The sequence below is a fragment of the Streptomyces sp. NPDC054770 genome (assembly GCF_053611985.1).
Genome location: NZ_JBSHBL010000009.1, coordinates 135792 through 192894, shown reverse-complemented (window position 1 = coordinate 192894; position 57103 = coordinate 135792). Strand labels below are relative to the sequence as shown.

The following is a 57103-nucleotide window of genomic DNA, read 5'->3' as shown; positions in this document are numbered from 1 at the left end:
GTTGTGCACGGTATGGGTGGTGTTGCCTGCCATGTCTGTGAACCTACCCGGGGCGGCGGCGTTGGTCTCCAGCCTGACACAACGGCCCCGCTCATCGCGTCCGCCCCGGCCAGGGCCCCGTGAGGTGAGGACGGCCCCGGACGGCGGATACCGTTAGGGCGTGCAGCCAGCAAGCGATACCCCCGAGCGGCCCTCCGGCCGGCTCCACCGGGCCAGAGCCCTCTACCGGAACGTCTCCAAGCGCAGGACCGCCTGGCTGCTGCTCAAGGACACCGTCAATTCCTGCATGGAGTACCGCATCCTCGGCCTCGCCGCCGAGGCCGCCTTCTTCACCCTGCTGTCCGTCCCGCCGCTGCTGCTCAGCCTCATCGGACTGCTCGGCTACGTAGACGACTGGACCGGCGCCCACACCATCGCCAGCCTGGAGACCAACCTCCTGGCCGCCTCCCGCACGGTCCTGTCCGACAAGGGCGTGAAGGAGATCGCGGAGCCGATCCTGCACGACGTGGTGCGGGGCGGCCGCCCCGACGTGATCTCCATCGGCTTCCTGTTCGCCCTGTGGTCGGGCTCCCGCGCGGTGAACGTCTTCATCGACACGATCACCGTGATGTACGGCCTCGACGGCGTCCGGGGCATCGTGAAGACCCGGATCGTCTCCTTCCTGCTCTTCATCGCCGGGCTGCTGATCGGCTCGGTCGCGCTGCCGCTGATGGTGGCCGGGCCGGACGCGGTGGTCGGGATCGTGCCCTGGTCGGAGACGCTCGTACAGGTCCTGTACTGGCCGGTCGTGATCGTCCTGTCCATCGTCTTCCTGACCACGCTCTACCACGTCTCCGTGCCGGTGCGCTCCCCGTGGATCGAGGACGTGCCCGGCGCCCTGGTCGCCCTGGCCATGTGGGTCCTCGGCAGCTTCCTGCTGCGCATCTACCTGACCAACACCATCGAGGGCGCGACGATCTACGGCTCGCTGGCCGCGTCCGTCGCCGTGCTCCTGTGGATCGGCGTGGCCGCCTTCGCCGTGCTGGTCGGCGCCGCCGTGAACGCGGCGATCGACCGGGTCTGGCCGGCCGCCGCGACGGCCGCGGCGCGCGCCGCCAACGAGCGGCTGCGGGAGGCCCAGGTCGCCGAGTACGTGGCCCGTGCGGCCGCGGCCCGGGAGGCCGATCCCGGGGACCCCGACGACCCAGACATGCCGTCGGAGTTCCCGGAGCGCTGGTCCCGGTTCCTGCCGCCGGAGGACGTCACGGCGCGGCTGCGGGCGCATGTGAAGAGCAGCCATCCGCCCCACAAGCCGGAGAGCCGCTGAGGGAGGGTTCCGCCGACGGGGTGCGGTCGTGGCCGGGCGCGGGCTCGTCGTGGTTGCTCGTGCAGTTCCCCGTGTCCCTTCGGGGGCGCGTCTACGCTGGCGTATGTGTACGAGGAGCGGGCGTCGCGGCTGGCCGGGGCGGTCGTCTGGGTGAACACCCCGGGCGGCGCCGGGCGGGTGCTGCCCGACGGGTGTATGGATCTGCTCTGGCACGACGGGCGGCTGCTGGTCGCCGGGCCCGATACGCGTGCCTACGTCACCGAGGGCGGCGAAGGCGTGTGGGTGGGGCTGCGTTTCTACCCCGGTACCGCGCCTGCCCTCCTCGGCGTGCCGGCGTACGCACTGCTCGATGAGCGGGTCGAGCTCAGTGACCTGTGGCCGGCCGCCGACGTGCGGCGGCTGCGGGACCGGGTCGGAGCGGCGGCCGATCCCGCCGCCGCGCTGGAGGAGATCGCGCTGGATCGGGCCCTGCCGTCCGACCCCTCGCTGCGGCTGCTCGTCGAAGCCCTGGACGCAGGGCGTCCGGTGGCGGCCGTGGCCGACGAACTCGGTCTAGGCGCCCGCCGGTTGCATCGGCGCAGTCGTGCCGCCTTCGGCTACGGGCCCAAGACGCTGGCCCGGGTGCTCCGGATGCAGCGGGCGCTCGCGCTCGCCCGGGCCGGGGTTCCGCTCGTCGAGACCGCGGTCCGCGCCGGGTACGCGGATCAGCCTCATCTCGCCCGGGACGTACGGGAGTTGGCGGGCCTGCCGCTGACCGGGCTACTCGGCGGGTAGCGGGGCGAACAGGTCGACGCCGTTGCCGTCGGGGTCGTGCACCGTGGCGTAGCGCTGGCCCCAGAACGCGTCCCACGGCTTGAGTTCGCCGTGGTACCCGGCGCCCACCAGCTCGTCGTAGAGCGCGTCGACCTCGGCGGGTGACCCGCAGCGGAAGGCGAGCGCCGCCCGGCCGCCCTCGGCCGGTGGTTTCCAGGCCGGGTGGAAGGAGCGGATCGTCTCCTCCGTGTCCAGGGCGAGAGTGAGCCCGCCCGGCAACTCGGCCTCGACGTGCGGCTGTTCCCCGGCGTCGGGCGGAAAGGCCAGGCCGAGGCGGCGGTAGAAGGCCAGGGACGCGGCCAGGTCGGAGGTGACGAGACCTAGAACGGCGAATCGTGGAGTCATGCCGTCACCGTAGGCGGGGTCCGGCGGAGGAGTCTTGAAGGAATCGGACACCTCCGGCAGTGGGGGAGAGGGGGAGGGGGAGGGGGAGAGAAAAATCGGTGCCCTGTGGAACAGCTGTGCGGCACGATGGGTGCATGATCCGTGCCGTGCGCGCCCTGCCGCCCCTGCTCCTCGCCGCCGCCCTGCTCACCGGCTGCGGAACCGAGAAGGCGGGCTCCGGAGCCTCCGGCACCCCCGCCGACTCCACCGCCCCCGCCGACCAGGCCGAACTGGCCGCCAAGGCAAAGGCGTTGGGAATCGCCCCGGAACTGGTCTACGTCACCGACGCGGCGGGCTTCACCCTCGCCCAGCAGTCCGTCGGCGTGCAGGGCGACGACGGCTTCTCCGCCGCGTACACGGACCGGACCGGTGCCGTCATCCACCTCTACACCGACCGGCCGCGCAATGCCGGACAGCACAAGTACGAGGTGGCGAAGAAGGACTGCGTGGTGTGGCTGGAGGGCGAGGGCGGGACCTCCGACGCGATGCTGGGCAAGGCGCTGCGCGCCGTCCACCGCCCCACCGCCGGCGAACTCGCCACCCTGCTGCCCACGCCCGACCCGGCGTTCACCGACGACCAGCCCGTGCAGCGCGGCGACCTGCCGACCAACGGGGACGGCGGCCCGCCCGACAACAGCGTGCCGACGCCCGGCCTCTGAGCCGGCCACCGAGGACCCGGCGCCGGCCCGGTGCCGGGAGCAGGGGGCCGGACGGGTGTTTTGCGCAGCCCTCGGTCACGCCCGTCAGCGGCACCGGGATTCCGGCTTCCCGGCCCACCTGTACGGGGGTTCGCCTGGGCCGCACGGCTGGTCCAGTGACGTTTCTCCGGTGAACCGGATCCGCCATTGGGGTGAGTAAAGGTCGCGCACGGAGATAGTCACGTGCGTATCTAGAGATGCTCTTGTCTTGGCAAAGGGCTAAAGGGCTGTCGAGACGCGGAGGCCGATCGTGCCGCCGCGCCACCCACCCACAGGAGGAGCCGGACCTTGACTTACGGGAAGAAGCTGCGCAAGCAGATCGCCGGGCCGGGGACCACCCCGCTGATCGGCGTCTACGACATGTATTCGGCGTCGATCGCGGCCAAACACTACGACGGGATGTTCGTGTCGGGGTTCGGCTTCGCCGCCTCGTACTACGGCCTGCCGGACATCGGGTTCATCGCCTGGCCCGACATGGTGGCCTTCGTCCAGCGGTTGCGGGGCGCGTTCCCGCACCACCATCTCCTCGTCGACATCGACGACGGGTACGTCGACCCCGAGGTCGCCTGCCACGTCGTGGAGGGACTGGAGCGGATCGGTGCCTCCGGGGTGATCCTGGAGGACCAGAAGCGGCCGCGCCGCTGCGGGCACGCCGACGGCAAGCAGGTGCTGCCCCTGGAGGAGTACCTGGACAAGCTGGAGAAGGTCCTGGAGACCCGTCAGGACCTGGTCGTGGTGGCCCGTACGGACGCCACCGACGAGCACGACATCCTGCACCGCGCGGAGCGGCTCGCCGCCACCGACGCCGACGTGATCCTCGTCGACGGGGTGCGCAGCGAGGAGTGGATCCGCCGGATCCGCAAGGTCGTCGGCGACAAGCCGCTGCTCTTCAACCAGATCGCCGGCGGCAAGTCGCCCCGTCTCTCGCTCACCGAGCTGGACGACCTCGGCGTCGATGTCGCGATCTACTCCACGCCCTGTCTGTTCGCCGCGCACGAGGCGATGGACTCGGCGCTGAGCGAGCTGAAGTCCGCCGACGGCCGGCTGCCGTCGGTCGACGCGGCCAGTGGCATCGGCGTCAAGGCCTCCACCACCCTGCTGGAGCGCAACATCGCCCGGGAGCGGCTCGACGAGCCCGAGGGCGTGGGCGTGTGACGAACACGGGGGTGCGGCTGCGGGCGGCCGTGGTGGTCGCCGCAGCCCTGCTGGGCGGGGCCGCGGCACCGGCCTGTGCGGGCGGGAGCCTGATCACCGTGCTCGACAACTCCAACGCGGACTCCATCCTGGAGGTGGATCGCACGGCCAACATCCAGGCCGGGAGAGGGACGGCCGGCAGCGACCACGACGGCAGCGCCGTGGACGCGATCCAGGCAATGCTCGGCGAGCCGCGTCAGAACGACGACGACTGAGTGGCCGGCCGGACCGGCCGCACGAGCCGGACGGGCCGGATCGGCCGGTGGGGAGCTGCGGGACCGTTGTGGCTGGTCGCGCAGTTCCCCACCGCCCCTCTGGGGCGCCTCAGTCCTCGGTCAGGTCCGGCTGGCCGTTCTCGTCCAGTTCCACGTCCTCCTTCGGGTCGTGCTCGTCGGTCGGGGCGGCGGCCACCACGGCGTGGTGCCGGGCCGGGGCGACCGTCAGGGTCGTGGCCCGGGCGGTGCCCAGGGCCGTGGTCACGGCGGCTGCGGTCAGAGCGCAGGCCGCAGCGGTGCGCAGGGTGAGTTTCATGCCCGGGAAACGATCTTGAAAGAGGTGCGGTCACCCTCGTAGGGCCGAACGGGCCGCCGGGGCCGCCGTACTCGCCCGCACCACCAGCCTGGTCGACAGCTCCGTCCGGGTGCCCTCCGGGCGGTCCCCGTGCATCAGTCGTACCAGCAGCCGCAGCGCCGTCGCCGCCATCTCCGACAGGGGCTGGCGGACCGTGGTCAGCGCCGGGGTCCCCCAGCGCGCCTCGGGCAGATCGTCGAAGCCGACCACGCTGATGTCCGCCGGCACCCGCAGCCCGCGCTCGGCCAGCGCCGCGTACACCCCGAGCGCCATCCGGTCCGAGCAGACGAACACGGCGGTCGGCGGCTCCGGCAGGTCGAGCAGCTCGTGCATGCGCTGCCGGGCCGCGTCCTCGTCGAAACCCGCGTGCCGGACGTACTCGCCCCGATGGCGCAGCCCCGCCGAGGCGAGCGCCGAGCGGTAGCCGGCCACCCGGGCGCCGCTGCACAGCCGGCGCCGGTTGCCCGCGATCACCGCGATCCTCTCGTGGCCGAGGGCCACCAGGTGCTCGGTCGCGGTGACCCCGCCCTGCCAGTTCGCCGCCCCGACGGAGACCGCGCCCGCCGGGGGCTCGTGGACCGGGTCGATCAGTACGTACGGGATCCGGTGGTGGTCCAGCCAGGCGTACTGCGCCTGGGTCAGCTCGGCCAGATTGAACAGCACGCCGGAGGAACCGCGTGCGGTGAGCCTGTCCAGCCAGCCGCGCTCCGGCCGGCCGGCCCGCGTCCTGGCCAGCCCCGTCGACACGACGACCTCCAGACCCGCCTCGTACGCCGCCTCCTCCACCCCGTGCAGCACCGCGCCCGACCACGAGCTGTCCAGCGACTGCACGACCAGGTCGATCAGCGCGGGGGCCTTGGTCGCGTCGAACCGCGGTCTGCGGACGTAGCCGAGGCGTTCGAGTGCCTCGGTGACCCGGCGGCGGGTCTCGGGGGCCACGTCGTCACGGCCGTTCACCACCTTCGACGCGGTCGGTACGGAGACGCCCGCCTCGCGGGCCACCACCGCCAGTGTCGGACCGGCCGCCGCGATGCTCGTGCCCCCGGCACGGACCATGGGGAACCCGCCTCTCCGGCCCGCCTTTGGGCCAACGAAAGTAACGAAAGTTGCGACCAACGCTGCTTCCGCGGTCTGCGTGCAAGCCGTGCAGTAAGCGCTTCCTACGATAGGTGCGCGTCAACACGGCGTGAAGACCTGGGAAATCGCCAGATCATCGGCGGCGCGGCTTTCGAAACTTCGAACAGGGAGGCGGGGCTAAACGGGGGTGCAGATGACCCGGAAATCGGTGAAGTCGGCGGTGAAGGAGGCGTCGACGAGGTCCACGGCGTGGATCGCGGCCATTGCTCCGGTGAAGCGGAGGCGGCTGCCGTGGTCGTCGGAGAGGCGGGTGAAGTCGAGGGGCGGGCCGATGGGGGAGCGGGTGTCTTCGAGGAGGTGCCAGAACTGGGCCTCGGTGCGGTCGACTGTGACGCCGAGGGTGAGGGGGGTGCCCGCGTCGACTTCCTGTACGGCTGCGCGGCGGGTCTCGTTCTCGTCGCGGGTGGTCAGGGCGAGGACGGTTCGGCCGGTGTGCTGCCACTGCTGGCCGTGTTGGGATTCGCCTTCCGGCTCCGCCCAGGTGAGGTCAAGGGCGTAGTAGGCCGAGGTGTTGTACCAGAGGAGCAGGCCGGCGGACTGGGTGAAGGTGGAGGGGGTTGCCTGGAGGGTCACCTGGGCCTCGGTGTGGTGTTCGGTGATGCGGTGGGCCAGGAGGTGGTGGGACCAGAGGGAGTCGGGGCCGTGGTGGCCGCGGAGGCGTAGCCAGCCGGGGCGGGTGGTGGGGTCGATCCAGGAGGGGAGGGCTGGGGAGCGGAGGGTGTAGTAAGGGGGTGCGTTGTCGGGTGCGTTGTCGTCTACGGGCGGGTGGGGGCTTCTCGCGCAGTTCCCCGCGCCCCTGAAAGCAGGGGGTTCCGCGTCTGGCACCTCGACTGTGACCGTCGGACGGGCGTCTCCGTGCCGGAGTCTCGGCCAGCCCGCCTCGTCCCACGTCACCGCCTGGATCGCCGTCTCCCGGCCGAGCGGGCAGCGTGGGCCTTCCGGCGTCTTCAGGGGGCGCGCTGTCAGGTGGCTCAGGAACCACTTGCCGTCCGGTGTCTCCACCAACTCCGCGTGTCCCGCCTTCTGCAACGGCCACTCGGGGTCGTCCCGCGTCGTCAGCAGGGGGCGTTCGTCGAGTTCGTAGGGGCCGGTGAGGTCGCGGCTGCGGGCCACCCGTACGCCGTGCTCGAAGCCCGTGCCGCCCTCCGCCAGGACCAGGACGTACCAGCCGTCGCGCTTCAGCAGCTTCGGTCCCTCGATCAACCGGTCGTGCTGGAGCAGGAGTTGAGTGGTGCCGACGGGGGTGAGCGTCTCCCGGTCGAGTTCCGTGACGACGATGCCCGCGAAGCGCCGGCCGCCCGGGCGGTGGTCGTTCTGGAGGTTGAGGAGCCAGAGCCGGCCGTCCTCGTGGTGGAGGGCGGGGTCGAAGCCGTGGCTCGGGACGCGGCGCGGGGGACTCCAGGGGCCGGACACCTCCGTGGCCGTACTGACGTAGGTGTCCGCGTCGAAGTACGGGGTGCCGACCGAGCGGACGATCGAGTAGACCACCCAGAAGTGCTCGCCGTCCCAGCTCAGGGACGGGGCCCAGATGCCGCCCGAGTCGGGGACGCCGGCCAGGGAGCCGCCGGGGGCCGCGCCCTCGACGTGGCCCGCGTACTCCCAGTGGGCCAGGTCGCGGGAGCGGTGGATCGGGATCGTCGGGAACCACTCGAAGGAGCTGTTGGCGAGGTAGTACCAGTCGCCGGCGCGGACCAGGGAGGGGTCGGGGGCGAAGCCGCGGATCACCGGGTTGTGGAGCTCGGTCACTTGAGTGCTCCCAGGGTGACTCCGGAGCGCCAGTAGCGGCGCATCGCGATCATCATGACGGCCATCGGGACGATGGAGAGCAGGGCGCCGGTGAGCACCAGACCGGTCAGGTCGACGCCGGATTCGAGGCGTTTGCCGGACCAGTTGTACAGGCCCAGGTTGAGGGTCCAGTTCTGCTCGCCGCGGAGCACGGTGAGGGGGAGGAAGAAGGCGTTCCAGGTGTTGACGAAGGCCAGCAGGAAGACCGTCGCACCGCCGGTGGTCATCATGCGCAGGACGATGGAGAAGAAGATGCGCAGTTCGCCCGCGCCGTCGATGCGGGCGGCTTCGAGGAGTTCGTAGGGGATGGTGGCCTCGGTGTAGACCTTCGCCAGGTAGACGCTGAACGGGTTGATCAGGCAGGGGATCAGCATCGCCCAGGGGGTGTCCACCAGGCCGATCTTCGAGAAGAGGAGATAGAGCGGGAGGGTGAGCAGGGCGATCGGGACCAGGAAGGAGCCGACGACGCAGGCGAACACCAGGTTGCGGCCGGGGAATTGGAAGCGTGCGAGGCCGTAGCCGGTGGCGAGGGCGATCAGGGTGCCGCCCAGGGAGCCGACTCCTGCGTAGAGGAAGGAGTTGGCGGTCCAGCGCAGGAAGATGCCGTTCTCGTAGGTGAACAGCTGGTGCAGGTTGGTCCAGAGGTGCCAGCCGGAGAACCAGAGGCCGTTGCTCTGGTAGAGGGCGGTGCGGTCCTTCGTCGCGGCGACGATCAGCCACCAGACCGGGAAGAGGCTGTAGGCGCTGGCCAGGGCCAGTCCGACGAGGAGGAACCGCTGGCCACCTCGTGAACGGGCCGCCGGATCGGGCTTGTTGATGCGGCGGACGGGGTGGGTCCTCGTGCGCTCCTCGGTGAGTGCCATCAGTCCGCCTCCTTCGCGGTAAGCCGGTAGAAGAGGAACGAGGCGACGCCGAGGATCAGGGCCAGCAGCACGGAAAGGGCCGCCGCGTAGTGGTAGTTGCCCGCGTTGAACGCCTGGTTGTAGATCACCATGATCGGGGTGAAACTGTCGCTCACGGTCTGGGGCGTGACGTTCCGGAACAGCGCCGGCTCGTTGAAGATCTGGAGCATCTGGATGATCGACAGCATGCCGGTGAGGACCAACGCCCCCCGGACGTAGGGGACTTTGATGCTCAGGGCGATGCGGCGCTCGGAGGCGCCGTCCAGCCGTGCCGCCTCGAAGAGTTCGCGCGGAACGCCTTGCAGCGCCGAGTAGATGATCACCATGTTGTAGCCGATGCCGTGCCAGGTGAGCAGGTTGCCGATGGACGGCCACACCATCGACGGCGCGAAGAAGTTCCAGTCCAGGCCGAACACCTTGCCCAGCGGGGTGAGCGGGCCGACGTCGGGGCTGTAGAGGTTGATCCAGACGATCGCCGCGACCACGCCCGGGATCATGTACGGCACCAGGAGCAGGATGCGGAAGCGGCCCGCAGCCCGGGACGTCAGCGTGTCCAGGAAGAGCGCGAGGAGCAGGCTGATCAGCAGCATCACGGGAATCTGGACGCAGGCGAACAGGAGTACCCGGAAAACCGAGTCGAGGAACGCCGGGTCCGACAGGCCCTGGCGGTAGTTGGCCAGGCCCGAGAACTCGTCGGTGGTGCCGCCGAGGCCGAGGCCGGAGGACTGCGAGCGGTACAGCGACTCGTAGACGGCGTACCCGATCGGGATCAGGTAGAGGAAGACGAAGCCGAGCTGGAAGGGCACCGTGAAGGCGGCGCCCTTCCAGCGCTGGGAGCGGACCATCCGGGTGCCCGCCTCAGCCCTCTACGCTGATGCCGCGGGACTTCAGGTCGCCGACCGTCCACTGCTGCATGTGCGCCAGGAGATCGGTGACCTTCTGCTGCTTGCTGACCACCTTCGCCCAGCCGCTCTGCAACTCGGTGAACATGGCGGTCCAGTCGGGGCCGAAGGTCCAGTCGGTGGTGACGGTGCTGAGGCTGTCGGTGACGACCTTCTTCGCCGGGTCGTAGTTCGAGCCGAGCAGCTTCTGGGAGATCGCCTCGTCGACGTAGGCGTTGCTGTCGGAGAGGGCGGGCATCACGCCGTTGCCGGTGGTCGGGCTGGCCATCGTCTTCACCGCGCCGGTGTTCGTGGACATCCACAACGCGGCCTCGGCGGCCTGCTGTTGGTGGGCGCACTGCTTGGTGACGAGGGTGACGCTGCCGGTGAGGTTGGTACCGGCCGGGGTCTTGGCGGCCTCGCCGGTGAAGGTGGGCCAGGGGGCGAGGGCCCACTTGCCGAAGGACTTGGTGAAGTTCTGCACCATGCCGGCCATCTGCCAGGTGGAGATCTGCCGGGTCGCGGTGCCGCCGTTGTCGTAGTTGCGCTGTACGGCCGCGTAGTCGGCGAACGACAGCTTGGAGTCGAGGTCGTTGTCGATGATCTGCTGGATCACGCCGGCGGCCTTCAGGGTGCCCGGGTCCTGGAAGTCCACCTTCCAGGAGTTGCCGTCGATGGCGTACCAGTGGGCGCCGGCCTGCATGGCGAGCACTTCGAGGGTGCTGGGGTCCTCGCCGGCGAAGTTGGTGATCTTGACGCCGTGCTTCTTGAGCGTCCTGCCCGCCGCGATGAACTCGTCCCAGGTGGTGGGGGCCTTGAGGCCGTACTTCTGGAAGATGTCCGTGCGGTAGATGGTGAAGTTCGGCGCGGAGCTGGTGGGGACGCCGTACAGCTTGCCCTGCACCTGCGCGGCCGACCAGGAGCCGGAGTTGAACTTGTCCTTGGCCGACCCGACGTACTTGGTGATGTCGGCGAGGGCACCCTGGGCGACCCAACTGGTCACGTACTCGGCGGTGTTCTGCACCAGACAGGGTGCGTTGCCCGCCTTCACCGCGTTGGTGAGCTGCTTCTGCATGGTCAGCTGGTCGGTGACCTTCGTGTACTTCAGCTGGACGTCCTTGTGAGCGGCGTTGAACGCCTTCACCACGGCGTCCTGGCCGTTCGCCCAGCCCCAGAAGGGCAGGGTGACCGGGCCGGAGGCCGCGTCGGAGCCGCCGGAGCCGGAGTCCGATCCGCCGCAGGCGGTGAGCAGACCTGTCAGCGCGAGGCCCGCGATCGCGGCGCGGACCAACCTGGTGGAGTTCATCTGACCGTGTTCCTTCGGAGGTTGGCGCTCTCGGGGAGGAGGGCGGCGGCTCGGCAGTGCCTTAGAAACCGGTTTCCACGGGACAGTAGGACGGTGCGGCCGCTCCCAGCAAGGGGTATGAGTCGGAATCTTTCGATGTGCGGTCGGTCGAACGGTCCGTGAGCAGCAACCGGTAGGCATGAACAACCGGTTGCCGCCGAACGGTTTTCGAAAGTTCGCCGCGCCTCTTGACGACGCTCCCGTACGGGTTGAATCTCTCCTCACCGCTCATAGCAACCGGTTGCCAACCGAGCCGACATCCGGTCACCTCCTTCCAGAGAGTGGGTAGTTCATGCAGACGCACGCCCGTGCCCCGGTCAGCCGGCGCCGTTTCCTCGCCCTGTCGGCGGCGGGTGCCGCGGCCGGTGCCGCGTCGCTCGGCGGCTGTGCGCTCCAGGTGTCCACCGGGGTCAGCAGCTCGGGCGAGACCGTCACCATGATGGTCAAGGCCGACGACCTCACCCCTGACCTGGTCAAGCAGGCCAAGCAGGACACCGGCGTCACGATCAAGCGGGTGGACTACGACATCACCAAGCTGATCGCGATGCTCACCAGCGGCAACCCGCCGGACCTGGTGCGCGGGGTCGGCGCGGTGGACGCGGCGTACTTCGCGGCCCGGGACGTGATGCAGGAGCTGGACGACTACTTCGCCGGGAGCAGCGTCCTCCGGCCCGACGACCTGGACCCCGTCAACGACCTGTGGCGTTACGACGGCAGGTCCCAGGGCAAGGGCCCCCGTTACGGCATGGCGAAGGACTTCTCCCAGGACTCCATGTTCTGGTTCAACACCGCCGCCTTCGACAAGAAGGGCGTCACCTACCCGTCGGAGACCGAGCCCGTCACCTTCGACGAGTGGCTGGAGGACGCCCAGCGGCTCGCCCAGCGGTCCAAGGGGCAGACGACCGTCTTCGGCGGCAGCTACAACGGCCTGGTCAAGCTCACCCTCATGGCGACCATGACCGCCTCCGCCGGGGGCAGCCTCTTCAGCGACGACTTCTCCGAGGTCGACTTCACCACCCCCGAGGCCCGCAAGGCGCTCGGCTGGTACATCGACTACTGCAGGCTCAAGGTCGGACCCAGCCCGGTCCTGCCCGACCCCAACGGCTGGGACGGCCCGACCTACCAGGCCGGACGGCTGGCCATGTCGAACTCCGGCTACTGGATGGGCGGCATGATCGGCACCGACCAGAAGCTGGCCGAGGTCTCCCGGCTCGCCCCCGCCCCCGTCTTCGCGGGCGGTCCGCGCATCAGCGCCTGCCAGGGCGGCACCGGCCTGTGGATGCCGAGAAAGGCGAAGCACAAGGACGCCGCGTGGCGGGTCTTCGAGTGGTTCTTCGGCGAGGCACCGGCCAAGGCGCGCGCCGCCGGCGGCTGGGGCATCCCCACCCTGAAGTCCCTGCGGCCGCTGATGCCGGCCAAGGAGGAGTACCAGAAACGGACCTTGAAAGCCCAGGAGAACGAGCTCAGGCACTTCTCGGTGGTCTCCCTGTCGCCCTACATCTCGGGGGACGCCTTCGAAGCGCTCTTCAACCAGGTCGCCACGCCCGCGATGAAGGGCGAGATGTCCGTCGACAGCCTCGCCGGACACCTGAACTCGACCATCAACCAGCAGCTCAAGCGCGGTAAGGAGCAAGTGGGATGACGGTCGATCAGGTCTCCTCCGTCGCCGGCCGGCCGAGTGCGACCGCCGGTACCGGCCGGGCCCGGCCGGCCGCGCGCACCGGCCCCTCGATGACGGCCCGCAGGCACCGCGCCTTCTACATGTTCACCTCCCCGTGGATCATCGGGTTCGCGCTGCTGACCATCACGCCGATGGCCTACGCGCTGTGGCTGAGCTTCACCACGTACGACGGCATCTCCCCGAACTGGCACTACGTCGGCCTCGGCAACTACCGCGAGCTGATGGGCGATTCGACCACCTGGGACGCCCTGGGGCGGGCGGGCCTGTTCGCGCTGCTCTCGGTGCCGCTGTCGATCGTCGCCGGACTCGCGCTCGCCGTCCTGGTCAACCGGCCCCTCAAGGGACGCGGCCTCTTCCGCACCCTGCTCTACCTGCCCGCCGTGGTACCGCCGGTGGGCGCGGGCATCGCCTTCAAGAACCTCTTCGACCAGAACTCCGGTGCCGCCAACGGCGTCCTGACCTTCTTCGGCTTCGACGCGATCGGCTGGCTGGCCGACCCCTACGCCCGCTACGTCCTCGTCATGACGGTCCTCTGGGCGGCCGGCAACATCATGATCATCTCGTTGGCGGGGCTCCAGGACGTGCCCCGCGAACTCCACGAGGCGGCCCGCATCGACGGGGCGAGCGCCTGGCGGACCTTCCGCAGCATCACCGTGCCGCTGCTGTCGCCGGTGCTGCTCTTCCAGACCGTGACCGGGGTGATCGCCTCGGTGCAGACCATCATGCCGATGCTGCTGGCCCCCATCGCCACCACGGGCGGCCTGACCACCATCCCGCAGTCCAACTACACCTACATGATCCACGTGTTCTCGGAGTACTTCGCGCTCGGCCGCTACGGATACGCCTCCGCACTGCTGTGGGTGCTCTTCGTCCTGATCCTCATCGCGACCGGACTCATCTTCAGGTTCACCTCCGGCGTGGTGTTCTACAACGTCGACCCGGAGGCGAAGAAGTGACCGCCACCAGCGTGAACCCCAAGTCCGCGGCCCGGCTGCGGATACGCGTCAACCGGCTCGTCCTCTACACGGTCCTGGTCGTCGTCACCGGCCTGTTCCTCGGCCCGTTCGGCTGGCTGGTCCTCACCGGCCTCAAGGCCCCCGCCGAACTGGCCGCCGCCCCCGTGCACTGGCTTCCCACCCACTTCCAGTGGCACAACTTCGCCGACGCCTACCGGCTCATCGACTTCCTCGGCTACGCCCGCAACTCCCTGATCATCGCCACCGTCTACGCGACCCTCGTCACCCTCAGCTCCGCCTGGGTCGGCTTCGGCTTCGCCCGGCTGACCGCACCCGGGAAGAAGACCCTGTTCGGCATCCTCATCGGCTCGATGATGCTGCCCCAGATGATCACCCTGCTGCCGACCTACCTGATCTTCGCCAAGCTCGGCATGGTCGACACCTACTGGCCCTGGGTGCTGTGGGGCCTGTCCTCCGCCCCCTACCTGGTCTTCCTCTTCCGGCAGTTCTTCGCAGGGCTGCCCCGGGAACTGGAGGAGGCGGCCATCGTCGACGGCTGCGGATACGCCGGGATGTTCTGGCGGATCTTCCTGCCGCAGTCCTGGCCGGTGCTCTCCGCGAGCTTCGTCATCGCCTTCACCTGGACCTGGGGCGACTACATCGCACCCCAGCTCCTGCTGTCCACCGACAGATCCACCCTCGCCGTCGCCGTGATGACCACCTACGTCTCCTCGGCCGGCACCCCCATCACCAACCTCCAGGCCGCCGCCTCCGTGATGTACGTCGTCCCCATCCTGCTGGTCTTCCTCGTCGCCCAGCGCGGCTTCGTCGCCGGCCTGTCGACGTCCGGCCTCAAGTAGCCCGCCCCGCCGTACCGTTGCCCTGTTCCAAGGAGTAAGAGATGACCGCGCCCTTCTCCCGCCGCACCGCCCTGCAAGCCGCGGGAGCCACCGCGCTCGCCGCCGGGCTCTCGGGCGGACTGACCGCCACCGCGGCCCACGCCGCCGACGACGCCAGGTCCCACCCGAAGCTGGTCACCTACCCCCGCCCGGCCGCCGTACCGACCAACACCAGCTTCCAGGTCCGGGTGCGCAGCGCCCCCGACGGCGACTGGCAGACCCTCGACATCTACCGGCCGCAGCTGGAGGAGATCAACGCCACCACCGGCTCCGGCAAGGTCTACAACTCCTCCCTGGTGTACTTCGACTTCCGGGGCTCCGTCGAAGTCGAGGTGACCTACCTCAAGGGCGGCACCACCAAGGCCCGGGTGAGACCCGACTCGTACGGCATCACACCCGAACTCCTCGGCGACACGCTGCGGTTCACGCTCGACGAGCCGAAGGACCTGGTCGTCCAGATCAACGACGAGATCTTCGACTGCCTGCACATCGTCACCAACCGCGTCGAACACCGCCCGCCGGCCGCCGACGACCCGGACGTCATCTACTTCGGCCCCGGCGTCCAGACCGTCACCGGCGGAGTCCTCACCGTCCCCAGCGGCAAGACCGTCTACCTCGCCGGCGGCGCCGTCCTCAAGGCGACCGTCTACTTCAAGGACGTCGAGAAGGCCGCCCTCAAGGGCCACGGCATGATCTGGGCGAGCTCCGGCCAGGGCGTGCTCTGCGAGGGCAGCAAGCACATCCGGGTCGAGGACGTCATCATCATGAACCCGGGCAACTACATCGCCACCCTCGGCGAGGCGAAGAACGTCCACATCAAGAAGGTCCGCGGCTTCAGCTCCAAGGGCAACGGGGACGGCATCGACATCTTCTCCTCCAGCGACGTCGTGATCGACGGCTGCTTCCTGCGCAACTCCGACGACTGCATCGCCATCTACGCCCACCGCTGGGACTACTACGGCGACACCCGCAACATCACCGTGCAGAACTGCTCCCTGTGGGCCGACGTCGCCCACCCGGTCAACATCGGCACGCACGGCAACACGGACGCCCCGGAGACGATCGAGAACCTGGTCATCCGCAACATCGACGTCCTCGACCACCGCGAACCCCAGATGAACTACCAGGGCTGCATCGCCCTCAACCCCGGCGACTCCAACCTCATCAAGAACGTCCGCATCGAGGACGTACGGATCGAGGACTTCCGCTGGGGCCAGGTCATCTACATGAAGGTCATGTACAACACGAAGTACAACACGTCGGTCGGGCGCGGCATCCAGGACGTCTACGTAAAGAACCTCACCTACACCGGCACCCACGCCAACCCGTCGCTCTTCCTCGGCTACGACGCCGACCACGCCATCGACAACGTCACCTTCGAGAACCTCGTCATCAACGGCGTCGTCGTCGCCGACTCGATGAAGAAGCCCAGCTGGTACTACACCACCGACACCGTCCAGTGGTTCACCAACGAGCACGTGACGAACCTGAGGTTCCTCACCACCGCCGAGGCGGAGGCGGCCGCCGCGTCATGACGATCCCCGCAGCGAGCCGCCGGGGTTTCCTCGGCGGCGCCGCGGCCCTCCTGCTGGCGACGGGTGCGAGCGGACTGCTCGTGCCCGGCGCCGCCCGGGCCGCCGAGAACGACACCGGCACGGACACCGGCACCGGCGCCTTCGCCCACCCCGGCCTGCTGCACTCCGCCGACGACCTCGCCCGTATGAAGGCCGCGGTCGCCGCCAAGCAGTCACCGGTCTACGACGGCTACCTGGCGCTCGCGGCCCACGCCCGCTCCTCCGCCTCGTACGCCGTGCAGAACACGGGCCAGATCGCCACCTGGGGCCGCGGCCCCGCCAACTACCAGAACCAGGCCGTCGCCGACTCGGCCGCCGCCTACCAGAACGCCCTCCTGTGGGCCGTCACCGGCGACCGCGCCCACGCCGACAAGGCCCGCGACATCCTCGACGCCTGGTCCGCCTCGCTCACCGCCATCACCGGCGCCGACGGCCCGCTCGGCGCCGGGCTCCAGGCCTTCAAGTTCGCCAACGCGGCCGAACTCCTGCGCCACACCGGCTACGACGGCTGGAGCGACGCCGGCATCGCGCGCTGCGAGGAATCCTTCCTGCACGTCTGGTACCCGGCCCTCTCCTGCTACACGCTCTACGCCAACGGCAACTGGGACCTGACGTCCCTGCAATCCCTGCTGGCCATCGGCGTGTTCTGCGAGGAACCCGCCCTCTTCCACGACGCGCTGCGCTTCGCCGCGGCCGGCGCGGGCAACGGCAGCGTCCTGCACCGCATCGTCACCGACGCGGGCCAGGGCCAGGAGAGCGGCCGGGACCAGGGCCACGAACAGCTCGCGGTCGGCCTGCTCGCGGACGCCGCGCAGGTCGCCTGGAACCAGGGCGTCGACCTCTGGGGCTTCGACGGCAACCGCATCCTCGCCAACGTCGAGTACGCCGCCCGCTACAACCTCGGCGGCGACGTCCCCTTCGTCCCGGACCTCGACCGCACCGGCAAGTACATCAAGCCGGCCGTCTCGGCCACCTCGCGCGGCACCCTGCCGCCGATCTACGAGATGGCGTACGCCCACTACGCGGGCGTGCGCGGGCTCGACACCCCGTACACGAAGAACGCCGTCTTCCGCGGCACCGGCGGTGCCCGGGTGATCGAGGGCAGCAACGACGACCTGCCGAGCTGGGGCACCTTCGCCTACGCCGGCGCGACGGCGACCGCGCCGAGCGTGCCCACGCCGCCGGCCGGCGTCACGGCGGTGGGGGAGAACCGGTCCGTCACCGTGACCTGGCTGCCGTCGACCTGGGCCGACTCCTACACGGTGCTGCGGGCGAACGCCGCGGACGGCCGGTACGAGGAGATCGCGTCCGGGATCGCGGAGCCGGTGTACACCGACCGGGGCGTGCATGCCGGGCGGACGTACTACTACACAGTCGCCGCCGCCAACTCACTCGGCGAGAGCGGGAGTTCGGCATGGGCGGCGGCCTCCGCCGGACTCCCCGGGCCCTGGGCGACCCAGGACGTCGGGGAGGTGAGGATCCCCGGCTCCGCGGCCTTCGACGGCGAGCGCTTCGTCCTGGAGGCGAGCGGCACCGACGACACCTACCGCCTCGTCCACCTGCCACTGCGCGGCGACGGCACGGTCACCGCGCGGATCGTGTGGCCGCTCAGCTCGCAGTACTCCAAGATCGGCGTCACCGTCCGCGCCTCGCTCGACGCGGCCGCGGCGCACGCCTCGATGCTGGTCCAGGGGCTGCCGCTGCACACCTGGAGCGGGGTGTGGACGGTACGGCCGGCGGCCGGTGCGGAGGTCTCCGCGACCGGCAGCACTCCGGTGCCGCCCTCCCAGCAGCAGGCGATCACGGTCAACGCGGCCTTCCCGCTCTCCGACTTGGGTGCGCTGCCCGAATCGGCGACCCCCCTGGAGGCGCCCTACGTCGAGGGTGCGGGCGACGGCTACCGGCTGCGGGCGCCCTACTGGGTGCGGGTGAGCCGGAAGGGCCGGCGCTGCACGGGCGCCATCTCTCCGGACGGCGTCCGCTGGACCGAAGTCGGCACCACCGAAGTCGAGTTGGGACGCATCGCCTACGCGGGACTCGTCCTCACCTCCTGCCTGGGCGTCGACGAGGACTACGCCGGGACGGGCACCGGCGTCTTCGACAACGTCGACGTGACCTCCCCGTCCGGCGCGGTGTGGCGCGTGCCGCGCCCCGCCCGCACGGTGACCGACCTGCGGGCCGTCACCGGCGCCGACGCCGTGGAGCTGGCCTGGAGCGACCCGGACCTGTCCGCCCGCTACACGGTGCTGCGCGCGACCCGCGCCGACGGACCGTACCGGACCCTCGCCACCGGCGTCGGCCCGGTCGGCTTCGGCACCCGCGTCCGGTACGCCGACGCGACCGGTACGCCGGGAACCACGTACCACTACACGGTCGCGAAGACCAACGCGGGCGGCCGCGGCCCGCGTTCGGGGCCGGCCCGGGCCCCGATGCCCATCCCGTCGGTGCCCCGGCTCACCTCCGCCACCGCCGCGTTCGCCAACCAGGGCGACGGCTTCCGGCACCTGCTGCGGGCCGCGCACGAGCCCGTGCTGTTCACGGCGGACGGACTGCCCGACGGGCTCCGGATCGACCGGCGCTCCGGTCTGCTCTCCGGAACCCCCACCGGGACCGGCGAGTTCACGGTCACCACCACCGCGGCCAACGCCTCCGGAACCACGACCGGCACCCTCGCGCTCACGGTCGGCACCGCGCCGCCCGATCCGTGGACGTACGGGGACCTCGGCGACACCGTGCTCGACGACCGCGCCTTCGGGACACTGGGCGTGGTCGCGATCACCACGCCGGGCAGCACGTCGTACGCCGACGGCACCTTCACCGTGCGCGGGGCGGGCGTCGACCTGAACGCCAACGGCCAGGGAATGACCGGCCAGTTCGTACGACGGCCGGTCACCGGAGACTGCGAGCTCACCGCCCGCCTCGTCGCCCGCTCCGGGGCCACCGCGGACCGGGTCGGGCTGCTGATGGCCAAGTCGCCGTCGCCGTTCGACCAGGCGGCCGGCGTGATCGTCACCGGCGGCGGCACCGCCCAGCTCATGCTGCGCCCCACCGTCGCCGGCGGCTCCGCCTTCACCGGCACCGCCGCCGTCCAACTGCCCCTGCTGCTGCGGCTGAAGCGCGCCGGGACCGCCTTCGCCGCCGCCGTGTCCGCCGATGACGGCGTCACCTGGACCGCGCTCGCCACGGGCACGGTCCCCGCCTTCGGTGACGCCCCCTATTACGTGGGCCTGGTGGTGTGCTCCCGCGCACCACTGGCCCTCGGCACCGCGCAATTCGAAGAGGTGAGTGTCTCACTCACCTGAACTCCCCCCACCAAAGGAGTACTTACGCGATGAGCCGCCGCGTAACACCCACATCGGACACCAGCGGGCTGAGCCGCCGCAGTGTCCTGAAGTCCGCCGCCGCGCTCGCCGTCGCCGCCTCGGTCACCGCCCCCCGGGTGGCCGACGCGGCGCCGGCCGCCTTCACCCACCCCGGCATGCTGCACAACGCCGGTGACATCAACCGTGCCAAGGTGCGGGTCGCCGCCGGCACCGACCCCTGGCTGTCCGGCTGGAACAAGCTGACCGCCAACTCCCACTCCCAGTCGACCTGGACCAACCGGGCGACCGCCACCATCATCCGCGGCGGCACCGGGCAGAACTACAGCCTGCTCTACAGCGACATCGCCGCCGCCTACCAGAACGCCCTGCGCTGGAAGGTCGGCGGCACCGAGGCCAACGCCGTGTGCGCCGCGAACATCCTCAACGCCTGGTCGAGGACGCTGACCACGGTCACCGGGGACGCCGACCGGTTCCTCGCGGCCGGCCTCTACGGCTGGCAGTTCGCCAACGCCTGCGAGCTGATGCGCGACTACAGCGGCTTCGACCTCGCCGCCGCCCAGTCGATGCTGGCCAACGTCTTCTACCCGCTCAACAACAGCTTCCTGACCAACCACAACGACGCCTGCATCACCAACTACTGGGCCAACTGGGACCTGTGCAACATGGCCTCGATCCTGGCCATCGGGATCCTCAACGAGGACAAGGCCAAGTACGACCAGGCCGTCACCTACTTCAAGTCGGGTGCAGGCAACGGCTCGATCGCGCACGCGGTGCCCTACCTGTACACCGACTCCGACGGCTACGCGCTGGGCCAGTGGCAGGAGTCCGGCCGCGACCAGGGCCACACCGTCATGGGCATGGGCCAGATGGGCGCGATCTGCGAGATGGCCTGGAACCAGGGCGACGACCTGTACTCGTACGACAGCCGTCGCTTCATGAAGGCCGCCCAGTACGTCGCGAAGTACAACTCGGGCAGCGACGTGCCCTTCACCACCTACACCTGGGGCACCGGGCAGAGCTGCGCCCAGTCGTCCCAGACGGCGATCTCCGCCTCCTCCCGCGGCCAGATCCGCCCCGTCTGGGCGATGCTCCACTTCCACTACAACCGCCGCATCAACCTCGACGACAAGTACATCTCCGCCATGTACTACAACCTGGTCGCCCCCGAGGGCGGCGGCGGGGACTACGGCTCCGACAGCGGCGGCTTCGACCAGCTCGGCTTCGGCACCCTGATGTACGCCAAGTAGCCGCGCGCGTCCGTCCGACCGCCGTGTGTGCCGGAATACCGGGAGCGCATGTGGTGCTCTTGTCATACCGGCGTACTGGCACACGCGGCGGGAGGAGCTGGTGGGCGGATGACGGCAGACCGGAGGGACCCGCAGGACCCCAAGGACCTCATGGACATCGAGGGCCCGAGGGGTTCGGCGGGCCCCGTGGCCGACACCCCGTACGGGGCGGTGCGCGGCAGATGGGAGCACGGGGTCGCCGTGTTCCGCGGTATCCCCTACGCCGCTCCGCCCTTCGGGGAACACCGGTTCCGTCCGCCCGTGCCGCCCGAGCCCTGGGACGGCGTCCGGGACGCGGGCGCCTTCGGGCCGACGGCGCCCAAACCGCCGTACTCGGAGGCGTTCGCGCAGTACCTGTCCGACCCGGTGGTCCCCGGCGACGACTGCCTCAACCTCAACGTGTGGACCCCGGAGCCGGGCCCGGGTGCCCGGCTCCCGGTCCTCGTCTGGCTGCACGGCGGCGCCCTGACCAGGGGATCCTCGGCCGTACCGGTGTACGACGGTCATGCGTTCGCTCGTGACGGGGTCGTCTTCGTCTCGGTGAACTACCGGCTGGGCGTGGAGGGCTACGGGCTGTTCCCCGACACCCCGCCCAACCCCGGCCTGCGCGACCAGCTCGCCGCCCTGCGCTGGGTCCACGACACCGTCGTGGCCTTCGGCGGCGACCCGGCCCGCATCACCCTGTGCGGCCAGTCCGCCGGCGCCATCAGCGCCGGCGCCCTGCTCGCCGCACCCCAGGCCCAGGGCCTGATCCGGCGGGCCGTCCTGCAGAGCGGCCCGCCCGAGGCCGCGGACCGGGACAAGGTACGGCGCATGGTCCGCCGGATGGCCAGCCGCCTCCGGATCCCCGCGACCGCCCAGGCCTTCGCCGAGGTCGACCGCGAACTGCTGCTGCGCACCCAGGCCGAGGTCGGCAGACTCAGCAGCCCGGTCCTCGGCGGCCCCGCGTTCGGCATCGTCCTCGACGGCGACCTCGTCCCCCGCGACCCGCTGCAGGCCCTTCTCGACGGCGAGGCGGCGCAGGGCGTCGACCTCCTGATGGGCTGGACCCGCGACGAGTACCGGCTCTGGCTGGTCCCCGGCGGCCTCGTCGACCACGTCGACCGGCTCGGCCCGGTCGCCCTCGCCGGTGCCATGGCCCGCTGCCGTGTCGGCCACGAGGTGCCGCGCGGCTACCGCACCCTGAATCCCGAGGCCGGGCCCGCCGAGATCGTCGGCCAGATGGTCACCGACCGCCTGCTCCGCCGCCCGCTGCACCGGCTGGCCGAGGCCCGCCCCGGCTCCTCCTACCTCTACGAGTTCGCCTGGCCCTCCAACCGCCCCGGCCTCGGCGCCTGCCACGCCCTGGAACTGGGCTTCGTCTTCGACACCGGGGAGCTGCCCGACGCGGCCCGGCTGGCCGGCGCGGGCGCCCCGCAGGACCTCGCCGACGCCATGCACGGCGCCTGGGTCCGCTTCGCCACCACCGGCGACCCCGGCTGGCAGCCCTGGGACGACACCCACCCGGTCCGCGTCCTCGGCGACGGCGAGCCCCGCACCGTGTCCGGCCCCCGGGACGCGGAGTTCGCCCTCTGGACCCCCGGCACGCCGCCGACGCACCCCGAACGAACGGCCGAACTGGCCCTGGCGGTACGCAGGCTGCGCCGCTCAGTGGCCGCCGTACGCCGCCACTGAGTCCCGTACGACCACATGCGTGCCGAGCAGCAGGTGCTCGTCGGCCGCCTCCCCGCCGTGCCCGAGCGCGGTCCGTACCGCGAGCCGCCCCAGCTCCTCGTAGGGCACGTGCACGGTGGTCAGCGCCGGGTGCAGATCACGGGCGAACGGTATGTCGTCGTACCCGGCCAGCGACACGTCACCCGGCACCGTGAGCCCCGCCTCGTGCAGCGCGGTCAGCGCGCCCGCCGCCACCATGTCGGTGGCGGCGACCACCGCGCTGAACTCCAGCTCCCGGGCGAGGGCCTGCCGCATCAGCCGGTGCCCGGAGTCCCGGGTGAAGTCGCCGTGCAGGAGAAGAGCGGGGTCGGGGTGGAGCCCCCGGGCCCGATGCGCGGCCAGATATCCCCGCTCCCGCCCCATGGCCGTCGTGTGGTCCGGCTTCCCGCCGAGGAACAGCACCCGCCGGTGCCCCTGTGCGAGGACGTGCGCGACGAGGGCGTAGGCACCGCCCTCGTTGTCGTACTCGATGACCGTCACCGGCGCGCCGGGCCCGAGCGGCGGCCGCCCGCACAGCACGAGCCGGGAACCGGCCGAGGCGAGCGAGTCGGCGACCCGACGGGTCCGCTCCCGGTACTCGGGGGTGTCCGCCGCCCCGCCCACCAGGATCACGGCGGCGGCGCGCTGGGCCCGCATCATCCCGATGAACTCCAGCTCCCGCCGCACGTCACCGTCGGTGCTGCACACGAGACTCAGATGCCCGAGCCGCGCCGCCTCCCGCTCGACGCCGTACGCCATGTGCGCGAACGACGGCCCGGTGATGTCCTCCAGCACGAAGGCGAGCGTGGGCGTCCCGACCCCGGCCACCGCCTTGGCCCGGGCATCGGCGACATAGTCCATCTCCCGGACGGCCCGCAGGACACGGTTCCGGGTGGCGGCACTGACGGGATACTCCCCACCCAGCACCCGCGACACGGTGGACGCGGACACCCCCGCACGGGCAGCGACATCACGAATGGTGCTCCGCCCCGCGTCCCCACTCTTCCTGGTCAACCCCACCCCCGCCAACCGGTTCCCACGGCGACCTTAGCGCCAACGGAACCACAGCGCCCCGAAAGGGGCGCGGGGAACTGCGCGACCAGCCCCCACCGGGCCCGCGCCCGCCCACTGCCCGAACGCCAACGGCGAACCGGCGCCCCTCACACCACCCGAGCAATCCCGGCAATCGCCTCCGGTCCTACCCGGCAGCACCCCCCGATCAACCGAGCCCCCGCATCCCGCCACCCCTCCACCTGCCCGGTGTCGAACAACGACCGCCCGGTCCACGCCCGCGCCTCCGCGTCCCACACCTCCCCGCTGTTGGGATAGACCACCACCGGCTTCCCGGTGACCCGCGCCGCCACCTCCACCGCCCGGTCCACATCCTCCGGCGCACAGCAGTTCACCCCCACCGCGATCACCTCGTCCACCTCCGCCGCCAGGGCGAACGCCTCCTCCAGCGGCTGCCCCGCCCGCGTCCGCCCACCCGCCACGCTGTACGACAGCCAGGCCGGCACCCCCAGCCCCCGCACCGCCCGCAGCAGCGCCGCCGCCTCGTCCGCGTCCGGCACGGTCTCCAGCGCCAGCACATCCGGCCCCGCCCCGGCCAGCACCTCCAGCCGAGGCCGGTGGAACCGCTCCAGCTCGTCGACGCTCAGCCCGTACCGCCCCCGGTACTCGGAGCCGTCCGCGAGCATCGCCCCGTACGGCCCGACCGAGGCGGCCACCCACAACGGCCGTACGATCCCCTCGGCCCGCGCCCGCCGCACCGCGTCCCGCCCCAGCGCCACGCTCAGCGCGAGCAGCCGGGCGGCCTCCTCGTGGGAGATCCCGCGCTTGCCGAAGCCCTCGAACGTGGCCTGGTAGCTGGCGGTGATCGCGACATCGGCGCCCGCCCTGAAGTACGCGAGGTGCGCGTCACTGACCGCGTCGGGCCGGTCGGCCAGCAGCCGCGCCGACCACAGCTCGTCGCTCAGGTCGTGCCCGGCGGACGCCAGCTGGTTGGACATGCCGCCGTCGAGCACGACCGTCCCGGCGGCGAGGGCGTCGGCGAGGCTGGGGGAGTTGTCGCTGGTCATACCTTCGACGCTAGTCGACCCGGCACCGAACGGCCGACCGCGTCCACTGGCTGAACGTGACCGCGGCAGCCGCCCGACGCCGCCACGGCGTCCTCCTCTACGCTCGCTCCCGTGAACGTCACCATCGTCCGTGCCTGTCTGCGCGACGGCCGCGGGGGCAGCCCCACCGCGGTCCTGGACGACATACCGCTCACCGACGACGAGCGCCGCGAGGTGCCCGTCCGGGCCGGTACGTCCCATGCCGTGTTCCTCTCGCCCGGCCGGGACGGCGGCGAGGTCGCGCTGCGCTTCTTCACCGCCGAGGGCGAACTCCCCGGCTGCGGCCACGGCACGATCGCGGCGCTCGCCGTCCTCGCCGCCCGCGCCGGCACCCACGGGGTCACCCTGCGGACGCGGGGAGGAACCCTCGAAGGCCGGGCGATCCGGCACGACGGGAACGGCGGCCTGGCCGCCTGGTTCGCACCCGGACCGGTCACCCTGCGCGCACCCGAGGCCGGCGAACACGCGGACGTGCTCACCGCCCTGGGCGTCGCCGGGGACCTGCCCGGCTGCGTCGTCGCCACCCTGGGCCGCCCGCGGCTCCTCGTCCCGCTGCCCACCGGGTCCGCCGTCTCCGCGGTGGCCCCGGACCCCGACCGCCTCCGCGCCGCCTGCGACCGGCTGGCCTTGCTGGGCTGCTACCTCTACTCGGCCCCGACCCCCGAAGGCCGGGTGACGGCCCGCATGTTCGCCCCGTCGATCGGCGTCCCCGAGGACATCGCCAACGCCAACAGCACAGCCTGTCTGGGCGCGCACCTGGCACGCGAGGGACTCCCCGGAGCCACCGCCGACATGGGCGACTCACTGGGCACCCCGGCGACGATCACGGCCGTCGTACATCCCGGCACGGACGGCCAGAGGATTCTCGTGGGCGGTGCCGCGCAGATCGATCTAGCCTTGGGCGATGCCTGAGACGACACTCCCGGACACCGAGGCCCGTGAGGTGCTCGGTGCGCACGGAGCCGTGTTCGAACCCCTCGTCCACAACCCGAGGAACGGCGTCACCGGCGGCGTGTGGCGAGTGCGGGCCGGCCACCGCTCGGCCGTTCTGAAGGTGCTGACCCAGGGCAAGGCGGCCACCGGAGGCTGGGCCGCCTCCAACGAGCCGCGGCACTGGAACCACTGGCGGCGCGAGGCGTACGTCTACGAGTCCGGTCTCGCCCGGGCATGGCAGCCGTACGGCATCCGCGCGCCCCGGCTGCTCGCCCGCGTCGAGCGGCTCGACGGGGACATCGCGCTGTGGCTGGAGGACGTCCCGGGGGAGCCGGGCACCGCATGGCCGCTCGCCCGGCACGTCGAGCACGCCCGCCGCCTCGGCGCCGCCCAGGGAGCTGCGCGGATCGGCGACCGCCCGTGGCTGACCCGCCGTTTCCTGCGCCAGTACATCGGCAGCAAGACCGTCGGCCAGGAGCTCCTGGACGACGACGAGGCCTGGCGACAGCCCCTGGTCCGGGACCACTTCCCGCCCGGCCTGCGCCGCGAGGCGGTCCGGTTGCACCACGACCGCGAGTGGTTCCTCCAGGTGCTGGAGGCCCTGCCGCGGGCCTTCTGCCACCTCGACATGTGGCCCGCGAACCTCCGCTCCGACGGCCCCACCGCGGTCGCCCTCGACTGGTCGTTCGCCGGGGACGGCGCCCTGGGCGAGGACCTCGGCAACTACCTGCCCGACTCCGTCTTCGACCTCTTCGTCCCGGCCGCCCGGCTGCCCGAGTACGCGGCGGCGGCCTACGACGCCTACGTCGAGGGCGTGCGCGAGTCCGGCCGGGACGTCGACGAGCGGCTGGTACGGCTCGCGGTGTGCGCCTCGGCGGTCAAGTACGACTGGCTCACCGCCGCGATGCTGGCCCGGGCCGGCGAGGTACAGCTGGACTACGGCGGCGGCCGCCCGGTCTCCGCCGAACTCCGTTACCGGGAACGGGGTCTGGCCCTCGCCTTCCTCGCGGACTGGGCGGCCGAGGCACGCACCCTGGCACCGGAGCTCGGCTTTCCGGAGCCGCCCAGCGGACGGCGCCCGTAGCCGGTCAGGCCGCGTGCCGCCCGCCCCTGCGGCGCCCCTTCTTCTGGGTGCGCAGGCCCGCCGGGACCATCAGGCCGCCGAGGAGGCCCAGGGCGAGGGCGTAGGGCCACCAGCCGAAGGCCTGCGTCGAGTCGGCGGCGGTGCGGGTGGTCACCGTCGGGGGAGCGGAGGGCGTGGTGTCGGTGGTGTCGGCCTTGGTCGAGGGCTTCGCCGTCTCGGCGGCGAGGACCACGTCGTTGCCGTCGCCGCCCCGGTAGGTGATCCGGTAGACGGTGTCGGCCAGTTTGACCGCGGTGCCTTCGGCGAGGCCGTCGAAGGTGCCGGTGGTCGGGGCCTTGCCGGTGTGGTCGATCACCGTGATGCGCGGGGCCGGGGCGGTGCCCGCGGCGGACATGTCGAAGGCGCCGGCGAGGGAGACGCGGCCCGTCACCTTCAACGGCGCCTTCCGAAGGACCAGTTCGCCCCGCTTGTGCTGGGTGTAGTCCCCCTTCACCGTCAGCCCGCTCGTCACCAGGCTGTCGTTGGTGACCGAGCCCAGCACGGTGCCGGTACCGGAGAGCGCGGTCAGCACCCGCAGGCCCGACGGGCCCGGGTCCAGCCGGGCCCCGGCCGAGGTGAGCCGGACGGCCGCGCTGTGCGCGAGGGTCGCCCCGGAGCGCAGGGCGAGTGTGCCCCGGCTGACGGTGGTCGTCCCCGTGTACGTCACCGCGCCGCCGGTGAGCGTGGTGGTGGCCGCCCCCGACTGCACCAGGGATCCGGAGCCGCCGAGGTACGCGAGCCGGATCGGGGTCGAGGTGTTGCGGACGACCAGGGTGCCGTCGTTGTCGACGCGCCGGCCTTCGGTGCCGGTGAGGAGCGAGCCGTCGCCGCCCTTCGATCCCGAACCGAGCCGCAGCACCGCGCCGTTCCCGATCGTGGTCGAGCCGTCGTAGTCCTGGGCGGCGGCGAAGGTCACGTCGTTGCCGCGGGTGCCCGCGATCACGACGTCCCCGGCGCCGGGCGCGGCCAGCGTGTCGTGGTAGCGGCCGCCGCCGATCGGGGCGCCCAGGGTCACGGGGCCGTCGTAGTCGAAGGTGAGCTTCGAACGCCGGCCGCTCGCCTCGTGCAGGTTGATGTAGACGGTGTCCTTCGTCCCCGGCATGAAGATGCGGTGGGTCGTCCCGTCGCCCCAGTGCACGTCGGCGCCCTCGATGTTGGTGCCGCGCTTGTTCAACTGGTGCGCAACCGCCTTCCAGTTGAGGGACGGATCGCTCAGCGACGGGTTCGTGTCGCCGCCCCGGTCGCTGTAGCTGTACTGGCCGGTGAGGACCACCTTGCTGCCCGGCCGCGAGTGCACGTTGACGTCACTGCCGTACTCGCGCTGGTAGAAGTCCTGGCGCAGGGTGATCGTCTGGCCCAGCGGGGTGTCGATGATCCAGGAGCCCTGGTTGACGATCGCGCGGGCGGCGGGGAGGGCCACGGGGTACTCGGGGCGGCCGACGGCCATGCCGGTGCCGTTGTCGATGACGCCGGAGAAGGGGTGGGTGCCCGCCAGGTCCAGCGTGCCCCACATGTTGCGGGGCTGGGTCACCAGGCCCGAGCCGCTGATCGTGCCGATGTTGAAGGTGCGGGTCAGGGACAGCCGCAGGGTGCCGTCGACCCGGATGTTGAGCTCGTTGAGCTGGTAGCCGGGGGTGTTGTAGGGGAAGTGGCCGATCAGGCCGGTGCCGCCGCCCGTGCCGTACTGGAGGGTCGTACCGCGCTCGACCGTGATCGCGGGCGGGTCGGGGTTGGTGACCGTCGTGTACGGGTGGTTGCCGCCCTGGGTGCGCACGACCTGCCGCTGGCGTGCCTTCGGCAGGGTGAAGTCGCTGTCCCTGGTGAGGATCAGCGTGCCGCCGCCGCGCACGGTGAGGGTGCCCTCGCCGTGCAGGACGCCGTCGTACGTCGTCGTCCCGGCCGGCACGGTGACGACCGTGTCGCCGGTGAGGGTCACGTCCCGGTCGGCCAGTACGTCGGCGGTGACGTCCCGGGCGCCGGCGGCGAGGACGGGAGGGGCGGAGGCCAGCAGGGCGGCCAGGGCGCCGGCGGCCGCTGCGGTGGTGTGGAGAAGGGTGCGCACGTCATCGGAGACGGCGCGCACGGCCGCGGATAACAGAAAACCGGGCCCCGGATCCCAGACAGTCAGAAATCGCTTTCCCCCATGTCTCGTCAGACCCGTTGACCTCCTCGTAACACGCCCTTACCTTTTCGGCGATCACAACGTTCGTGATGACAAATGCAGTTCGGAATCACGAACGATCGGATCGGTCCTTCCCCCCCTCGAGGAGCGTGTGTGAGATGAGACGTGCGTACGCGATCCTGCTGTCCCTCTGCCTGGCGGTGATCGGCGCGCTGGCCACCGCGGGTCCGGCCGCGGCCGCCGCGCAGACCGTCACCAACGGCACGCAGTTCACCGACACTTCGGGGAACATCGTCCACGCCCACGGCGGCGGGGTCATCAAGGTCGGCAGCTACTACTACTGGTTCGGCGAGGACCGCAACTCCGACAACACCTTCAAGTACGTGGACGCCTACCGCTCCACCGACCTGAAGACCTGGGAGTTCCGCAACCACGTCCTGACCCAGTCCTCCGCCTCCGAACTCGGCACCGCCTACATCGAGCGCCCGAAGGTCATCTACAACGCCTCCACCGGCAAGTTCGTGATGTGGATGCACAAGGAGAACGGCGTCGACTACAGCGAGGCCAAGGCCGCCGTCGCGGTCTCCAGCACCGTCGACGGCACCTACACCTACCAGGGCAGCTTCCAGCCGCTCGGCCAGTACATGTCCCGGGACATCACCACCTTCGTCGACACCGACGGCACGGCCTACATGGTCTCGGCGTCCAACGAGAACGCCGACCTGCACATCTACAAGCTCACGGCCGACTACACCGCCATCGACAGCCTGGTCGCCAATCCCTGGGCCGGCGCCAGCCGCGAGGCCCCGGCGCTCTTCAAGCGCAACGGCGTCTATTTCATGCTGACGTCGGCCGCCACCGGCTGGAGTCCCAACCAGCAGAAGTACGCCACCGCGACCTCGCTCTCCGGCCCCTGGACCTCCTGGACCAATGTCGGCGACTCCACGGCGTACGGTTCCCAGACGGCGTACGTCCTCCCGGTCACCGGCACCTCGGGCACCTCGTACCTCTACATGGGCGACCGCTGGGGCAACTCCTTCGGCGGCACGGTCGACGACTCCCGGTACGTCTGGCTGCCGCTGACCTTCCCGACCTCCACCTCTATGTCGATGTCCTGGTACCCGGAGGTGTCCGTCGACACGGCCGCCGGCACGGTCAGCGGCACCAGTGCCACGTACAACACCCTGATCGCCCGGCACAGCAGCAAGTGCGCCGACGTCCCCAACCAGTCCCTCTGGGAGGGCATCGCGATCAGCCAGTACACCTGCAACGGCGGCACCAACCAGAAGTGGTGGTTCAAGGACCTCGGTACCGGCTACTACGAGCTGATGGGCCGGGGCAGTTCGCTCTGCCTCCAGGAGAACTCCACCGACGTCACCCAGGAGGACTGCACCGGCGCCACCGCCCAGCAGTGGTCGGTCGTCACCTCCGGCTCCTACGTCAACATCAAGGCCCGCACCAGCGGTGAGTGCCTGGACGTGTCCGGCGCGTCCACCGCCGACTCGGCCGCCATCATCACGTACACGTGCAACGGCGGCACGAATCAGCAGTGGACGCGTGGCACCTGATGACCGATCAGGTCAGGTCAGCAGGTCGATCGCGTCGATCGAGGTGCCGGCGCTGAGGAAGCCCGTCGTCCCCGAGCCGCTCGCCACGTAGATCTTCAGCGTGTTGTAGGCACTGGTGTCCGTCAGCCAGGCGGACGCCGGGACGCTGTAGGTGAACGTGTAGTTGTTGCCCCGGTAGGAGCCCACGGTCAGCGACCGGGTGCTCGGCTGGGTGGGCGGCGAGGGGACGGCCGAGGTCCAGGTGTCGTTGACGACGACCTGCGGCCGGCCGTTCGCGTAGGCCGTCGTCACGCCGATCCGGAGGGTGTGCGCGGCGGCGGCCTGGGCGGCCGTCAGCCTGAAGTAGACGATGATCCCGCTGTTGACGTCCTTCCACAGGTAGCAGGGGAAGGCCGAGGTCTCGGTGCCGCTGCCGACGACCACGTTCCCGGTCCAGGACGCGGCCCGCACGTCGGACGGATGCGCGTACGTCATCAGGTCGGCGTTCTTGAACCCGCCCGGTGTGCCGTCCCAGTTGTTGATCCGCCAGATCGCGGAGGCGTTGCCCGGATCGTTGGAGGACGGGACGGCGATGCTGTTGAGGGTGGTGGTCGCCCCGGCGGAGACGCTCACCGAGGTGGTGTAGACGGCCAGTTCGCCCTTGAAGACGGTGAGGGTGTACGTCCCGGGCAGGACACCCGCGACCGAGAAGTAACCGTCCGACGAGCGCGCCGAACCCCAGTACTGGGCAGCCGAGTTGGCGAGCCCCACGGTGTACGGGTACGCCGTGTCCCGGCCCGTGATGCCGACGCCGGCCACCCGTCCGCGTCCGCTCGCCGAAACGTACCCGGAGATGCCGAGCGAGTCCGCCCAGGACGTGGTGAGGGTGCCCGGGTACAGGGACGAGGAGGGCGCGCCGCCGTCCGTGAGGGCGATGACGTACGGGCCCTGGAGGCCGTAGCGCTCCGACTCGGTCTGGTTCTCGCCGTAGTACAGGATCTCGTACAGGCCGCCGCCGTCGGCGCTCTGGTGGCGCAGCAGCGAGCGGTAGAACGGGCCGCCGGAGGCCTTCTCGTGGTTGCTGCGGACGATCCACAGACCGACGCTGCCGGTCGTCCAGCCGATGTAGTTGTAGTCCATCACCCGCAGCTTCGAGTAGTGCTTGGCGCGGGTCTGGCCGTCGGACTTCTCGAAGACGTCCGCGGACTCGATGACGGTGGGCGCGTAGGTGTAGGAGTCCGGCTCGTCGTTGAGGAACAGGCCGGCCTTGACGCGCACGATGTAGCGGGTGGCGGTGACGGACGAGTCGGCCTTGTTGGTCCACAGGTAGACGTTGTTCTCGCCGCTGCGGGCCGCGTAGTAGTGCTTCAGCGTGCCGTACGCGACGGAGATCAGGATCGTCGAACCCGACTGGGCGATGGTCACCGTGGACGTGCCGAGGCCCGACTCGACGTGCGAGTTCTTGCCGCCGTAGCCCTGGTACTCGGCGCCCTTGTAGACCAGCGAGGTCAGGTCGCCGTTGGTCTTGCTGACCTTGAAGACCAGGCTGGCGCCGGTGTCCACGACGTAGTTGGAGCCGTCGTCCGACCAGCCGAAGCCCGCCGCCGAGGCGGTGGTGGCCAGCGGGCCGGTGAGGGCGGCGGTGCCGGCGGCGGCCGCGCTGCCGAGGACGAAGGTGCGGCGTCCGAGCGGTCTCCCGGTGGATCCGGACATGGGGGTGCCTCCTTCGGTGGGGCGGGGGTGCGGGTGTCTGTGAGAGTGACAGTTGAATCGATTTCGCGAAAGGGCTTTCGCGCACCTGGAGTTGGCAATCTCGTGAAAACGGTCCAAGGGCTAGAAAGCGCTTGTGGATGGCGGTACGGTCCCGGCCTGACCCTGTCACCGCGACGGAGGAGTCCCGGGTGAGACGTTTCAACGGTGTTCGTGTCGCCGCACTCGCGGCGGTCGTCCTCGGTGCCTGTCTGACGGCCGCTCCCGCCGCCCAGGCCCACGACCGGCAGCCCCCGCTCGGCATCGAGAACTGCACCGCGACCGGCTGCCACTTCGACGTGCCGCCGGGCGACTACGACGTGACGGTCCGGCTCGGCGGCACGGCCGCGTCCAGCACCGGCATCAGCGGGGAGACCCGGCGCTCGCTCCTCCCCGAGACCGCCGTGGCCGCGGGCCGGCACGTCACCCGCAGCTTCACCGTGAACGTCCGCACCCCCGAGGGCGAGCCGACGGGCCCGGACGGAACCCCGGGGCTGGACCTCGCCCTCGGCGGCTCCGCCCCCGCACTCGCCGGCATCCGCGTCACCCCTGCCTCCCGGCACACCCGGCAGATCTTCCTGGTCGGCGACTCCACCGTCTGCGACCAGCCCGCCGCCCCCTACTCCGGCTGGGGCCAGCAGCTCCCGCAGTACCTGCGCAAGGGCGTCGCCGTCGCCAACTACGCCGACTCCGGCGAAAGTACCGTGACCTACCTCCAGAACCCCCAACTCTGGGGTACCGTCCAGCCGTTGATCCACTCCGGTGACCTGGTCCTGATCCAGCTGGCCCACAACGACAAGACGACCGACGAGGCGACTTATCGCGCGAACCTGGAGACACTGGTGGCGGGCGTACGGGAGAAGGGCGGCAGGCCGGTCCTGGTCACGCCGATCGTCCGCCGCTGGTTCAATGCCGACGGCACGCTCAACAACGACATCGCGCTTCTGGTCAACGGGCTCGGCGTCAATCATCCTGAGGTGATCCGCTCGGTCGCCGCCGCCGAGGACGTTCCGCTGATCGACCTCACGGCGAAGACCAAGGCGCTGGTGGAGTCCCTCGGCGTGGAGGGCTCCAAGGCGCTGTACCTGTACAACGAGGAGAAGGACAACACGCACACCTCCGCGCACGGCGCCACCGTCTACGCGGGCCTGGTGCGCGACGAACTGCTCGCCCAGCACCTGGTGCCCCGGGGCACCGTGCGGGCGGGATGAGCCCCTGGGGCGCCCCGACCGGAACCGGGGCGCCCCAGGTTCCAGCAGTACGAGTGCTTCGAACGGGATGAACGAGAAAGACTCTTGATGCAGCTGCCTCCCGAGGACCGCCGTCCCAGCCCGCGCACCGGCTACACCCGCTCCCACTGGGAGGCCGCGGCCGACGCGCTGCTCGCCGCCGTGGAGCCGTACGCCACCCCGGACCGCGCCCTCTACCACCTGCCCGGCGACCACCAGAGCTGGTCGGGTCACCTCTCCGACGGCCTGGAGGGCTACGCCCGCACCCTGCTCCTCGCCGCCTTCCGCCGCGACGAGACCGCGCTCCAGCGATACGCGGACGGACTCGCGGCCGGCGTGTCCGGCGTCTGGCCGCGCATCGAGGACCGCAGCCAGCCGCTGGTCGAAGCCGCCTCGATCGCCCTCGCCCTGCGCCTGACCCGCCCCCTGCTGTGGGACCGGCTCGACGACGCCGTACGGCAGCGCGCCGCGGCCTGGCTCGCCGACGCGCTGACCGCCGAACCCTGGCCCTGCAACTGGGAGTTGTTCCCGGTCACGGTCGGCGGCTTCCTGGCCGAGGTCGGCCATCGGCCCGAGGCCGCCCAGCAGGCGATCGACCACGGCCTGGCCCGTATCGAGGAGTGGTACGTCGGCGACGGCTGGTACACGGACGGCGACGGCCGCAAGTTCGACTACTACAACGGCTGGGCGATGCACCTCTATCCGGTGCTGCACGCCTGGCTGGCCGGTGACGAGAAGCTGCTGGACCTGTACGGCGGCCGGCTGGAACGCCATCTCGCCGACTACGCCCGCCTGTTCGGCGGCGACGGCGCCCCCATGCACCAGGGCCGCTCCCTGACGTACCGCTTCGCGACCACCGCCCCGCTGTGGCTGGGCGCGCTCACGGGCCGCACCCCCCTGCTCCCCGGGGAGACCCGCCGACTGGCCTCCGGAGCACTGAGGTACTTCCTCGACCGGGACGCGCTGGACGACCGGGACCTGCTGACCCTCGGCTGGCACGGCCCCGACCCCGCCGTCCTGCAGGGCTATTCGGGCCCCGCCTCCCCGTACTGGGCGAGCAAGGGCTTCCTCGGCCTGCTGCTCCCGCCGGAGCACGAGGTGTGGACGGCCCATGAGGAACCGGCCCCCGCGGAACGCGCCGACGCCCTCACCCCGATCGCTCCGGCCAACTGGCTGCTCCAGTCCACGAGTTCGGACGGGATCGTGCGCCTCCACAACCACGGCAGCGAGGACGTCCGCTACGACCCCTACTACACCCGCCTCGGCTACTCGACCGTGACCGGGCCCTCGGCGTCGTACGACAACAGCGTGATCGTCGGCGGTGACCCGAGCCGCACGGGGATCGAGCCGCTGGGCGTGGGGGAGGGGTGGGCGGCGTCGCGGCACTCGGCCGGTGGGCGCGCCCGGGTGACGAGCGTCGTGCTCGCGCAGGGCGCCGTGGAGGTGCGCGCCTTCCGGGTGACGGGGGCGGCGGCCGGGGCTCCGGTGCGGGTGACCGGGTGGGCGGCACCGGAGGGGCTGCGGGCCGAACTGCAGCCCGCCGTGGGCCTGGACGACGCGCTGACCGGGGTCACGGGGGAGGGCCCGACCCTGTTCGTCGCGCTGAGCCGCCTCACCGGCGCGGCGGACGCCGAACCGTTGGGGGAGACGGTGACCGTACGCGCCGAGGGCGACCGGGAGCTGACGGTGCTGTGGAGCGGCGGTCACGGGCTCCGGGTCCGGTGGCAGGAGTCCGGAGTGGAAGTGGAGCGCACCGCCCAGGGCTGAGCCGCTTCCGCCATCATGTGGATCATGGGGTGGAGAGACGAACTCGTCGAACTGCTGGGCCGGGCCGGGCTGGAGCTCGCCGGGGAGCCGTGTGTCGAGGATGTGGTGCCGCCGCCGGTGGCGTGGCGCCATGTGATCGCGTGGGAGGCGCGGCCGACCGGGGAGGTCGCGTTCGACCACCCCGACGCCGTCGCCGAACTCAACGCGCAGTGGCACCGGTTGGCGTCCGAGAGGGGCATCCTCGGCAAGGACGGGGTGTTCCTCGTCTCCTTCCACGGCAACCCGCACCGGGGCTGGACACGGGTCCGGCTCAGCGACGGCTGGGACCTCGCCGGAGTGCTCGGCGAGCGGCCGGGGCGGCCGGAGTTCGCGACGCTCTCCCTGGACGGGGACGCCCTGGTGGGTGCCACGACCGAGGAGTACACGGTCTGGCTGGTCGCCGTCGACCGGATCAGGGAGCGGCAGGAGGAGAGTGCGCGGGCGGCCGCCGCGGAGACCGACGAGGGCCGGGCGGCCGCCTGGGAGGCGCTGTTCCGGGGACCTGGGCCCACGCAGAAGCTGCTGGGCGCCTGGGCGCTCGGTCTCTCGCTCAACCCGGCCCTCCCGACGGACCTGCGGCCCCTGCTGCTGGGGAGGTCCCACCACGCCATGTACCGCGCCCTGCCGACGGACGTCGTGGACGCCCTGCTGACCCATCCGGACTGGAAGGTCCGGGGGTTCGCGGCCGAGGTCCAGCCGAACATCACCCCCGGGCAGTGGGCACGCGTGATCGCGGCCGAGCGGGACGAACGGCAGCGGTGGATCCTCGCCATGGTGGCCGCCGACCGCCGGGCCGAACTGCCCGAGGACACCTGCCGCGGACTGGCCGCGGATCCGTCCGCACGCGTGCGCTGCGAAGCCGTGCGCCTCAAGGATCTGCCTGCCACCGTGTCGGTCGCCCTGGCCACCACCGATGCCGACGGCGAGGTGCGGGCGGCTGCCTGCCGGCAGGTCTGGCCGCATCTCGACGCGGCGGCACGGGCGGCGCTCCTGGCGGACCCGCACGGCACGGTGCGGGAGCAGGCCCTGCTGCTGCACCACCGGGACCACCCGATGCCCCGGTCGGTGTACGAGTCCGGGGACATCAAGCGTGAGGCGCTGGAGAGCTGCCTGCTGGAGCGCGGTCTCGCGGAACACCTGGCACGGCACGGGGACGTGGCCGAGCGCGGTTCCCTCGCCCTGAACCCGCGGCTGGACGCCGACCTGGTCGCCCTGCTGGCCGGGGATCCCGACGCGGACGTCCGCCGGACGGTGTCCGTCCGCGCCGACCTCACCGAGGAACAACGCGCGGCCATTCCCGTCGACTTCGATTCGCACGGTCGCCGTCACGCACTCCAGTGGGTCGTGGCGCTCCACGACGACCCCGAGGCCATGCGCCGTCTGGCCGCCTCCACCCATCCCCTCGTCCGCCGAAGCGTCGCCCGAGCCCGGCATCTCCCGCCGGACGTCGTCGCCCGGCTCGCCGACGACGAGGATCGGGTCGTACAGCTCTTCCTCGCCGAGTCCTGCGACGACGCGCCCGCCGAGATGCTGCTGCGGGTGTGGCGGTGGTGGACCGGCAGCCTGACCCACCCCGACCGTCCGCGCGGCCACCCCAACTTCCCCCGCCAGGGCCTTGTGCGCCACGCGGACGACCCGAGCCCGCGCATGCGTCGACTCGCCCTGGACGACCCCGAGTCGACGCCCGGCCTGGTGGAACGGCTCAGCCGCGACCCCAGTGACGAAGTGCGGCGCCGGGCCGCGACCGACCCCCGGTTGTCCGCCGTCGCCGCCGCGCGGTTGCTGGAGGACCCCCACGACCACGTTCGGCGCGCCGCCGCCGTCCACCCTCACCTGCCGGCAGGACTGCTGACGCAGTTGCTGCGGCGCTCCGACACCGCCGAAGACGCCGCCCGCAACCCGGCGCTGCCCGTCGAGGTCATGCGCCGGATGGCCGAGTCGCTCGGCACCGAAGGGGGGACGGCGGCGTCCGTCACGGCGTGAGGCGGGCGATCCGCAGCGTCGTCGTGGTCGGCGACGCCCCGCTGAGCGGGCTGCCGTAGGACGGGGTGACGGGCGCGTAGGCCCAGCTGAGGGAGCCGTCCTTGAGGACCGCGATGTCACCGGTGAACCGCGCGCTCACCACCTTGTCGGCGCTGACGGAGGTGCCGTTCCAGTCGACCAGCCGCAGGTGGGTGCCGGTGAAGGTGCCGGTGCAGGTGCCGGCCGAGCACTTGGCGTTCTTCAGGGACTCCCAGGAGACCAGGAGTTTGTCCTTGCCGTAGGGCGCGAGGTGCACGTCGACGTTTTCGACGGTCTTGGCGCTGGTGAGGTAGATCGCCTTGCCGGGGCCGGAGTTGCGGTTCTTCAGGAACGCGATCGCGACCTGGTGGGTGGCGGTCTTCGGGGTGACCGTCCAGCCGCGGCCGCTGCTGTCGTCCGGGTTCTTCTTCGCGGCGGCCGCGCCCCGGGAGGCGAACGCGGTCGCATACCTGCCGGTCGAGGACTTGACCAGGTCGCCGGTGCGGCCGGGGAAGGTACCACCGCAGTACCCTGCCCAGCACTGCTCCCGCTGGACGACCGGGGCCACGTCCGGGGCGCCGATGCCGGTGGAGACGAACAGGCCCGAGCGCCAGTCGTCGAAGCAGAGCGAGGTGAAGGCGCCGGAGGTCTCGGCGTGCAGGGCGATGCCCTCGTTGTGGCTGCACCCCCAACTCCAGCCGCCGCTCAGCTTCTTGCCCCCCGCGCTGAGGTACGACAGCTTGTCGCCGAAGTGCCCGTCGGCGAAGCCGCCCGCGCCGTGCACCACGAAGTAGGCGCCGTACTTGGAGCCGTTCCAGGTGAGCTGCCCGTCGAGGGTGGGGGAGGTGTCGTGGGAGGCGGTGCCGGTGAGCTTGGTGGTCCAGGTCCGCTTGCCGCCCGTGTAGCGCACGATCGCCGCCGCGGTCTCCTTCCACTTGTTGGTGTCGGCGACCCGGGTGAGCAGCGCGAAACCGTTGTCGTGGGCGACCAGACCGCCCACTTCCTTCGTGCCCTTGACGACCGTGTCGGCGCCGGACCGCTTGCCTGCCGCGGTCAGCGGGGTGACGTGCACGCCGTCGGCGGCGGGCCAGGCGACGCGGATGGTGCCGTCGGGGGCGACGGCGGTGGCGGTGCGGTTCCACTCCCGGGTGTCGTTGTAACCCGCCGAGAGATAGGGGAACTTGGCGCCGAGGCTCACCGCCGTGGACGTGATCTTCAGGTCCGGGGTCGTGGCCGCGCCGGCGGTGGCGTACCAGGTGCCGGCCAGCAGCCCGCCGACCGCGAGCACGCCGATCACGGGCTTGCGGAAGACGCGCACGCGGCGGTGTCCTGTGGTGCGTGGTGCAGATGTCATGTCTGCTGGTCGCCGCCGGTCCCCGGAAGGTTGCCCCCTACCCGGTCGCGAGCAGCGTCTCGGTGACCCGGTCCGCGAACGCGACGGGGTGCTCAAGGGTTCCCAGATGCCCGCCCGGGACCTCGATGAAGGCGCCGCCGGTGTGCTCGGCGGTGAACTCCGCCGCCTCGTAGAGGAGTTGGCCTCGCGAATCGGTTCCGGCAGCCACCGTGAGGCGGGGCAGGCCGGCCGCCGGCCGGTAGGCGGAGAACGGGCGCAGGACATGGGCGAGGAAGACCGAGAAAGGGGTCGGCTCGCCGGAGTCCCGGTGCCCGGCGCCGAGTTGCCCGATCAGCTCCGCCCGCAGCCGCTCCCCGTCCGGCAGCAGCGTGACACACGGGGGCTCGTGGGCGATGACGTGCCGGAGCCGGTCCGGGTGCCGGGCCAGCAGATCGAGGGCGGTGATACCGCCGGTGCTGGTGCCGAAGACGTACGCCGACTCGCCCGGCACCAGCACCTCCTCCAGTACTTGGTGCGCGCCCTGGCTCCAGTCCGCCACATGCTGGTCGGCGACGGGTTCGCCCAGGCGGCCGTGGGCGAGGCCCAGCGGGTCGTAGGTCACGACCGTGAAGCGCGCGGCGAGGCGTTCCGTGAGCGGGGCCAGGCCCATGGGGTGCCCGGCTCCGCCCGGGAGCACGAGCAGCACGGGGCCGCTGCCGGTGACGTCGTAGTACAGGTCAGACATGGTGGTCGGTCTCCTCGCGGGGCCAGTTCTCGAGTGCGATGTGCAGGGCGTCGACCGCCCGGTCCCAGGAGGCGCGGACATCGCGCGGAGCGTTGAAGCCGCCCGAGGCCTCCAGGGCGCAGTAGCCGTGGAAGGTGGCGCGCAACAGGCGTACGGCGTCGGTCAGATCGGGTTCGGCCAGGCCGTAGCCGCGCAGCATGCCGTAAGTGATCTCGACGGTCCGGCGCATGGCGGGGGCGTCGGCGTCGACGAGGGCGGGATCGATCCGGATCTGGGTGGCCGCGTACCGTCCGGGACGTTCGAGGGCGTACGCGCGGTAGGCGTCGGCGTAGGCGGCCAGCGCGTCCCGCCCGGACCGCCCGGCCACGGCGACGCCGATCCGGTCGATCATCTCGCCGCCCGCGAGCAGTGCGAGCCGGTGGCGCAGGTCCTGCAGGCTCCGGACATGTGTGTAGAGACTGGCGTCCCGCACCCCGAAGCGGCGCGCCAGCGCGGACAGCGAGACCTGCTCGAACCCGACCTCGTCGGCCAACTCGGCCGCCGCCGCGACCAGTCGGTCGGCGGTGATTCCGGCACGGACCATGCGATGCCTCCCCTGGGGTTCCTAGCCAGGATCCTAGGAGCTCTAGGTTTTGGCCGTCATGCGATTTATCGGGGCGCACCCGGCCGGGGCACCGGCATAGGGTTGCCCGGAGACGGAAGGGAGAGCTGTGGCGAACGGGGCGCGGCGCGTGGCGCGGGCGGCACGGCAGCGGACGGCCGACGGTCAACCGCTCTGGATCCAGCGGGACTTCGGGCTCTTCTGGCTCGCCCAGACCCTCTCCTTCCTCGGTGACTCGTTCAGCCTGATCGCACTGCCCCTGCTGGTCCTCCAGGCGACCGGCTCGGTGGCCCGGATGGGCCTGCTCACCGGAGTCGGCGGGGCCGCGATGGTGCTGGCGGCGGTCTTCGCGGGCGTCGTCGTGGACCGGGTCGACCGGCGCAGGCTCCTCATCGCCTGCGACCTGGTCCGGATGGTCCTCTACGGCCTGGTCCCGCTCGTCTGGCTCGCCGGGCCGCAGCTCTGGCTGCTGTACGTGGTGCTGCCGCTGTGCGAGGCCGTCGGCATGGTCTTCGCCGTCGGATACGTCACCGTCGTCCGCGGACTCGTCGGGCCCGGCCGACTCACCGAGGCCAACGGCCGGTTGAACGCCACCGCGGCCGCGGCCGGCGTGCTGGGACCGCTCGGCGCGGGCCTGGTGGCCGCCCGGACCGGGCCCGCCGACGCGGTGGCCGTGGACGCGGCCAGCTACGCGGTCTCGGCGGGCTGTCTCCTCTTCGTGCGCGTCCGGGAGCGCGCCGCGGACGACCGGCCGGTCAAGGACACGGGGCTGTGGCGGGACCTGCGCACCGGGCTCTCGTACCTGGTCCGCCACCCCGTCCTGCGCTCGCTCGCCGGTCTGCTCGCCGTGTTCAGCTTCCTCAGCCTCGGCATCACCGACCTGATCATCTACCACCTCAAGCACGATCTCGGCCACGACGACGGCACGGTGGGGACGGTGCTGGCCGTCGGCGCGGTGGGCACGATCGCCGGGGCGCTGCTGGTCGCCCGGATCCGGCGGCGGCTGGGCTTCGGGCCCACCTGGATCGTCTCCACCGCGGTGTGCGGACTGGCCTTCGCCGGGCTCGGCCGGGCGCACACGGTCCCCGCCGTGGCCGTCCTGAGCGCGGTCTACCTGGCCTGCGTGGGCATGGCGGGCACCTGTTCCATGTCACTGCGTCAGGAGATCACCCCCGAACCCCTCCTGGGCCGGGTCACCTCCGCCTACTGGACCCTTCAGTACTCGGTCGCCCCGGTCGGCGCGGCCGTGCTCACCTGGGCCGCCGAACAGTACGGCACCGCCCCCGTGGCCGCCGTGGCCGGAGCCTGCTGCACCCTCGTCGCCCTCGCCGGCCTGTGCACCCCGGTCCGCGGCGCGCGGCACGGCTGACGCGCAGGCGGAACGTCAGCCGTTCACCCCCGTGTAGTGCCCCAGTGCCCACCGCCACAGCCAACGGGCGGCGAGGTAGGCGAGCAGGCCCAGGAAGGGCGAGGCGGCGGCCAGCCAGTAGGGGGCGCCGGTGGAGTGGCCGTGGCCGGTGAGGACGGCCGCCGGGAAGTAGGCGACGAACGCGAGCGGAAGGCCGTAGGTGAGGAAGCCGCCGACCGCCCTCGGCAGGACGTTGAGGGGGTAGCTGCCGAAGGTGCCGAGGAGGTCCTCCAGCCAGCGCCCCCAGTAGTCGGCGGCCGGGAAGCGCAGCGAGGCCGAGGCCACGACGGTGAAGAGGGCGGCCTCCAGGAACATGCCGCCGAGCACCGCGGCGACCAGGTACCCGATCCGGCCCGGCGTCCAGTCCAGGTGGCTGCGGCCGATCGCGCCCGCCATCAGGCCCACCGCCACCGTGAGGTCGCCGATGGCGTTGGTGGGGAAGTGCTCCAGCTGGACCTGGCGGTAGACCGGCATCGGGCGGAGCAGGTACGCGTCGATCTTGCCCTCCTGGATGTGCCGGCCCAGGCCGTGCACCCGGCCCAGGAAGAGCACGAACAGGCCGTGGGCGAGCATCCGGGTCGCCGGGATGAGCAGCACGTCCGAGCTGTCCCAGCCGCCCATCCCGGCGAACCGGGTCAGCAGCACGGTCGCGAACACGATCACCGACACCTGCCAGACCGCGCCGATCGCGATCATCATCAGGAACTCGGTGCGGTACTCCAGCTGGGCACGGAAGTTGAGCTGGGTGACCCGCCAGACGATGCGTACGGCGTTCATGGGACTCAGCCTCCCTGGGAGACGACGCGACGGGCGGCGCGCCGCCACAGGAACCGGGTGAGGAAACGCAGTGCCACCAGCCAGGCCGCCTGGACACCGAGCTGGAAGCCCGCGTCGGACAGCGGGATACGGCCCACGTACAGCGACAGCGGCACGTTGAGCGTGGCCTGGAACGGCAGGAAGGAGCTGAGGGTCAGGAACCAGTGCGGGAAGAACCACAGCGGCGCGTACACCCCTGACATCAGGTTCTGCGCGAAGACCAGGATCAGCAGGGCGGCCGTGTTGCGCAGCGTCCAGAAGCACAACTGGTCGATGAGCAGCATCACGTAGTGCAGGACCCACTGGCCGAGGAGCAGGCTGAGTGCGAACACGCCCGCCACGGCCGCCGACTCGGGAGGTACCACCACCCCGGCCGCCAGACAGATCGCGTACCCCGCCAACGCCCAGGCGAAGCCGTACAGTTGCTCGCCCAGAGCGCGCAGGGCGTAGTAGCGGTGCGGGGCGAGCGGGCGCAGATACCAGTAGACGATGGTGCCGTAGTACATGTGCTGCACGACCGTGTCCCGGGCCGCGTACTGGTCCAGCTCCCGCAGCCGGGAGGCGAGTACGGCCAGCACGGCGAAGGTGACCGCCTGGTCCCGGGAGAGCCCGGCGGTGGTGCCGGTCTGGGCGTACAGGCCGTGCCACAGGGACGCGACCAGCACCACCTGCACGGTCAGCCGCAGCAGTGCGGCGGTGATGCGGGGCGGGGTGTACAGCTCGCCGAGCGGGGTGACCCGGGCGGCGCGCCAGGCGTAGGTCAGGGTCGTCATCACGCGGCCTCGGCCCTGGTCCTGGCCTCGGCGTAGGCCGCGCGCATCACGTCCTCCAGGTCCGCCTCGTCCACCGCCACGCCGGTCACCTCGTACCGCTCGATGACCAGCTTCAGTGCCTGGTGGACGGTGGGCGCGGCCGGACCGTCCGGGCCGAACACCACCTGGGGCCCGTCATGGCTCACCAGCACGATGCCCGGCAGCGGGCCGACAGGGGTGTGCGGGTCGGCGAGCGTGGCCCGCACCTGCCAGGTGGAGCCGAAGTCCCGGCGGACCTCGTCCAGGGTGCCGTCGAGCACCAGCCGGCCGTGGTTGACCAGCACCACCCGCTCGGCGAGCCGTTCCACCTCGGTCATGTCGTGGGTGGTCAGCAGCACCGTACGGCCGCGCTCGGCGACCTGGTACCGCAGGAACTCGCGGACCTGCTCCTTCACCACCACGTCCATGCCGATGGTCGGCTCGTCCAGGAAGACGACCGGCGGATCGTGCAGCAGGGCGGCGGCCAGGTCGCAGCGGACACGCTGGCCGAGCGAGAGGTGCCGCACCCGGGTGTCCCAGAACGCGGAGAGTTCCAGAAGGTCGTCGAACTCCCGCAGCCGCGCCGCGTGTTCGGCCTTCGGCACCTCGTAGATGTCCCGCAGGATCGCGAACGACTCCCGCACCGGCAGGTCCCACCACAGCTGGGTCCGCTGCCCGAACACCGCCCCGATGTTCCGGGCGTTGCGCTCCCGTTCCCGGTACGGCACCACGCCCGCGACCCGGGCCTCGCCGGAGGTCGGGGTGAGGATGCCGGTGAGAATCTTGATGGTGGTCGACTTGCCCGCGCCGTTCGGGCCGAGCAGGGCGAGGAGTTCACCCGGGGCGACGTCGAAGGAGATGTCGGAGACCGCGTGCTTCTCCACGCGCTCGGGGTTGACCAGGGATCGCAGGGCGCCCGCGAAACCCGGGCGCCGGACGGTGGTGTGGAAGGTGCGGGACAGGCCGCGGACCTCGATGTTTCCGGCCACGCTGGGGCCCCTCTCGTTCCGTGCACGACGTACGGCCGATCGGTTCGAGAGACCGACCGGCCGCGGATACGCCACGACGGTCGCAGAGCGCCGAGGAGCCCGGCAATGGATTAATCGACCCGCGATTTGGACTGTTCGATCACCGGGCGGCGGGCGCGGTGCGGCCCGGGCGGCCCCCGTTGCGCAGGCCCACCGACCGCAGCGCGCCCTCCAGCGCGAAGGTCGCCGCGCCCAGGCAGACCGGGTCGGTGGGGATGGGGGAGAGGACGATCTCGGTGGCGGCGAACGGCCGCCCGAGCGCATGCCGCCGGACCGCCTCCCGCACCTCCGCCAGCAGCGGTTCGCCGAGCCTGCGGGCCACCCAGCTGCTGAGCACGACCAGTTCGGGGTTGAGCAGGTTCACCAGGTTGGCGATACCGGCGCCGATGTAACGGGCCGTGTCCCGTACGACCTTGACCGCGACCGGATCACCGTCCGCCACGCCCCGGGCCAGCGCGTCCACCGTGGCCGTCTGGTCCTCCGGGTGCAGCAGCGGACTCTGCGGGCTCAACTCCCGCAGGTTCAGCATGATCCCCGGGGCGCCGACGTACGTCTCGACGCAGCCGTGGTTGCCGCAGTGGCACAGCCGCCCGTCGAGGACGAGCGTCGTGTGCCCCCACTCCCCGGCGCTGTTGCTGACCCCCCGGTGCAGGCCGCCGCCGAGTGCGAGCCCGGCGCCGACCCCGGTGCCCAGGTTCACCACCACGGTGTCCCCGCGCCCGCGCGCCGCCCCGAACCACTGCTCGGCCACCGCGCAGGCCCGCAGTGGGTTGTCCAGGTAGAGCGGATACGCGATGTGCTGGGACAGCAGGCGCAGCAACGGCACGTCGTGCCAGTCCCAGTTGGGCGCGTACTCGGCGACCCCGGTGGCCCGGTCCACCTGCCCCGGCACGCTCACCCCGACGCCCAGCACCCGCGCGCCCTCGATCCCGGCCTGCGCCACCACCGCGCCGACCGCCGCGGCCGCCTGGCCCACCACCTGCTCCGGCCGGTTCTCGCCGGGGCGCATGTCCTCCTCGGCGCGGGCCAGCACGTTCAGGGCGAGGTCGAACAGCTCGACGTGGACGTACGTCTCCGCGATGTCGACGCCGATCAGCGCGCCGCCCGAGGCGTTGACCGCGACGAGTCCGCGGGGGCGGCCGCCCGCGGAGTCCTCGAAGCCGACCTCCGTGATCATCCGCAGCTCCAGCAGCTCCCCGACGAGGGTGGCGACCGTGGCCAGACTCAGTCCGGTGACGGCCGCCAGTTCCTGCCGGGAGGTGGGAGACTCGGCGATGATGTGCCGCAGCACCTCGTAGCGGTTGGCGGTGCGGATGTCACGTGATGTGTGCTTCACGCGGCGCAAGGCTATGGCCTGGGAAGCGCTTTCGACAAGCCATTACATTAAGGGTTGGATTAAGTCCGTCGGTCGGTCCGGCCGGTCCGGTCATTCCCGCAGGACATCCGCCGCGAAGGGGTTCGTGAACTTCCCGTCGGGGTCGAGGTCCCGGGCCAGGGCGCGGAAGTCGCCGAGCCGCGGGTAGCGGCCGCGCAGCACCTCGCCGGGCACCGCGTACACCTTGCCCCAGTGCGGCCGCGGGTCGAACGGCTCCAGTGCCGCCTCCAGCCGGCGCACCACGGGCAGTACCGCCGCCAGGTCGTCCACCCAGGTGAAGTGCAGGGCGACGGAGTCGCGGCCGTGGGCGGGGCTGAGCCACTGCGGATCGGCGGCGACCGTCCGCACCTCGCAGGTCTGCAGGACGGGGGCGAGCGTCCGCCGGATCCCGTCGACGGCGTGCAGCGCGTCCACGGCCGCGTGCCTCGGCAGCAGGTACTCCGACTGGAGCTCGTCCCCGCTGCTCGGCGTGAACTCCGCCCGGAAGTGCGGCAGCCGCTCGTGCCAGGGCCCCGGCACCCCGAACTGCTGGGTGCAGTTGCCCGCGGGCATGCCCGGCACCGGGTGCATCGCCTCGGTCGCGGGCGCCGCCCACCCGAAGTCCACGGCCGGCCGGTCGGTGCGCCGCTTCACCCACACCTGCCGGAAGCCCGGCTCCCGCCAGTCGGTGAACAGGCTCACGCTGTAGGCGGCGCCGGACACTGCCGCGAAGTCCAGGCCGTCCAGTGGGAGTTCGGTGTATACAGTCTGCGCCATGTCATATGCCGCCTCCAGCTCCAGGGTGAGGGCGGTCACGGCACCCAGCGCGCCCAGCGACGTCACCGCACCGTCGAACCCCGCGTCCCCGCGCGCGATCCTCGCCGTCGAGCCGTCGGCGAGGACCAGCTCCACCTCCCGTACCGGCGCCGCCAGTGACCCGTTGGCCACGCCCGAGCCGTGGGTGCCGGTGGCGACCGAACCGGCCACCGAGATGTGCGGCAGCGAGGCCATGTTGGGCAGTGCGAGGCCCCGCGCGTGGACCGCGCGGGCCAGTTCGGCGTAGCGCACCCCGCCCGCGACCCGCACCGTACGGGCCCCGGTGTCCACCTCGACGGCCGGCGGCAGTCCGGCGATGGAGACCAGCACGCCCTCCGGGCCCGGATCGGCGATGCGGTTGAAGGAGTGCCCGCTGCCCAGCACCCGTACCCGCGCACTGCCGGCCACCAGCGACCGGAGCGCGTCGAGCGAGTGCGGGCGGTGGAACTCCTTCGCGGTGTACGTGATGTTGCGCGCCCAGTTGGTGACCGTCTGCGCCGGATCCGTCATCTGTGCCGTCCCATTCCTGTCGTCCTCGGAGGAGTGTCCGTCGTTCTCCGGGGAGTGTCCGTCCCCTCCGGGGAGTGCCTGTCCATTGACCCTCTCATTCGCCGAGACCTACGGTAGAGACCGGTTGCTATCCGCGCGTCACCGAGCCGGAAGGTCACTTCCTTGCCCGAGCGTCCCCAGGCACTGTTCGCCATGACGGCCCAGAACGTGCCGCACATCTTTCCGCCGGAGGTACTCGCGCGACTGTGCGAGTACGTAGAAATCGATCCCACTCTGGTGGTGCACGACTTCACCGATCCAGGGGTACGGGAGACGCTCGCCCGCACCGAGGTCCTGGTCACCGGCTGGGGCTGCCCGGTCCTGGACGCGGCCGCCCTGGACGCGGCGCCGAAACTGCGGGCGGTGCTGCACGCGGCCGGCTCGGTCAAGGGCTTCACCACGCCCGAGGTCTGGCGGCGCGGCATCGTGGTCTCCTCGGCCGCCGCCGCCAACGCGCTGCCGGTCGCCGAGTACACCCTCGCGATGATCCTGCTCGCCGGGAAGGACGTCTTCGCCTTCCGCGACCTGCTGCGCTCCCGCCGCACCTTCCCGTACGGCGACATCGTCCCCGGCATCGGCAACTTCCACCGCCGGGTCGGCATCGTCGGCGCCTCCCGCATCGGCCGCCGGCTCCTGGAACTCCTGCGCCCCTACGACCTGTCGGTCGGCCTCGCCGACCCCTACGTGGACGAGGCGGAGGCCGCCCGGCTCGGTGTGCCCCTGCTGCCCCTCGACGAGCTGCTGCGCACCTCGGACATCGTCACCGTGCACGCCCCGCAGACCCCGGAGACCCGGCATCTCCTCGGTGCCCGCGAACTCGCCCTGATGCCGGACGGATCGGTACTGATCAACACCGCGCGCGGTTCCCTCCTCGACCACGACGCCCTGATCGGGGAGCTGCGCACCGGCCGCCTGACCGCGATCCTCGACGTGACCGACCCCGAGCCGCTGCCCGCCGACTCCCCCCTCTTCGACCTCCCCAACGCCTTCCTCACCCCGCACCTGGCCGGCTCGCAGGGCAACGAGGTGGCGAGGCTCGGGCTCACCGTCGCTGAGGAAGCCGGGCGGCTGCTGGCCGGTGACGGTCTGCGGTACGCCGTCGACCAGGCGGTCCTGGAGCGGGCCGCGTGACGGCCCGTCCGCCGGGCGTCTCCGGCCGTCTCGTAGGGTGATCTGAACACATGACGAAGGGGAGCCGAGCGGTGGCGAAAAGGACGCAGCCGGCGCTGAACGGGGACGCCTCGACGGTTCGGGACGTGGCCGCGCGGGCGGGGGTCTCCGCGTCCACCGTCTCCCGGGTCCTCGGTGGCACCTACCCGGTCGCCGCCGCCACCCGCGCCAAGGTCCTCAAGGCGATGCGCGAGCTGGACTACGTGGTCAACGCGCACGCCCGCGCGCTCGGCGGTGCCACCAACAAGACGGTCGCCTTCGTGGTGGACGACGTCACCGGCCCGTTCTACGCGCACATCGCCCGCGGGGTCGAGGAGCAGGCCTCGGCGGAGGGCCGGCTGTGCATGCTCTGCACCACGCACGGGGACCCGCGGCGCATCCTGGCCGTCGTGGAGACCATGCGGGAGCAGCGGGCCGACGCGGTGATCGTGGTGGGCGGCGCCCTTCAGGACAAGGCCTACCACGACCGGATGACCCACTTCGCGCACGCCCTGGACCGGTCCGGCTCCCGGCTGGTCCTCGTCGGCCGCCCGCCGCTCGGCCCCGGCGTCCCGGCCACGGTCGTCGACTACGACAACGAGGGCGGCGCCTTCGCCCTCACCAGCCACCTCCTCTCCGGCGGCCACCGGCGCGTCGCCTACCTGGGCCGGGTCCCCGGCCTGTCCACCAGCGCCCAGCGCATCGCCGGCTTCACCCGCGCCCATGAACTCCTCGGCCTCACCCCCGACCCGGACCTGATCCTCGACGGCGTCTTCTCCCGCTCCTACGGCTACCAGGCGACCCGCGAAATCCTCGTCTCCGGGCGGGAGTTCACGGCGGTCTTCGCGGCCACCGACATGATCGCCACGGGCGTGATCCAGGCGGTACGGGAGTCCGGCCGCCGTATCCCCGACGACATCGCGGTGGCCGGCTACGACGACATCCCGGTCGCCCGGGACGTCTACCCGACGCTCACCACGGTCCACGTGCCCCAGGAGGAACTGGGCCGCGCCGCGGTCCGCCTCGCCCTGCACCGCGACGAGCTGCCGGACGGGCAGCATCTGGTACTCGGCACGCATGTGGTGCTGCGGGAGTCGACGCGACGGGCCGCCGACGGTTGAGCGGCCGAGCAGCCGAGCGGCCGGGGGAGATCTGCGGATTTCGTTGCCTTGCGCGCGGGCGATTGCCGTAATTGGCAATAGTGTGGCCATTTGGATGCGGTATCGGTAGCGTGCGGACATGGTCTCCGACTCGCTCTCCCCGCGCCTTCCCGTGACCGACCGCACCCGCCATCGCCGGCTGCGCGAGCAGGGCAGTCTCGACCGCGCCGAGCTGGAGGCGATCCTCGACGCCGGGTTCGTCTGTCATCTGGGGGTGGTGGTCGACGGGCGCCCGCTGGTCGTGCCGACGGTGTACGGGCGGGACGAGCGGCAGCTCTACCTGCACGGCTCGGTCGCCAGCCGCAGCCTCGCGGGCGGCACCCCGGTGTGCGTCACCGTGACCCACGTGGACGGCCTGGTGCTGGCGCGGTCCGTCTTCGAGCACGGTGTCAACTACCGCAGTGCGGTGGTGCACGGCACCGCCCGCAAGGTGACCGACCCCGAGGAGAAGCTCACGGGCCTGCGCCTGCTCTCCGAACACACGGCCCCGGGCCAGTGGTCGTACGCCCGCCGGCCCAGCCGCAGGGAGCTGGCCGCCACCACCCTCCTCGCCCTCTCCCTGGCGGAGGCCTCCGTGAAGATCCGCACCGGAGCGCCGGACGACGGCGACGGACCGGACGCGGAGCTGGGGCTGTGGGCCGGCGTCCTGCCGCTGAACTCGGCCTGGGGTGCGCCGGTGACGGACCCCATATTGCCCCCGAACACCCCCGTACCGGGACACATTGCGCGCCGTACGGGGACCCGGCACGGCTGACGGCCGGGCATGGGCATAACGTGAGGAGTCGAACGCCTGAGCCGGGAGGAGACACGGGATGGGCAGCCGTACCGCGCTGGTCGAGGATCTGATGGAGCGGTTTCCGCAGGTACCACGGGAAGCCGTCTTCAAGGAGGACCTGCTCCGGGGCGGTGTGGCCTTCGACCCGTCCGCGCTGAGCGACAACGAGGGCGGCGAGGTCAAGCCGAAGTCGTACTTCATCTTCTCCTTCGACCACGGCACCCTGCCCGAGCTGGGCGAGGCCGCGCTGCGCCGGCCCCCGGAGGAGATCATCCTCACCGGCGGGCCGTACGACCTGCGGCGGACCGTGGTGTCGGTGCGGGTGAACCCGGCCTCGCCGTACCGGGTGGCCGCCGACGGCGAAGGCGTGCTCGGGCTCTACCTCGACGGGAAGCGGATCGCCGACGTCGGGGTGCCGCCGATGCCGGAGTACTACCGGCACAAGCTCGCCAACGGGAAGTCCGTGATGGAGGTCGCCCCGACCATCCAGTGGGGCTACCTGATCTACCTCACCGTCTTCCGGGTCTGCCAGTACTTCGGCGCCAAGGAGGAGTGCCAGTACTGCGACATCAACCACAACTGGCGCCAGCACAAGGCGGCCGGGCGGCCGTACACGGGCGTGAAGGACGTCGAGGAGGTGCTGGAGGCGCTGGAGATCATCGACCGGTACGACACCGCGAAGGCCTCCACCGCCTACACCCTCACCGGCGGCGCGATCACCAAGACCGTCTCCGGGCGCGACGAGGCCGACTTCTACGGCCACTACGCCAAGGCCATCGAGGAGCGGTTCCCGGGGCGGTGGATCGGCAAGGTGGTCGCCCAGGCGCTGCCGAAGGACGACGTGCAGCGGTTCAAGGACTACGGGGTGCAGATCTACCACCCCAACTACGAGGTGTGGGACGAGTACCTCTTCAAGATGTACTGCCCGGGCAAGGAGCGGTACGTCGGCCGGGACGAGTGGCACAGGCGGATCCTGGACTCGGCCGAGATCTTCGGCGCCCGCAACGTGATCCCCAACTTCGTGGCCGGCGTGGAGATGGCCGAGCCCTTCGGCTTCAAGACGGTCGACGAGGCCATCGAGTCCACCACCGAGGGCCTGCGCTTCTTCATGTCGCACGGCATCACGCCCCGCTTCACCACCTGGTGCCCGGAGCCGACCACCCCGCTCGGCAAGGCCAACCCGCAGGGCGCCCCGCTGGAGTACCACATCCGGCTGCTCCAGGCCTACCGTCAGACGATGGAGGACTTCGGCCTCTCCTCCCCGCCCGGTTACGGCGAGCCCGGCCCCGGCCGCGCCGTCTTCTCCGTCAGCTCCTTCATGGACAGCCTGCCCGCGGAGGAGTCGACGAAGGTGTGACATCCGGCGGGTCGCAAGTGACTTTCGGGAACGGTGAGTCGAAACGCGGTCGCTGTCCGTACTAGAGGCCGGAGTTGTGGGGCACGGCGGACGGGCAGCCGGATGCAGCGGTTGACGTGACGCCGGGGACCGGTGGTACGGGTGACGGGGAGAATCCGTGGCACGACCACCGGTAACCGGTTATGAATATGCCGCTTGTCAGTTGTGCAGGGGACGTGAAAAACTCGGGCCCGCCGCGAGGTTCCCCCCAACTCCGTTGCCGATACGGTGAGTTGACCTTGCTCTGGATGCAGGAGACCCATGCCCGACCTGCCGACCCCTCAGGACGCCGCCGAGGCAGCGCTGTTCTCCGAATGCTGGGACGCAGTGCTCTCCTACGCCGACCTGTGCACGTCCGGCTCTCTGACGGCCAACCAACTGGCCACCGAGGCCTTCGCGCTCGGTATGCATGAGGCCCGTGACGCGGACTTCACATCGGTCCGCAGCACCGGACGGCGCGCCGCCCGGCTGCCGATGATCCCGCTGCTGCTCACCGCCGTGCGCAACACGGCGGCCGCCTGGGAAGCCGAAGGGCTGGGCCACAAGCTCGACCCGGACCTCAGGCTGTGGCTCAACTCCGAGAAGGCCGCGCGCTACACGGGTCTGCCGTTGCAGCGGCCCGTCGCGCTGCGCGGTCTGCGGGACATGCAGGAGGCGGACGCCGAACTGCTGTGGCTGGCCGAGGTGGAGGCGCTGCCGCTGCCCTCCGTGGCCCGCCGGCTCGGTCTCGACCCGGCCGTCGCCGCCCAGGAGCTGGACCAGGTGCGCGGACTCTTCCGCGACCGCTGCCACCGGGCTCACCTCGACACGCCCATGGCCGCCGAGTGCCGCAGCTACGCCCGGCTCCTCGACGCGGTCACCCGGTCCGCGGCGGCCGACACGCCCGAGGACCTCTCCCGGCACCTCGCCACCTGTGTGCAGTGCGCCGAGGCCGCCGCGTGTCTGCGGCTGCACGGCGGCGGACTGCCCGCGGCGCTCGCCGGCGGGGTCGTCGGCTGGGGCGGCCTCGCCTACCTGGAGCGCCGCCGCCGCGCCGCGGAGGTGCGGCTCGGTGCGGGCCGCCCGGCCACCGCCGACCACGACGGCGGCGACCCCAAGGAGGGCGGCGGCCGGGGCAAGGTGCTGCGGCACGGTCTGCTCGGTGCGGCGGTCCTGATCTCGCTGGTGGCACTCGGCGTGTCGATGATGCCGATGGGCGGCGGCTCCGGCGAGGACACGGCCGCCGCCTCCCACGACGACCGCCAGCCGGTCGCCGACCCCACCTCCGTCGTCCCGTCGGCCGACCCGACCCCCACGCATACCGCCGCCTCCGCCGCGCCCTCCTCCCCGGCGACCGCCGGGAAGCCGGCCCACGACAACCCCGACCCGGAGCCCCAGGGCACCTCCTCGGCCACGGCGAGCACCGGAGGCGGCGGCCACCACGCCACCGCCTCCGCCCGCCCCACCGCCTCCGCCGCGGCCGCCTGCCGGGTCTCCTACGACCTGGTCAACCAGTGGACCGACGGCTTCCAGTCCACCGTTACCGTCACCACCACCCAGGCGCTGACCGGATGGCGGGTCCAGTGGTCCTTCCGGGACGGCCAGAAGGTCACCCAGATGTGGGACGCGACCGTCAGCCAGAACGGCGGCGTGGTCACCGCCGACGCCGCCGACTACAACCAGTCGGTCGCCGCGGGCGGTTCCCTGTCCTTCGGCTTCCTCGGCACCTGGAGCGGCAGCAACTCGGCCCCGTACGCCTTCACGCTGAACGGCGAGTCCTGCTCGCTGAACTGAGCCGGGCAGCCGAGCCGCCCGCACACGACCGGCGGCCGGGGGGACCCAAGAGGGTGGGTCCGCCCGGCCGCTGATTGCTCGTCAGGAGCGTTCTCCGAGGACCTCGTTCAGCACTGCGACTTGTAGAAGTACTTGCTGACCGACGGCTCGTTCATGTTGTCCTTGGTGATGGCCACCATGTTGGTGCCGATCGACTTGCTGACCGACTTGCCCTCGAAGGCGTCGGCCAGCTGGTCCACCGCCTGCCGGCCGATCGCCGCCGGGTCCTGGGCGACCAGCACCTGGAGGGTGCCCGACTTCAGCGAGGCGATCTCGTCCGGCTCGGCGTCGAACGCGGCCACCTTCACCGCGCCCTCCTTGCCGGCCTGCTTGAGCCCGGTGGCGATGCCCTGACCGGTGTTGGTGTTGCCCGCGAACACCCCGCCGAGGTCCGGGTGGGCGGCGAGCGTCGACTGGATCTGGGAGGCCGCGGTGGCCGGCAGGTCGTTGTCGTAGAGCGTGGGCAGCACCTTGATGTTCGGGTACTTGGCCATCTCCTCGGTGAAGCCCTTGATCCGCGCGTCGGTCGTCGACACGCCGGGCTTGACGCTGATGACGATGACCGAGCCCTTCTCCTTCATCAGCTTGGCCAGCGCGTCGGCGGCGACCTGGCCGCCCTTCTCGTTGTCCGACGAGATCCGGGTGATGCCGATCGACGTGTCGGTCACCGTCGTGTCCACCAGCGCCACCTTGGTGCCCGCCGACTGGATCTGCTTGAGCGACGGCGTCAGCGCGCTGGTGTCGACCGGCGAGATCAGCAGCCCGTCCGGGCGCGCGGCGGCCACCGAGTCGAGCAGCGGCCGCTGCACCGACACGTCCCACTGCGCGGAACCGTCGGCCGTGAAGTCCATCCCCTTGGCCTTGGCCTCCGCCTGCGCGGCACAGGTCATGGTGATGTAGAAGGGGTCGCTCTTCACCCCGGTGATCAGCCGGACCTTCTTGCCCTTCGCGCTGCCCGAACTCCCCGAGCTGCCACCGTCGTTCGACGATCCGCACGCCGAGGCCCCCGCGCCGAGGGCCAGAACCGTGCCCACCGCGACCAGCAACCGGCGCCTGCTGCGAACGTTCCTCATCACAGATTCCTCCCTAGTCATGCGCGTTCCCTGGTCTTCCTGCGCAGCTGGTCGATGTAGACGGCCACCACCAGCACCACGCCCACCGCCACGTCCTGCCAGTACTGCTGGACGCCGATCACGATCAGGCCGGTGGTCAGCACCGCCGGGATGAACACGCCGATCACCGTGCCCAGCACCGAACCCCGCCCGCCGAACAGGCTGGTGCCGCCGAGGACCACCGCGGTGATCACCTTGAGGTTGTCGGTGGAGTGCCCGGCGATCGACGTCGTGCCGTACGAGGCCAGCCACATCACCGCGCCGAGCCCGGCCAGCAGCCCCATCAGCCCGTAGACCTTGACCAGTTGCCGGCCCACCGGAATGCCCGCCCGACGTACGGCGGTCGGGTTCGACCCGATCGCCAGGGTGTGCTCGCCGAACCGGGTGCCGGCCAGCACCGCACCGAAGATCGCGGTCACCACGGCCGCCAGGACCACCATCCAGGGGATGCCGAGCACCTTGCCGAAACCGAGGCTGTTCTGCAGGTGCGTGGAGGCCGCCCCGGCCGGGTCCTGGCCGCCGGTGGCGAGTTCGGCGATGCCCAGCGCCGCGCCGAGCCCGCCCAGCGTCACGATCAGCGGCGGCACCTTGCCGGTCGCCACCACCGCGCCCTGCAACGCGCCCCACGCCGTGCCCACCGCCAGCGCGATGACGGCGGAGAACGCGACCGTGCCCCAGCCCGAAGTCGCCCCGCCGTGATGGATGTTGTACTCGCCCGCCGCCACCGCGGCCAGCACCAGCACCGAGCCGATCGACAGGTCGATGCCCGCCGTGATGATCACGAAGGTCATGCCGACGCCGAGCACCAGGTAGATGGCCGCGTTCACGGCGATCTGGGTGATGTCGTACGTGGTGAAGAACTTGCCCGGCGCCGCGATGGTGAAGAACAGGACCAGCGCCACCAGGATGACAAAGGTCCACAGTTCGTTGAGGGTTGCCGCGCGGCGCACCCAGTCCGGCACCGCGGCCCGGCCGCCCACGGCCGCCGGGGCCTTCTCGCTCTGCGCCGTCATCGTGCGCCCTCCGCTTCCCCGGTCCCGGCCGGCTCGTCCAGCGAGCCGGTCATGGCCCCGACCAGTTCCTCGATCGTCGTGTCGGCGGCGGTGTACGACGCGACGCGCCGGCCCAGCCGCAGCACCTCCACCCGGTCCGCGACCGACAGCACCTCGGGCATGTTGTGGCTGATCAGCACGACGCAGATACCCTGGTCGGCGACCCTGCGGACGGTCTCCAGGACCCGGGCGCGCTGCACGACGCCCAGCGCGGCGGTCGGCTCGTCCATGAAGATGACCTTGTGGGCGAAGGCAACGGCCCGGGCGACCGCGACGGACTGCCGCTGACCGCCGGACAACGTTGTCACAGCGGCCGTCACATCCTTGAGCTCCACGCCCAGCTCGGCGAAGGCCTTGACCGCTTCCCGGCGCATGGTGGGCCGGTCGAGCACGCCGAGGCGCCCGAGCAGGCCCCCGCGCACGATCTCCCGGCCGAGGTAGAGGTTGGCCGCCGCGTCCAGGTCGGGCGCGAGCGACAGGTCCTGGTACACCGTCTCCACGCCGTGCCGCTGCGCGTCCATCGGACCGGAGAACCGCACCGGCGCGCCGTCCAGGCGGACCTCGCCGGCGTCGGGGGCGAGCACGCCCGACAGGACGTTCACCAGAGTGGACTTGCCGGCACCGTTGTCACCGATGAGGGCGACGACCTCGCCGGGGTATGCCGTGAAATCGGCGCCCGAGAGCGCCTGGACGTGGCCGAAACGTTTGACCACCCCATGTGCGGTGAGCAGAGGTTGCCTTGCAGAGGCCATGTTGTGCCTTCTGGTTGGTATCGTTAACAGCTTGGCTGATTCTTGGGGCGCCCACAGCGGGGTGTCAAGGGTGGTGCAGCCGGTCGCCGGGCGGGCTGGTCACGCCCTCATCTCCCGTTGTTCGCAGGGCCGTTGATACGCGTGCGAGTTGGTAACGTTAACGAGTCGACGCTCAAACGTGACGCAGCTGGAGGACGTGGCGTGGCAGCGACCCGGCCGACCATGAAGGACGTTGCCGCGGAAGCGGGCGTGAGCACGATGACGGTGTCCCGGGTCGTCAACGGCGATTCGGCCGTCGCCCCGCGGACCGCCGCGCGGGTGGAGGCCGCGGTCCGTAAACTCGGCTACCAACGTGACGACGTGGCACGGCAGTTGCGCCGCACCCATGAACTGAGCCAGATCATCGGCCTGTTGGTCGACGACGTGACCGATCCCTTCATGGCCGCGGTCGCCTCCGCCGCCGAGGACGTCGCCCGGCAGCGTGGCAGCATCATGCTCATCGGCTCCAGCCGCGCCGACCTGCGCCGCGAACGCGAGGTGATCGCCGCGTTCACCGCCCGCCGCGTCGACGGCCTGATCCTCACCCCGGCCGCCGGCAGCCACCGCTTCCTGCGTCCCGCCCAGGCGCAGGGCACGAAGATCGTCTGCGTGGACCGGGCGGCACCAGGCCTGGACGTGGACGCCGTGGTGGTCGACAACTTCGGCGCGGTGCGGGCGGCCGTGGCACAGCTGGCGGCACACGGCCACCGCAGGATCGCCTACCTCGGCGACACGCCGAGGATCTGGACGTTCGGCGAGCGGCGGCGGGGCTATCTGGCGGCGCTGGAGGCCGCGGGTATCGCCGCCGACCCGGCGCTGGTCAGGGACGGCGTGCGCAGTGGCCCGGAGGCGGCGGCCGCCGTCACCGGGATGCTGGCGCTGCCCGATCCGCCGACGGCCCTCCTGGCCGGCAACGAACTCCTCGCCTTCGGCGCCCTGACCGCGGCCCCCGCCGAACTGGCCTTCGTCGCCTTCGACGACTTCGCGCTGGCCGCGCGGCTGACCCCGCCCGTCACGGTGATCGCCCAGGACCCGGTGGCCCTCGCGACCAGCGCGGCACACCTGCTGTTCGCCCGGATCCACGGGGACGTCTCACCCCCGCGCACCGTGGTCATGCCGACCCGGCTGATCCGGCGGGGGTCGGGGGAGATACCCGGACCGTTCGCCGCGTAGCGGCGCGTGGCGCCGGGTGCCCAGTCTGAGCAGCGCGGGAGTCGGATCTCGGGTGCGGGCCGGCGGGGGCCGATCGCGCAGTTCCCCGCGCCCCTTCAGGGCGCGACAGTGCGCCGAGTTCGAAGCGCCCCGTGTTGAAGCCCCCCCTCCGCGGCGCCGGAGACATCGCGGCCCGCCCCCACGGCGCCG

The 57103-nt window shown here is 71.4% G+C and carries 48 protein-coding genes (1 of these 48 running past the window's edge); 25 read left to right on the top strand and 23 right to left on the bottom strand.

All coding sequences use genetic code 11. The annotated features are described in order from the left end of the window. A protein-coding gene (locus tag ACWGKQ_RS11565; RefSeq protein ID WP_453291691.1) for an acyl-CoA dehydrogenase family protein crosses the window boundary here: on the bottom strand, nucleotides 1–33 show its 5' end (the start). Its footprint begins 1605 nt before the window's first position; only the first 33 of its 1638 coding nucleotides appear in the window; the start codon lies at nucleotides 31–33; its stop codon lies beyond the left edge, outside the window. A 127-nt stretch (nucleotides 34–160) separates the two neighbouring features. Between ACWGKQ_RS11565 and ACWGKQ_RS11560 the strand changes: the two genes are divergently transcribed. Both ACWGKQ_RS11560 and ACWGKQ_RS11555 read left to right on the top strand, forming a co-directional pair. Continuing rightward, entirely contained in the window at nucleotides 161–1306 is a 1146-nt protein-coding gene (locus ACWGKQ_RS11560) for a YihY/virulence factor BrkB family protein (protein WP_453291690.1), read from the top strand. Nucleotides 1307–1411: 105 nt separating this feature from the next. Then, nucleotides 1412–2080 carry a helix-turn-helix domain-containing protein gene (locus ACWGKQ_RS11555; protein WP_453291689.1) on the top strand — a complete coding sequence of 223 codons (669 nt, stop codon included), beginning with the start codon at nucleotides 1412–1414 and terminating at the stop codon, nucleotides 2078–2080. On the opposite strand, the gene ACWGKQ_RS11550 is transcribed toward ACWGKQ_RS11555, so the two are convergent. After that, nucleotides 2066–2464, bottom strand: a complete 399-nt coding sequence (locus ACWGKQ_RS11550; RefSeq protein WP_453291688.1) for a VOC family protein — start codon at nucleotides 2462–2464, stop codon at nucleotides 2066–2068. The genes ACWGKQ_RS11555 and ACWGKQ_RS11550 overlap by 15 nt on opposite strands. Nucleotides 2465–2598: 134 nt before the next feature. Here ACWGKQ_RS11550 and ACWGKQ_RS11545 point away from each other — a divergent pair, with 134 nt between their 5' ends. From ACWGKQ_RS11545 to ACWGKQ_RS11535, 3 genes are all read left to right on the top strand, one after another. Beyond that, nucleotides 2599–3162 carry a membrane lipoprotein gene (locus ACWGKQ_RS11545; protein WP_453291687.1) on the top strand — a complete coding sequence of 188 codons (564 nt, stop codon included), beginning with the start codon at nucleotides 2599–2601 and terminating at the stop codon, nucleotides 3160–3162. A 327-nt stretch (nucleotides 3163–3489) separates the two neighbouring features. Beyond that, nucleotides 3490–4356 carry an isocitrate lyase/PEP mutase family protein gene (locus ACWGKQ_RS11540; protein ID WP_453291686.1) on the top strand — a complete coding sequence of 289 codons (867 nt, stop codon included), beginning with the start codon at nucleotides 3490–3492 and terminating at the stop codon, nucleotides 4354–4356. Continuing rightward, nucleotides 4353–4610 (top strand): hypothetical protein, encoded by a 258-nt coding sequence (locus ACWGKQ_RS11535; RefSeq protein WP_453291685.1) that lies wholly within the window; start codon nucleotides 4353–4355, stop codon nucleotides 4608–4610. Before ACWGKQ_RS11540 ends, ACWGKQ_RS11535 begins: the two co-directional genes overlap by 4 nt. A 109-nt stretch (nucleotides 4611–4719) precedes the next feature. Here ACWGKQ_RS11535 and ACWGKQ_RS11530 read toward each other — a convergent pair whose 3' ends face one another. The 6 genes from ACWGKQ_RS11530 to ACWGKQ_RS11505 form a co-directional block, all read right to left on the bottom strand. Next, on the bottom strand, nucleotides 4720–4926 hold the full coding sequence (locus ACWGKQ_RS11530; protein WP_453291684.1) for a hypothetical protein: 207 nt from the start codon (nucleotides 4924–4926) through the stop codon (nucleotides 4720–4722). Nucleotides 4927–4956: 30 nt separating this feature from the next. Then, nucleotides 4957–6021 (bottom strand): LacI family DNA-binding transcriptional regulator, encoded by a 1065-nt coding sequence (locus ACWGKQ_RS11525; protein ID WP_453291683.1) that lies wholly within the window; start codon nucleotides 6019–6021, stop codon nucleotides 4957–4959. 198 nt (nucleotides 6022–6219) lie between these two features. Further along, nucleotides 6220–7848: a family 43 glycosylhydrolase gene (locus ACWGKQ_RS11520; protein WP_453291682.1), complete on the bottom strand. Its 1629-nt coding sequence runs from the start codon at nucleotides 7846–7848 to the stop codon at nucleotides 6220–6222. Then, nucleotides 7845–8750, bottom strand: a complete 906-nt coding sequence (locus ACWGKQ_RS11515) for a carbohydrate ABC transporter permease (protein ID WP_453291681.1) — start codon at nucleotides 8748–8750, stop codon at nucleotides 7845–7847. The genes ACWGKQ_RS11520 and ACWGKQ_RS11515 overlap by 4 nt, the downstream gene beginning before the upstream one ends. Further along, on the bottom strand, nucleotides 8750–9634 hold the full coding sequence (locus tag ACWGKQ_RS11510) for a carbohydrate ABC transporter permease (protein ID WP_453291680.1): 885 nt from the start codon (nucleotides 9632–9634) through the stop codon (nucleotides 8750–8752). Before ACWGKQ_RS11510 ends, ACWGKQ_RS11515 begins: the two co-directional genes overlap by 1 nt. Nucleotides 9635–9647: 13 nt before the next feature. After that, on the bottom strand, nucleotides 9648–10976 hold the full coding sequence (locus ACWGKQ_RS11505) for an ABC transporter substrate-binding protein (RefSeq protein WP_453291679.1): 1329 nt from the start codon (nucleotides 10974–10976) through the stop codon (nucleotides 9648–9650). 331 nt (nucleotides 10977–11307) lie between these two features. Between ACWGKQ_RS11505 and ACWGKQ_RS11500 the strand changes: the two genes are divergently transcribed. The 7 genes from ACWGKQ_RS11500 (at nucleotide 11308) to ACWGKQ_RS11470 (ending at nucleotide 22408) form a co-directional block, all read left to right on the top strand. After that, entirely contained in the window at nucleotides 11308–12657 is a 1350-nt protein-coding gene (locus ACWGKQ_RS11500; RefSeq protein WP_453291678.1) for an extracellular solute-binding protein, read from the top strand. Next, the gene (locus tag ACWGKQ_RS11495) at nucleotides 12654–13652 is read left to right on the top strand and encodes a carbohydrate ABC transporter permease (RefSeq protein ID WP_453291677.1); all 999 of its coding nucleotides are present in this window, start codon (nucleotides 12654–12656) and stop codon (nucleotides 13650–13652) included. The genes ACWGKQ_RS11500 and ACWGKQ_RS11495 overlap by 4 nt, the downstream gene beginning before the upstream one ends. After that, nucleotides 13649–14512: a carbohydrate ABC transporter permease gene (locus ACWGKQ_RS11490; RefSeq protein ID WP_453291676.1), complete on the top strand. Its 864-nt coding sequence runs from the start codon at nucleotides 13649–13651 to the stop codon at nucleotides 14510–14512. The genes ACWGKQ_RS11495 and ACWGKQ_RS11490 overlap by 4 nt, the downstream gene beginning before the upstream one ends. Before the next feature lie 41 nt (nucleotides 14513–14553). After that, nucleotides 14554–16086, top strand: a complete 1533-nt coding sequence (locus ACWGKQ_RS11485) for a glycosyl hydrolase family 28 protein (protein ID WP_453291675.1) — start codon at nucleotides 14554–14556, stop codon at nucleotides 16084–16086. Continuing rightward, nucleotides 16083–19427, top strand: coding sequence for an alginate lyase family protein (locus ACWGKQ_RS11480; RefSeq protein WP_453291674.1), 3345 nt, complete (start codon nucleotides 16083–16085; stop codon nucleotides 19425–19427). Before ACWGKQ_RS11485 ends, ACWGKQ_RS11480 begins: the two co-directional genes overlap by 4 nt. Nucleotides 19428–19456: 29 nt before the next feature. Continuing rightward, the gene (locus ACWGKQ_RS11475; RefSeq protein ID WP_453291673.1) at nucleotides 19457–20695 is read left to right on the top strand and encodes an alginate lyase family protein; all 1239 of its coding nucleotides are present in this window, start codon (nucleotides 19457–19459) and stop codon (nucleotides 20693–20695) included. Nucleotides 20696–20845: 150 nt separating this feature from the next. After that, on the top strand, nucleotides 20846–22408 hold the full coding sequence (locus tag ACWGKQ_RS11470; RefSeq protein ID WP_453291703.1) for a carboxylesterase/lipase family protein: 1563 nt from the start codon (nucleotides 20846–20848) through the stop codon (nucleotides 22406–22408). On the opposite strand, the gene ACWGKQ_RS11465 is transcribed toward ACWGKQ_RS11470, so the two are convergent. Both ACWGKQ_RS11465 and mmuM read right to left on the bottom strand, forming a co-directional pair. After that, a complete protein-coding gene (locus ACWGKQ_RS11465) occupies nucleotides 22382–23440 on the bottom strand; it encodes a LacI family DNA-binding transcriptional regulator (RefSeq protein ID WP_453291672.1) in 1059 nt (352 codons plus the stop codon). The two genes, ACWGKQ_RS11470 and ACWGKQ_RS11465, sit on opposite strands and share 27 nt — an antisense overlap. A gap of 146 nt (nucleotides 23441–23586) precedes the next feature. Next, entirely contained in the window at nucleotides 23587–24504 is a 918-nt protein-coding gene (gene mmuM / locus ACWGKQ_RS11460; RefSeq protein ID WP_453291671.1) for a homocysteine S-methyltransferase, read from the bottom strand. A 111-nt stretch (nucleotides 24505–24615) separates the two neighbouring features. On the opposite strand from mmuM, the gene ACWGKQ_RS11455 reads away from it, so the two are divergent. Beyond that, nucleotides 24616–25455: a PhzF family phenazine biosynthesis protein gene (locus ACWGKQ_RS11455; protein ID WP_453291670.1), complete on the top strand. Its 840-nt coding sequence runs from the start codon at nucleotides 24616–24618 to the stop codon at nucleotides 25453–25455. Beyond that, on the top strand, nucleotides 25448–26560 hold the full coding sequence (locus ACWGKQ_RS11450) for an aminoglycoside phosphotransferase (RefSeq protein WP_453291669.1): 1113 nt from the start codon (nucleotides 25448–25450) through the stop codon (nucleotides 26558–26560). The genes ACWGKQ_RS11455 and ACWGKQ_RS11450 overlap by 8 nt, the downstream gene beginning before the upstream one ends. 4 nt (nucleotides 26561–26564) lie before the next feature. Here the strand turns inward: ACWGKQ_RS11450 and ACWGKQ_RS11445 are convergent, their stop codons facing one another. After that, the gene (locus ACWGKQ_RS11445; protein ID WP_453291668.1) at nucleotides 26565–28661 is read right to left on the bottom strand and encodes an autotransporter; all 2097 of its coding nucleotides are present in this window, start codon (nucleotides 28659–28661) and stop codon (nucleotides 26565–26567) included. A 218-nt stretch (nucleotides 28662–28879) separates the two neighbouring features. On the opposite strand from ACWGKQ_RS11445, the gene ACWGKQ_RS11440 reads away from it, so the two are divergent. Then, the gene (locus ACWGKQ_RS11440) at nucleotides 28880–30289 is read left to right on the top strand and encodes an RICIN domain-containing protein (RefSeq protein ID WP_453291667.1); all 1410 of its coding nucleotides are present in this window, start codon (nucleotides 28880–28882) and stop codon (nucleotides 30287–30289) included. 12 nt (nucleotides 30290–30301) lie between these two features. Here the strand turns inward: ACWGKQ_RS11440 and ACWGKQ_RS11435 are convergent, their stop codons facing one another. Continuing rightward, nucleotides 30302–31981: a rhamnogalacturonan lyase B N-terminal domain-containing protein gene (locus ACWGKQ_RS11435; protein WP_453291666.1), complete on the bottom strand. Its 1680-nt coding sequence runs from the start codon at nucleotides 31979–31981 to the stop codon at nucleotides 30302–30304. Between the two features lie 188 nt (nucleotides 31982–32169). On the opposite strand from ACWGKQ_RS11435, the gene ACWGKQ_RS11430 reads away from it, so the two are divergent. From ACWGKQ_RS11430 to ACWGKQ_RS11420, 3 genes are all read left to right on the top strand, one after another. Then, nucleotides 32170–33228, top strand: coding sequence for a rhamnogalacturonan acetylesterase (locus ACWGKQ_RS11430; protein ID WP_453291665.1), 1059 nt, complete (start codon nucleotides 32170–32172; stop codon nucleotides 33226–33228). Nucleotides 33229–33315: 87 nt separating this feature from the next. Further along, a complete protein-coding gene (locus ACWGKQ_RS11425) occupies nucleotides 33316–35013 on the top strand; it encodes a DUF2264 domain-containing protein (RefSeq protein WP_453291664.1) in 1698 nt (565 codons plus the stop codon). Nucleotides 35014–35037: 24 nt separating this feature from the next. Then, nucleotides 35038–37035: a PE-PGRS family protein gene (locus tag ACWGKQ_RS11420; protein WP_453291663.1), complete on the top strand. Its 1998-nt coding sequence runs from the start codon at nucleotides 35038–35040 to the stop codon at nucleotides 37033–37035. On the opposite strand, the gene ACWGKQ_RS11415 is transcribed toward ACWGKQ_RS11420, so the two are convergent. From ACWGKQ_RS11415 to ACWGKQ_RS11405, 3 genes are read right to left on the bottom strand one after another with little or no spacing between them, the layout of a single operon-like run. After that, complete coding sequence (locus ACWGKQ_RS11415) at nucleotides 37025–38407, bottom strand: hypothetical protein (RefSeq protein WP_453291662.1); 1383 nt, start codon at nucleotides 38405–38407, stop codon at nucleotides 37025–37027. The genes ACWGKQ_RS11420 and ACWGKQ_RS11415 overlap by 11 nt on opposite strands. A gap of 37 nt (nucleotides 38408–38444) precedes the next feature. Next, entirely contained in the window at nucleotides 38445–39131 is a 687-nt protein-coding gene (locus ACWGKQ_RS11410) for an alpha/beta fold hydrolase (RefSeq protein WP_453291661.1), read from the bottom strand. Next, entirely contained in the window at nucleotides 39124–39714 is a 591-nt protein-coding gene (locus ACWGKQ_RS11405; protein ID WP_453291660.1) for a TetR/AcrR family transcriptional regulator, read from the bottom strand. Before ACWGKQ_RS11405 ends, ACWGKQ_RS11410 begins: the two co-directional genes overlap by 8 nt. Before the next feature lie 127 nt (nucleotides 39715–39841). On the opposite strand from ACWGKQ_RS11405, the gene ACWGKQ_RS11400 reads away from it, so the two are divergent. Then, the gene (locus ACWGKQ_RS11400) at nucleotides 39842–41101 is read left to right on the top strand and encodes an MFS transporter (protein ID WP_453291659.1); all 1260 of its coding nucleotides are present in this window, start codon (nucleotides 39842–39844) and stop codon (nucleotides 41099–41101) included. A gap of 15 nt (nucleotides 41102–41116) precedes the next feature. On the opposite strand, the gene ACWGKQ_RS11395 is transcribed toward ACWGKQ_RS11400, so the two are convergent. The 5 genes from ACWGKQ_RS11395 to ACWGKQ_RS11375 all read right to left on the bottom strand — a co-directional run bounded on the left by ACWGKQ_RS11395 (nucleotide 41117) and on the right by ACWGKQ_RS11375 (nucleotide 46455). Further along, nucleotides 41117–41917: an ABC transporter permease gene (locus ACWGKQ_RS11395; RefSeq protein WP_453291658.1), complete on the bottom strand. Its 801-nt coding sequence runs from the start codon at nucleotides 41915–41917 to the stop codon at nucleotides 41117–41119. A gap of 5 nt (nucleotides 41918–41922) precedes the next feature. Continuing rightward, nucleotides 41923–42729 (bottom strand): ABC transporter permease, encoded by an 807-nt coding sequence (locus ACWGKQ_RS11390; RefSeq protein ID WP_453291657.1) that lies wholly within the window; start codon nucleotides 42727–42729, stop codon nucleotides 41923–41925. After that, nucleotides 42729–43736, bottom strand: a complete 1008-nt coding sequence (locus tag ACWGKQ_RS11385; protein ID WP_453291656.1) for an ABC transporter ATP-binding protein — start codon at nucleotides 43734–43736, stop codon at nucleotides 42729–42731. Before ACWGKQ_RS11385 ends, ACWGKQ_RS11390 begins: the two co-directional genes overlap by 1 nt. A gap of 139 nt (nucleotides 43737–43875) precedes the next feature. Further along, the gene (locus ACWGKQ_RS11380; protein WP_453291655.1) at nucleotides 43876–45111 is read right to left on the bottom strand and encodes an ROK family transcriptional regulator; all 1236 of its coding nucleotides are present in this window, start codon (nucleotides 45109–45111) and stop codon (nucleotides 43876–43878) included. A gap of 90 nt (nucleotides 45112–45201) precedes the next feature. Beyond that, nucleotides 45202–46455, bottom strand: a complete 1254-nt coding sequence (locus ACWGKQ_RS11375; protein ID WP_453291654.1) for an FAD-binding protein — start codon at nucleotides 46453–46455, stop codon at nucleotides 45202–45204. A 162-nt stretch (nucleotides 46456–46617) separates the two neighbouring features. On the opposite strand from ACWGKQ_RS11375, the gene ACWGKQ_RS11370 reads away from it, so the two are divergent. From ACWGKQ_RS11370 to ACWGKQ_RS11350, 5 genes are all read left to right on the top strand, one after another. Further along, entirely contained in the window at nucleotides 46618–47625 is a 1008-nt protein-coding gene (locus ACWGKQ_RS11370) for a hydroxyacid dehydrogenase (RefSeq protein ID WP_453291653.1), read from the top strand. Nucleotides 47626–47675: 50 nt separating this feature from the next. Continuing rightward, nucleotides 47676–48764: a LacI family DNA-binding transcriptional regulator gene (locus tag ACWGKQ_RS11365; protein WP_453291652.1), complete on the top strand. Its 1089-nt coding sequence runs from the start codon at nucleotides 47676–47678 to the stop codon at nucleotides 48762–48764. Nucleotides 48765–48882: 118 nt separating this feature from the next. Beyond that, complete coding sequence (locus ACWGKQ_RS11360) at nucleotides 48883–49557, top strand: pyridoxamine 5'-phosphate oxidase family protein (protein ID WP_453291651.1); 675 nt, start codon at nucleotides 48883–48885, stop codon at nucleotides 49555–49557. Between the two features lie 58 nt (nucleotides 49558–49615). After that, a complete protein-coding gene (locus ACWGKQ_RS11355; protein ID WP_453291650.1) occupies nucleotides 49616–50935 on the top strand; it encodes a radical SAM protein in 1320 nt (439 codons plus the stop codon). A gap of 300 nt (nucleotides 50936–51235) precedes the next feature. Next, entirely contained in the window at nucleotides 51236–52747 is a 1512-nt protein-coding gene (locus ACWGKQ_RS11350) for a cellulose binding domain-containing protein (RefSeq protein WP_453291649.1), read from the top strand. 107 nt (nucleotides 52748–52854) lie between these two features. Here ACWGKQ_RS11350 and ACWGKQ_RS11345 read toward each other — a convergent pair whose 3' ends face one another. Genes ACWGKQ_RS11345 through ACWGKQ_RS11335 form a run of 3 tightly spaced genes read right to left on the bottom strand, consistent with a single transcriptional unit; the run spans nucleotide 52855 to nucleotide 55702 of the window. Next, a complete protein-coding gene (locus tag ACWGKQ_RS11345; protein WP_453291648.1) occupies nucleotides 52855–53859 on the bottom strand; it encodes an ABC transporter substrate-binding protein in 1005 nt (334 codons plus the stop codon). Between the two features lie 17 nt (nucleotides 53860–53876). Beyond that, entirely contained in the window at nucleotides 53877–54911 is a 1035-nt protein-coding gene (locus ACWGKQ_RS11340) for an ABC transporter permease (protein WP_453291647.1), read from the bottom strand. Beyond that, complete coding sequence (locus ACWGKQ_RS11335) at nucleotides 54908–55702, bottom strand: ATP-binding cassette domain-containing protein (RefSeq protein ID WP_453291646.1); 795 nt, start codon at nucleotides 55700–55702, stop codon at nucleotides 54908–54910. Before ACWGKQ_RS11335 ends, ACWGKQ_RS11340 begins: the two co-directional genes overlap by 4 nt. 201 nt (nucleotides 55703–55903) lie before the next feature. Between ACWGKQ_RS11335 and ACWGKQ_RS11330 the strand changes: the two genes are divergently transcribed. Beyond that, on the top strand, nucleotides 55904–56914 hold the full coding sequence (locus ACWGKQ_RS11330) for a LacI family DNA-binding transcriptional regulator (protein WP_453291645.1): 1011 nt from the start codon (nucleotides 55904–55906) through the stop codon (nucleotides 56912–56914). Nucleotides 56915–57103 lie beyond the last annotated feature (189 nt).

Bases quoted from the DNA above. Each gene is read 5' to 3' on its own strand.
- ACWGKQ_RS11420 (WP_453291663.1), top strand. From the start codon at position 35,038: ATGGGGTGGAGAGACGAACTCGTCGAACTGCTGGGCCGGGCCGGGCTG.
- ACWGKQ_RS11470 (WP_453291703.1), top strand. From the start codon at position 20,846: ATGGACATCGAGGGCCCGAGGGGTTCGGCGGGCCCCGTGGCCGACACC.
- ACWGKQ_RS11350 (WP_453291649.1), top strand. From the start codon at position 51,236: ATGCCCGACCTGCCGACCCCTCAGGACGCCGCCGAGGCAGCGCTGTTC.
- ACWGKQ_RS11390 (WP_453291657.1), bottom strand. From the start codon at position 42,729: ATGACGACCCTGACCTACGCCTGGCGCGCCGCCCGGGTCACCCCGCTC.
- ACWGKQ_RS11435 (WP_453291666.1), bottom strand. From the start codon at position 31,981: ATGTCCGGATCCACCGGGAGACCGCTCGGACGCCGCACCTTCGTCCTC.
- ACWGKQ_RS11410 (WP_453291661.1), bottom strand. From the start codon at position 39,131: ATGTCTGACCTGTACTACGACGTCACCGGCAGCGGCCCCGTGCTGCTC.
- ACWGKQ_RS11530 (WP_453291684.1), bottom strand. From the start codon at position 4,926: ATGAAACTCACCCTGCGCACCGCTGCGGCCTGCGCTCTGACCGCAGCC.
- ACWGKQ_RS11450 (WP_453291669.1), top strand. From the start codon at position 25,448: ATGCCTGAGACGACACTCCCGGACACCGAGGCCCGTGAGGTGCTCGGT.
- ACWGKQ_RS11485 (WP_453291675.1), top strand. From the start codon at position 14,554: ATGACCGCGCCCTTCTCCCGCCGCACCGCCCTGCAAGCCGCGGGAGCC.
- mmuM (WP_453291671.1), bottom strand. From the start codon at position 24,504: ATGACCAGCGACAACTCCCCCAGCCTCGCCGACGCCCTCGCCGCCGGG.
- ACWGKQ_RS11525 (WP_453291683.1), bottom strand. From the start codon at position 6,021: ATGGTCCGTGCCGGGGGCACGAGCATCGCGGCGGCCGGTCCGACACTG.
- ACWGKQ_RS11365 (WP_453291652.1), top strand. From the start codon at position 47,676: ATGACGAAGGGGAGCCGAGCGGTGGCGAAAAGGACGCAGCCGGCGCTG.
- ACWGKQ_RS11515 (WP_453291681.1), bottom strand. From the start codon at position 8,750: ATGGCACTCACCGAGGAGCGCACGAGGACCCACCCCGTCCGCCGCATC.
- ACWGKQ_RS11550 (WP_453291688.1), bottom strand. From the start codon at position 2,464: ATGACTCCACGATTCGCCGTTCTAGGTCTCGTCACCTCCGACCTGGCC.
- ACWGKQ_RS11480 (WP_453291674.1), top strand. From the start codon at position 16,083: ATGACGATCCCCGCAGCGAGCCGCCGGGGTTTCCTCGGCGGCGCCGCG.
- ACWGKQ_RS11375 (WP_453291654.1), bottom strand. From the start codon at position 46,455: ATGACGGATCCGGCGCAGACGGTCACCAACTGGGCGCGCAACATCACG.
- ACWGKQ_RS11405 (WP_453291660.1), bottom strand. From the start codon at position 39,714: ATGGTCCGTGCCGGAATCACCGCCGACCGACTGGTCGCGGCGGCGGCC.
- ACWGKQ_RS11505 (WP_453291679.1), bottom strand. From the start codon at position 10,976: ATGAACTCCACCAGGTTGGTCCGCGCCGCGATCGCGGGCCTCGCGCTG.
- ACWGKQ_RS11500 (WP_453291678.1), top strand. From the start codon at position 11,308: ATGCAGACGCACGCCCGTGCCCCGGTCAGCCGGCGCCGTTTCCTCGCC.
- ACWGKQ_RS11335 (WP_453291646.1), bottom strand. From the start codon at position 55,702: ATGGCCTCTGCAAGGCAACCTCTGCTCACCGCACATGGGGTGGTCAAA.
- ACWGKQ_RS11510 (WP_453291680.1), bottom strand. From the start codon at position 9,634: ATGGTCCGCTCCCAGCGCTGGAAGGGCGCCGCCTTCACGGTGCCCTTC.
- ACWGKQ_RS11475 (WP_453291673.1), top strand. From the start codon at position 19,457: ATGAGCCGCCGCGTAACACCCACATCGGACACCAGCGGGCTGAGCCGC.
- ACWGKQ_RS11545 (WP_453291687.1), top strand. From the start codon at position 2,599: ATGATCCGTGCCGTGCGCGCCCTGCCGCCCCTGCTCCTCGCCGCCGCC.
- ACWGKQ_RS11495 (WP_453291677.1), top strand. From the start codon at position 12,654: ATGACGGTCGATCAGGTCTCCTCCGTCGCCGGCCGGCCGAGTGCGACC.
- ACWGKQ_RS11345 (WP_453291648.1), bottom strand. From the start codon at position 53,859: ATGAGGAACGTTCGCAGCAGGCGCCGGTTGCTGGTCGCGGTGGGCACG.
- ACWGKQ_RS11360 (WP_453291651.1), top strand. From the start codon at position 48,883: ATGGTCTCCGACTCGCTCTCCCCGCGCCTTCCCGTGACCGACCGCACC.
- ACWGKQ_RS11340 (WP_453291647.1), bottom strand. From the start codon at position 54,911: ATGACGGCGCAGAGCGAGAAGGCCCCGGCGGCCGTGGGCGGCCGGGCC.
- ACWGKQ_RS11355 (WP_453291650.1), top strand. From the start codon at position 49,616: ATGGGCAGCCGTACCGCGCTGGTCGAGGATCTGATGGAGCGGTTTCCG.
- ACWGKQ_RS11425 (WP_453291664.1), top strand. From the start codon at position 33,316: ATGCAGCTGCCTCCCGAGGACCGCCGTCCCAGCCCGCGCACCGGCTAC.
- ACWGKQ_RS11415 (WP_453291662.1), bottom strand. From the start codon at position 38,407: ATGACATCTGCACCACGCACCACAGGACACCGCCGCGTGCGCGTCTTC.
- ACWGKQ_RS11440 (WP_453291667.1), top strand. From the start codon at position 28,880: ATGAGACGTGCGTACGCGATCCTGCTGTCCCTCTGCCTGGCGGTGATC.
- ACWGKQ_RS11395 (WP_453291658.1), bottom strand. From the start codon at position 41,917: ATGAACGCCGTACGCATCGTCTGGCGGGTCACCCAGCTCAACTTCCGT.